We start from the raw sequence: 57,671 nt of genomic DNA, 5'->3' as shown, positions 1-57,671 counted from the left end.
GTCGGTCACGTCGGCGCCGAGGTTGGTGAACCCCCAGGAGATGTCCTGGTTGTGGCCGATGACCACACCGGGCATGCCGGAGAAGGTGTAGCCCGCCACGTCGAAACCGCAGGCCGCCGAGACCGTACGGCAGTGCAGGCCCATCTGGTACCAGAGCGAGGGCATCATCGGCGCCAGGTGCGGGTCGTTGGCGAGCAGCGGCATGCCGGTCGTCGTGTACGCGCCGGAGACGACCCAGGAGTTGGAGCCGATGCCGCTGCCGTTGGCGCCGAGGAAGGCCGGGATCTTGTCGAGGCTCTCGGAGAGGCGCGCGAGCTGCGTCTGCGCGCCCTGAGTGGCCTGCTGGACCGTCGACCCGGTCCCGCCGCCGGCGCCCGGCTCGCGGTTCGGGTCGTACTTGCCGGTGACCTTGCTGACCGAGCCGCCGTCGACGATCGGCCGGTGGGTGGCCGTCGGGTACGGCGGGTACAGGTCCTTGATCTGCTTGGGCGTGAGCCGGCTGGTCATCAGGGACCGGTCGATCTCGTCCTGCATGTTGCCGCGCAGGTCCCAGGCCATCGCCTTGAGCCAGGCCACCGAGTCGACCGGCGTCCACTTCTCGACCTTGTAGTCGTGGACGAAGTCCAGCGCCGCGTACTCGACGGAGATGTCCTTGGGGCCCTTGCCCTCCAGGTAGGCGTTGACACCGGCGGCGTACGCCTGGAGGTACTTCTTCGTCTGCGGTGACAGCTTGGTGTCGTACTCCCGCTGCGCGACCCGGCGCCAGCCGAGAGTGCGCAGGAAGGCGTCGGTCTCGACCTGGTCCTTGCCGAACATCTCCGACAGCCGGCCGGAGGTGACGTGGCGGCGGACGTCCATCTCCCAGAAGCGGTCCTGGGCCTGGACGAAGCCCTGGGCCATGAAGAGGTCGGTGTCGTTGTCCGCGTAGACCTGCGGCACCCCGTAGTCGTCGCGCTTGACCTCGACCGGGCCGCCGGTCAGACCCTTGAGCTGGAGCGACCCCGTGGTCTGCGGGAAGGAGGCGCGCACGGTGCTGATGCTCCAGTACGCGCCGAAACCGACACCCGCGACGAGCGCCAGCACCAGGACGATCAGGATCAGACGGGCACGGCGTCCCTTCTTCCTGACCTTCGTCTCGGCGGAAGGGGCGGTTGTGGTGGAGGGCATCGCTGTCCTTCGAGGGGCAGGGTGGTCCTAGTGCTGGAGCAACCATAGGCGCAGCGACTGACAGCCCCGGACGCGGTGTCTTGTATGAGCGTCAGCCCGTCCGGCAGACACGTTCTTGCGTAAAGAACTCGTCAAAGATTAGGTAAGGTAACGAAGTACCGTTGCCCGGAGGAACGTTTCCGCATCGGTGCGTGAGGGCGCCTGACGGCGCGTGAGGGGAAGGATCGGCCACTGACTGTCCACCATCTCAACGAGCTCCTGCTCATCTGCTCGCTCGTCCTGCTCATCGCCGTCGCGGCCGTGCGCGTCTCCTCCCGCAGCGGGCTCCCCAGCCTGCTCCTGTACCTCGGGATCGGGATCGCCATAGGGCAGGACGGAATCTTCGACGTCCAGTTCGACAACGCCGAGATGACCCAGGTCATCGGCTATGCCGCACTGGTGGTGATCCTGGCCGAGGGCGGTCTGGGCACCAAGTGGAAAGAGATCCGCCCGGCGCTCCCCGCGGCGGTCGTGCTCTCGATCGTCGGCGTCGCGGTGAGCGTGGGGGTGACCGCGGCCGGTGCGCACTACCTGGTCGGGCTCGAATGGCGGCAGTCACTGATCATCGGCGCGGTGGTGTCCTCGACGGACGCCGCGGCCGTCTTCTCCGTCCTGCGCAAGGTCCCGCTGCCGTCCCGGATCACCGGCGTCCTGGAGGCCGAGTCGGGCTTCAACGACGCCCCGGTCGTCATCCTGGTCGTCGCCTTCTCCACCCCGGGCCCGGTGGAGTCCTGGTACGCCCTGCTCGGCAAGATCGCCCTTGAGCTGGCGATCGGCGCCGGGATCGGCCTCGCGGTCGGCTGGCTCGGCTCCTGGGGCCTGCGGCACGTGGCACTGCCCGCGTCCGGCCTCTACCCGATCGCCGTGATGGCGATCGCCGTCACCGCGTACGCGGCGGGCGCCATGGCCCACGGCTCCGGCTTCCTCGCCGTCTACCTGGCCGCGATGATCCTCGGCAACGCCAAGCTGCCGCACTGGCCCGCCACCCGCGGCTTCGCCGACGGGCTCGGCTGGATCGCCCAGATCGGCATGTTCGTCCTGCTCGGCCTGCTCGTCACCCCGCACGAGCTGCCCGACGACTTCTGGCCCGCCGTACTCATCGGCCTGGCCCTGACGATGGTGGCCCGGCCGCTGGCGGTGCTGATCAGCGTGGCGCCGTTCCGGATGCCGTGGCAGGAGAAGGCCCTGATGTCCTGGGCGGGGCTGCGCGGCGCCGTGCCCATCATCCTGGCCACCATCCCCATGGTCTCCGGGATCGACGGCAGCGAGCGCGTCTTCAACATCGTCTTCGTCCTGGTCGTCGTCTACACCCTCGTCCAGGGCCCCACGCTGCCCTGGCTCGCCAGGAAGCTGCGGATCTCGGACGTGGAGACCGCCTCCGACCTCGGCATCGAGTCCGCGCCCCTGGAGCGGCTGCGCGGCCATCTGCTGTCGGTGGCGATCCCGCCGGAGTCGCGGATGCACGGCGTCGAGGTGCACGAGCTGCGCCTGCCCCCCGGCGCCGCGGTCACCCTGGTCGTCCGGGACGGCAAGAGCTTCGTCCCCGGGCCGACGACCGTCCTGCGGCGCGGCGACGAGCTCCTGGTGGTGGCGACCGACCCGGTGCGCGACGCGGCCGAGGCACGGCTGCGGGCGGTCGGGCAGGGCGGAAAGCTGGCCGGATGGCTGGGGACGGGCGGACCCGGCCCGCGCCCGGACCAGGGAACCAAAGGAACGACCGGACGAAGGTCGGGTTGAGACGAAGGTCCGGTTGAGACGAAGGTCCGGTTGAGACGAAGGTCCGGTTAATCAGAGGTGTGATCTCGATCATCCGCGCGCTTTCACAGGCACGGAGTCGAATCCCCCTGTACCATGAAGGCACACCACTGATCGACCAACTCTGCCTGACGCAGAGCTGGCGCGACCGTATGGCGGTCGGAGGCTCCCCCAGGTGAGCCCCGGCATCTACCGCAGTTCCGCGCAAGAGGACAGCTCTCGGCGGCGCCCGTACCCACCCGGTACGAGGGGCGCGCTACCAGGCGGCAGAAAGGCAAGGGCCGTGGCATCCACGGTCACTTCCGAGCGTCGCCCGGGCTACGGGCAGCTCCTGCGCACTCCCGGCGCGCTGACGTTCCTCCTGCCCGGCTTCGCCGCCCGGCAGCCCTTCGCGATGCTCACCATCAGCATCGTGCTCCTCGTCCAGCACACCACCGGCTCGTACGGCAGCGCCGGTGCCGTGGCCGCCGTCACCGGCGTCTCCATGGCCCTGTTCGCCCCCCAGAGCGGCAAGCTCGCCGACCGCCTCGGCCAGCGCGCGGTGCTGCTCCCCGGCGTCCTGGTGCACGCCGCCTCGGGCTCCGTGCTGATCTCGCTGGCACTGGCCGGCGCCCCTCTGTGGGCGCTGTTCCTGGCCGCCGTCCCCACCGGTGCCTCGGTGCCGCAGGTCGGACCGATGGTCCGGGCCCGCTGGGCCGCCAAGCTCGACGGCTCGCCCCTGATGTCCACGGCCGCGGCCTTCGAGTCGGTGACCGACGAGTTCACCTTCGTCATCGGCCCGGTACTCGCGACCGCGCTGTGCACCGGCGTCCACCCGGCCGCCGGACTGATCACCGAGGCCGCGCTCACCCTCGTCGGCGGCCTGCTCTTCGCCGCCCAGCACCGCACCCAGCCGGAGCCCAGCCGCTCCGGCGACGGTGACGCGCGCGTGGAGCACGTCTCCGCGCTCTCCATCCCCGGTGTGCGCGTCCTGGCCGTGTCCTTCCTCGGCATCGGCGCCGTCTTCGGCGGGATGCAGGTCTCGCTGACCGCGTTCTCCGAGGAGATCGGCAACCCCGGCGCCAACGGCCTGCTGTACGGGGTCTTCGCCGCGGGCAACATGCTGGCGGGCATCGCGTGCGGCGCCATCGCCTGGAAGTCCGCTCCCCGGACGCGGCTGATCGCCGGCTACACCGGTCTGACGCTGGCCGCCTCGGGTCTGTGGGCCCTGCACTCCGCGGTGCTGCTCGGCGGCCTCGGCCTGATCGTCGGCCTCTTCATCGCCCCGGCCCTGATCACCGGCTACACCCTGGTCGAGTCGCTGGTCCCGGCCTCCGCCCGCACCGAGGCCTTCACCTGGCTGACCGGCGCCGTGGCCCTGGGCCAGGCCGGCGCGGTCACCGTGGCGGGCCGGCTGGCCGACGCCCACGGCTCCAGCGCGGGCTTCCTGGTGCCCCTGGCGGGCACCGCGCTGGCCCTGGTCACGCTGGTCTCGCTGCGCTCGCGACTGGCTCCGCGCTCCTCGGGACGCACCGTCGCGCGTAGTGGCGTGGGTCACCGAGTTCCCGTCACGGTGGACTGATCCAGCGGAATACGTCACTATGGACCGTCGTTAGCACTCATCGAGTGAGAGTGCCAGGAGGAAGACAAGTGCCGACCTACCAGTACCAGTGCACCGAGTGCGGCGAAGGCCTCGAGGCGGTGCAGAAGTTCACCGACGACGCCCTGACCGTCTGCCCCAACTGCGAAGGCCGCCTCAAGAAGGTCTTCTCGGCCGTCGGCATCGTCTTCAAGGGCTCCGGCTTCTACCGCAACGACAGCCGCGGCGCCTCGTCGAGCAGCACGCCCGCGTCCTCGGCCGCCAAGCCGTCGACGTCGTCGGGCTCGGACACGAAGCCGGCCGCGTCGTCGTCCTCGGCGTCGTCCTCCTCGTCGAGCTCCACCAGCTCGTCGTCGGCCGCCTGACCGGCCGCACGAGCCCCGGACACCCCGAAGACCCCGCCGTCCCGACGGCGGGGTCTTCGGCATGCCCGAAGCGCGTCCTCCCCACGGTCCGGGCAGGGCCGGCCGGACACGCCCTAGGGTGCTGCGCATGGCTAACGCAGAGATCACGCAGAGCACGGGGAACGCCGAACGCGCGGAGATCGGCGTCATCGGCGGCTCGGGCTTCTACTCGTTCCTGGAGGACGTGACCGAGCACCAGGTCGACACTCCGTACGGAAGTCCCAGCGACTCCCTGTTCCTGGGGGAGATCGCCGGGCGCCGGGTCGCCTTCCTGCCCCGGCACGGCCGCGGCCACCACCTCCCGCCGCACCGCATCAACTACCGCGCCAACCTGTGGGCGCTGCGCTCGGTGGGCGTGCGCCAGGTGCTCGGGCCGTGCGCGGTGGGCGGCCTGCGGCCCCAGTACGGGCCGGGCACGCTGCTCGTGCCGGACCAGCTGGTGGACCGGACGAAGTCGCGCGTCCAGACGTACTACGACGGCCACCCGTTGCCCGACGGCTCGGTCCCGAACGTGGTGCACGTGGCGCTGGCCGACCCGTACTGCCCCGAAGGCCGCAAGGCCGCCATCGCGGCCGCGCGCGGACGGAACTGGGAGCCGGTGGACGGGGGCACGCTGGTCGTCATAGAGGGCCCGCGCTTCTCCACGCGCGCGGAGTCGCGGTGGCATGCGGCGATGGGCTGGTCGGTGGTGGGGATGACCGGGCACCCCGAGGCCGTGCTCGCCCGCGAACTGGGGCTCTGCTACACGACGATGACCCTGGTCACCGACCTGGACGCGGGCGCGGAGACCGGTGAGGGCGTCTCCCACGAGGAGGTGCTGCGGGTCTTCGCGGCCAATGTGGACCGACTCCGCTCGGTGCTCTTCGACGCGGTGGCGGCCCTGCCGTCGGGCGAGCGCGACTGCCTGTGCGCGCGGGCACTGGACGGGCTGGAGACGGGGATCCGGTTGCCGTAGGGGGCGCGGGCGGCGGGCCCGCCTCTGCCGGGTGCATCGGGGCGGCCGGGCGGCCCACTCACACGGGAGCGGACTTCTCCCCCGTCCGCTCCCGAAGCCTCCCCCGGCAACCCGTTTCCCCGTGAGGGTGACGGAGTTGTCCACAACCCGCGAGTAATCCACAGGGTTCGGCGGGAAGTTGGCGGGGCGGGGATCGTGAGGAGCGTTCGAGCAGCACCCGTTCCGGCTCCGGCTCCTCACGATCGGTGGTGACCCGCCATGTCCTGGCCCTCTCCCCTGCCCTCCTCCCCCGCACCCGCACCCCCTCCCGCGCCCGTTCCCCTGCCTTCCCCGGCCCCCGAGCCGGTCGGTGTGCCCGTCTTTCCCCCGCTCCGGGTGCGCGGGAGCCGGCACCGGCTGCGGCGTGCGGTGCGGCGCCGGCGGCGGGCGATGGCGGCCGGTCTCGCGGTGGCCGCTGCGGTGCTGGCGGCGGTGGGCGCGCGGGCCCCGGGTCACCCGGATACGGGGCCTCCGCCTCCCGGCGCCGTCGCGGCGGCGAGCACGGGCGTCCGGCAGGCGGGCGCGCCATCCCGCCCCGCGGCCAAGGCCGTTGACGTGGTGTCGGCGCCGGTACGGATCGCGGACGCGGAGACCGTACGGCTGCTGCGGCCCGGCGACCGGGTCGATGTGATCGCGGCGCCCGACTCCTCACCGGTCGGCGCGGGCGGTCCGGGCGGCGCGGGCGGTTCGGGTGCGGCGCGTCTGGTGGCCTCGGGTGCGCGGGTGACCGACGTACCCCGGTCGCGCGGTCCGTCCTCGCCCGACGAGGGGGCCCTGGTCGTCCTCTCCGTCCCCCGCGCCACCGCGACCGCGCTCGCCGGTGCCGGCGCGACCTCCCGGCTGGTGGTGACGTGGTGCTGAATCGCACGGACATCCTGTCAAGTCGCCTGTTTGCGTACGCGGATTGGACAGCGCGGTCATGCGCTGACGTAGGTTGCGGAACGGTTTGCTCCACCCCCCGCACCTGCGAAGAGAGGCTCATTCGTGACCGACGAGAAGAAGAGCGGCGGCGTCATGGCCGGCTTCAAAGCCTTCCTGATGCGCGGCAATGTGATCGACCTGGCCGTCGCGGTGGTCATCGGTGCCGCGTTCACCACCATCGTGAACTCGGTCGTGAAGGGCGTCATCAACCCGCTGGTCGGGGCGTTCGGAACGAAGGACCTGAACAGCTACAGCTCATGTCTGAAGGGCCCCTGCCAGTTCGACCAGAAGACGGGCGAGGCGGTCTCCGGCATCCCGATCATGTGGGGCCTGGTCCTCAGCGCGGTCCTGAGCTTCCTCATCACGGCGGCCGTCGTGTACTTCCTGATGGTCCTGCCGATGGCGAAGGTCCTGGCCAAGCGCGCTCAGCGCGACAAGGCGAAGGAGGGCGTCCAGGAGACCATGGAGATCAGCGAGCTGGAGGTGCTGAAGGAGATCCGCGACGCCCTGGTCTCCCAGCGCGGTACGGGGCACACCGCGCCGTAGCGCACGGCATCCGGGCCGGACGGGGGCGCGCTCAGATGTGGTGGGGCGGCTTCTCGTCGAGGAAGCGCGCGAGGTCGGCCGCGCTGCCGGTCGAGGGGGCCCGCTCACCCCACCCACGGTCCGTGTCGTCCGCGGACTGCTGGTCCAGCGGATCGTCGAAGACCAGCGCGGGCCTCGGCTTCGGGTCGGACGCCGGCTTCGCATCGCGCGGTCCGGGGGCGGGGGCGGTACTCATAACTCCAGGGTACGGCGGGACGGCGGGAGGGGCCGTGGGCGACCGGGTGGCAGACGTCACCGCCGCCACCGCCGCCACCGCCGCTGGGGCCGCTGGGGCCGCTGGGGCCGCTGGGGCCGGCTTCCGCCCCTCCGCGGGCGCCGTACGGGGGCGGCACATCGCGAGAGGGTGGCCTGTCGGCTCCCGCTGCCCCACGGGCACCCGCCCCGCCGACGCCCTCACCTCCAGCGGCGCCCTCCCCGTGGCCGCCCTCCCCCCGCCCCGTCACCGGTCCTTGGGGTCGAGCAGCCAGAGGCCGAGAACGACGAGGAAGGACAGGCCCAGGAAACCCGTGCCCCACCAGGCGGTCGCGGAGTCGCCCTTCATCCACTCGTTGACGATGACTGTCAGCCCCCAGAGCTGGCCGACGACCACGGTGATCGCCAGGACGAGCCGGGCCGTCAGCTTCGAGGACCGCTCCGGCTCCTGTTCGGTGCCCGCACCGGGGCCGGGGCCGGTGCGGCGGGTCCGGGGATCGCCGTATCCGCTGGTGGCGCGGATCTGGGGGTACCGGTCGCGTACGGGACGGTTGAGGCGCGGCTGCGCGCTGCCGGGGGTGTACGGCGGCGGCGCGGGCACGGGGGCGTCGCCGCCCCCGCCGGGGCCGGTGTCGGCGCTCATGTCCGCTCGGTCCTCTCGGGCTGGGACCGCGCCCCCGGGCAGCCGATCCGGGCCGCCATGTCCGGGCGCCGCTCACCGAACTGCCGGCACATGGCCGCCTTGAAGCTCTCGCCGGAGCGAGTGGTGGCCACCGCCCAGACGCTGCCGTCGATCTCCTCGACGAGGAGCACCTTCGGCAGGGGGCGGGGTGGTGGTCCGGCGGTCACCTCACCGGTGCGGACGTCGAAGACGCCCTCGTGGCAGGGGCAGTACAGCTCGCCCTCCTCGCCCCGGTCCTCGCGCCACAGCACCGCGCAGGCCAGGTGCGTACAGACGGCGGAGTAGCCGACGAGGGTGCCGTCCCTGAGCCGTACGCCGACCGCCCGGTCGTCCTCGCCGGGGAAGCGGAAGGCGATGGACTCGCCGGGGCGGAGCCGGTCGGCGACGCGCTTGGGCTCGGGGGCGTCCGCGCTGTCCCCGTGCCGGTGGAGCACGCCCCCGGCGACGGCGACCGCGCCGACGGCGAGGCCGCCGGAGACGGTGGTGACGATCCGCAGGTAGTCGCGGCGGGTGGTCAGCGAGTCGGCGGCGACGCGGTCGCGCAGCGCCTCCTGGGCGGTGTCGGGCCAGGGGGCGGCGGGCCCCGAGCCACCCTCGCGCGAACCACCCGCACCCAGGGCGCCCGCACCCGGGACGCCCCCGCTCGGGGCACCCCCGCCCGGGGAGCTTCCGCCCGAGCCGCCGCCCCCTCCCGGCGTGCCGGGCCCGTCGGCCGGGGCGCCGGGCGGCGGGGGTTGGCCGGTCGTGCTCATCGGACCGCCCTTCCGTTCACCTCGACGACCGGGAGGCCGCCGGGGACCGGCCACTGGACCCGGTCGGCGGGGACGACCATGGCCACGCCGGTGGACACGACGACATCGCCGAACGTGAAGGAGTCGGCGACCTGGACACCGGGGCGTTCGGCGCGGAGCTCCTCGACCGTTCCGTAGAAGAGGGCGCCGGTGGGGCAGACCGTGGCGCACATGGGGGCGAGGCCGTAGGAGGTGCGGTCGTAGCAGAGGTTGCACTTCATCTGGAGCTTCGCCTGAAGGTCGATCTTCGGTACGCCGAAGGGGCAGGCGTTGACGCAGTTGGCGCAGCCGATGCAGCGGGTGGTGTCGGCCTGCTGCACCACCCCGTCGGCGGTCACCAGGATCGCGTCGGCGGGACACACCTCGGCGCAGGGGGCGACCGGGTCCTCGCAGTGCATGCAGACCGTGGGAAGGGAGGCGACCGAGTGCCCCTCGTCGGGATAGTCGAGATGGATCATGGATGTGCCCCGGTGCGAGTCGCACTCGCGGCAGGCCGAGACGCAGGCCTGGCAGCCGATGCAGCGCCCGGGGTCGATGAAGATCGTTCTGCCCATCATGGCGGGCGTCAGCTCCTCTCGGCGGTGCCGCGTCCCTGCGGGGACGTGGGCGGCCGGGGGTCGGTGCGGGAGGCCTGGGCCGTCGGCCAGGCCACGTGGCCGGGGGCGGTCGGGGGCGCGGGGACCTCGGCGATCCGGTCGCCGGGCTCGATGCGGCAGGCGCAGACCTTGTACTCGGGAATCTTGGAACGGGGGTCGAGAGCGTCGATGGTGAGCACGTTGGCGGCCGTGGGAGCCGGCCAGTGGTACGGGATGAAGACGGTGTCCGGGCGGATCGCCTCGGTGACCAGGGCGGGGAAGACCTCGCTGCCGCGCCGGGTGACGACGCGGACCGGGTCACCGTTGCGGAAGCCGTGCGAGGGGTGCACCTCCACCCAGGGGCGCGGGGTCTGCTCGACGAGCGCGCCGAGCCGGCGGGTCTGGTTGCCGGAGAGGAAGTGCGCCACGGTCCGGCCGGTGGTGAGGGAGAGGGGGTGCTCGTCGTCGTACGGGTCCATCGGCGGGTGCCACTCGACGACCTGCATATGGACCTTGCCGTCGGGGTGCGCGGTCCGGCCGTCCTCGAACAGGCGCGGGGTGCCGGGGTGGTCGGTGGAGGGGCAGGGCCAGACGATCCCGCCGGTCTCCTCCAGGCGCTCGTAGGTGATGCCGTAGTAGTCGTTGACCGTCCCGGCGGAGGCGACGCGCAGCTCGTCGAAGACCTCGCGCGAGCCGGCGAAGGCGAACTTGTCGCCCGCGCCGAGGCGTTGGGCCAGCTGGCAGATCACCCAGGTGTCGGTGCGGACCCCGGCGGGTGGCTCCTGGGCCTTGTTGTGCTTGACCACCCGGGCCTCGGCGTTGGCCATCACGCCCTCGTCCTCGGCCCAGGTGGTGACGGGGAAGATCACATGCGCGTCGGCCGCTGTCTCGGAGAGGAAGAAGTCGAATTGGGCGTGGAACTCGAGGGCGTCGTAGCCCTCCTTGACGGTCCTGTGGTTCGGGAGGGAGACGAAGGGGTTGTTGCAGATGCCGATCAGACCGCGGATCTCCCGGCGGCGCATCTGATGGACCATCTCCATCATCGAGGTTCCGGCGGGCGGGAGTTCGGACTCCTCGATGCCCCAGATCTCGCAGATCTGCCGCCGGTGCTCGGCGTTCATGATGGAGCGCCCGCCGGGCAGCAGGTCGGCCTTCTGGCCGTGCTCGCGGCCGCCCTGGCCGTTGCCCTGGCCGGTGATGGTGCCGTAGCCCGCGCCGGGCCTGCCGAGGTTGCCGGTGGCCACGCAGAGGTTGATCACGGAGAGGCAGTTCTCGACGCCCTGGGAGTGGTGCTCGATGCCCCGGGCGTGCCAGGCCATGGCCCTGGGGGCGCGGGCGAAGACGCGGGCCACCTCGACGATCTGCGCGGCCGGGACCCCGCAGATCTCCGCGGCCCGCTCGGGGGGATACTCGGCGGCCTTGGCTCGGACCTCCTCCCAGCCCGTCGCGTGGGCGGCGACGTACGCCTCGTCGACGAGCCCCTCCTCGACCACGACGTGGAGCAGCGAGGTGAAGAAGGCCGAGTCGGTGCCGGGCTTGAGGGCCACGTGGATGTCGGCGGTGCGGGCGACCGCCGTCTCGCGCGGGTCGATCACGATCAGCGTGGCGCCCCGGTCGCGTGCCCCCCACACGTACTGGGTCATGACGGGGAAGCACTCGCCGACATTGGACCCGGCGATGAGCAGGCAGTCGGTGAGGAGGATGTCGGAGAAGGGGTTGGCGGCCCGGTCGATGCCGAAGGCGAGCTTGTTGGCACCGGCGGCGGAGACCATGCACAGCCGCCCGTTGTAGTCCACGTGCCGGGTCTTCAGCGCGACGCGGGCGAACTTGCCGACCAGATACGTCTTCTCGGAGAAGAGGCTGGCCCCGCCGAGCAGGCCGAAGGCGTCATGGCCGTGGGCGGCCTGGATACGGCGGATCTCCGCGACCGTGAAGTCCAGGGCCTCCTCCCACGACGCCTCGCGGAAGGGCTCGTCGCGGGAGCGGCGCAGCAGCGGCGCGGTGAGCCGGTCGGGGTGGTTGATCTGCTGGTAGGCGTTGATGCCCTTGGGGCACAGGCGCATCCGGTTGATGTCGTGGTTGCGGGGTTCGACGCCGAAGACCTTGCCCCTGCGGTCGACGCGGAGATACATCCCGCACTGCACCCCGCAGAAGCAGCAGTGGGTGGGCACGAGGGTCTCGCCGTCCTGGTCGGCGCGCCGGCGGTCGGCCGGGATGTCGCCCGCGTCGCGGAGGACGCGGGTGCCGGGCGGGGCGAGGGAGGGGTCCAGCGGGAGCCGGTTCACTTGTAGCCCTTCTTGACGTGCGCGAGGTAGGCGGAGCCGCGCAGCACCCGCTTGCAGCGCGGGCAGTACTCGGCCCAGGCGTCGAAGCCGAGGCGGAGGTCGCGCATGGTCCCGCGCAGGTTCTCCACATAGGGGGCGGTGTCGACGGGCTCGCCGCAGCGGCGGCACGGGAAGACCTGTTCGTCCTGGCGGGCGGTGTACTTGAAGAGCTGCATCCCGACGGCGGCGGGCCGCTGGACGATGTGGAAGAACTTCCCGAACGGGATGTAGATGAGGGTGAACACCACCGACACCATGTGCAGCACGGCCAGGAACTCGTAGCCGCCGCCGTGCAGGAAGACCGACGAGAAGGTGAGGAGGAGGCCGGTCACGGAGACGACGATCAGCAGGAGCAGCGGGACCAGGTCGTAGGCGAAGCGCTGGCCGGTGATCGCGCCGCGGTCCTTCATCCGGCGCCACAGGAAGTACGAGGCACCGGGGATGACCAGGAGGGCGGCGATGTCCAGCCCGTGGAACATCAGCCGGCCCAGCAGGTTCAGCGAGTCGAAGCCGAGGATCTTCAGGCCCCAGATCCGCATCTCGTAGCCGGGTCCGGAACCGGTCGACGAGGTGAAGGTGAACCAGCCCCAGGTGAGGGGGAAGGTGATCGCGGCGGCCAGCAGACAGCCCCAGAAGACCAGCTGGTGGGCGGCCCAGCGGGCGTGCGAGCGGGCGCCGAGGAACTTCTGGAGACCGAGGTAGGTGGCGGCCATCCTGGGCAGCGCGGTGGGCGCCCGGCGGAAGTTGGCGACGGAGAAGAGGCTGCGCCACCCCTGGGTGAGGAGGCGGCGGGCGCCCGGGGAGGAGACCCACACGGTGTAGCGGTAGGCGACGCCGAAGGCGAGGAAGACGGTCGCGCAGGCGTAGGGCAGGAGGGCGGAGTCGAAGTCCTTCAGCCGGCGGCTGCCGAAGACGATGGCGAGGATCAGCAGGAGGGAGAGGGCGGTACCGGCGGCGGTCGCGCGCAGCGCGACGGTCGGCTTCCCCGTGGGTGGCTTCGCCGCGGGAGGCTTCGCTGCGGGGCGCTTCGCTGCGGGAGGCTCGGTCACCCGGCCACCGTAGGTGCATCTGACCGTTTATCACCTGATTTGACGGGTGGCGGGGTGAACCCTTCAGTCAGATGGCAGTGGGGGCGGGCGGCCGGGGAGGGCGGGGCCGGGCCGGGCCGCTCGCCGGCCGGGGAGCCGCGCACCGGGCCCGGTCAACCCGCCCGGCACCCCCCGGTGCCGCTGTCCCGGCGTCCGCGTCTGATCTCCTTGGCCCATGCCCCGCATGACCGCACGCAGCCGCCACGAGGAACACCGCGCGGCGACCCCGCTGGAACTCTTCTTCGACCTCTGTTTCGTCGTCGCCGTCGCGCAGGCCGGCGCCCGGCTCGTCCACTCGCTCGCCGAGGGCCACCTCGGCGCCGGGCTGGCCGGCTACACCGCCGTCTTCTTCGCCATCTGGTGGGCCTGGATGAACTTCACCTGGTTCGCCTCGGCGTACGACAGCGACGACGTGCTCTACCGCGTCGTCACGCTGGTGCAGATCACCGGCGTCCTCATCCTCGCCGCCGGGGTGCCGCGCGCCTTCGACGACAGCGACTTCACCGTCTGCGTCATCGGCTACATCGTGATGCGGCTCGCCCTGACCAGCCAGTGGCTGCGCGCGGCGCGCAACGCGGCGGACCCGGGCGAGCGCCTGATGGCGCTGCGGTACGCCGCCGGGCTCGTCGTGTGCCAGCTCGGCTGGGTCGGGCTGCTCTTCGTGCCGCACGGCGCCACCCGCTCCTGGGTGTTCGCGGTGCTGGCCCTGGCCGAGATCGCCGTACCCGTGATCGCCGAGCGGGACGCGCAGAGCACCTGGCATCCGCACCACATCGCCGAGCGGTACGGCCTGTTCACCCTGATCGTGCTGGGCGAGACGGTCGCCGCCGCCACCGTCGCCGTACAGGAGGCGCTCGACGAGCACGAGGCCCTGGGCGAGCTGCTGCCGCTCGCGGGCGGCGGGCTGCTGATCGTCTTCGCGGCCTGGTGGATCTACTTCGCCGTGCCGATCGCCGGTCATCTCACCTCCAACCGGCAGGCGTTCGCCTGGGGGTACGGGCACTTCGTCATCCTCGGCTCGGCCGCCGCCATCGGGGCCGGGATGGAGGTGGCGGTCGAACAGGCCGTCGGCAAGGCGCACATCTCCACGGCGGCGGCGTCGGCCGCCGTCACCGTGCCCGCCGCCCTGTTCATGCTCACGGTGTGGGCGCTGCACTCGCGCCACTTCAAGCGCACCCTCGCCCAGCAGCTGGTCCTGCCCGTCTCGGCGGTGGCGACGCTGGCCTGCACGTTCGCCGGGCACGGGGCCGTGCTCGCCGCCGGTCTGGTGGCCGCGGCCACCGTGGCGGTGGGCGTGGCGCTGACCGGTCGCGACGGGGAGGGAGAGGGCCATAGGGTCGACGGTCATGGCTGACACCGCGAAGACCCCCGGGGCCGACTCCCTCACGGACGTGCCCGGCTTCCTCGTCGGGCACGCCCGCGTCCCCGGCGAGCGGGCCCTGAGCGGGACCACCGTCGTCCTGGCCCCGGCCCCCGGCGCCGTCGCGGGCGTCGATGTGCGCGGCGGCGGGCCCGGCACCCGGGAGACCGACGCGCTCGACCCGCGCAACGTCGTCGAGCGGATCGAGGCCGTGGTGCTGACGGGCGGCAGCGCGTACGGACTGGACGCGGCGGGCGGTGTGACGGCCTGGCTGGAGGAGCGGGGGCGCGGGGTGCGGGTGGGGCCCGAGCCGCACCAGGTGGTGCCGGTCGTCCCGGCCGCCTGCGTCTTCGACCTCGGGCGCGGCGGCGACTGGCACGCCCGCCCGGGCGCGGCCACCGGCCGGGCCGCCGCCGAGGCGGCGGGCCCCGACGTCGCCCAGGGCTGCGTCGGCGCCGGGACCGGGGCGGTGGCGGGCGGACTCAAGGGCGGGGTCGGCACCGCCAGCGCCACCCTGCCCTGCGGCGCCACCGTCGGGGCGCTGGTCGTCGTCAACTGCGTGGGCTCGGTGTTCGACCCCGCGACGGGGGCGCTGTACGGGGCGCCGGGGCGCGTCGCGTACCCCGAACCGGCGGTCCACGAGGCGGCCATGGAGCGGCTCGGCCGGGCCCGCGCCACCTCCGGGCTGCCGCCCCTGAACACCACGCTCGCGGTGGTCGCCACCGACGCGCCGCTCACCGGCCCGCAGGCGCAGAAGCTCGCGGGCACCTCGCACGACGGGCTGGCCCGGGCGACCCGGCCGGTGCATCTGATGCACGACGGCGACACGGTCTTCGCCCTCGCCACCGGCACCTCCACCTCCACCGGCACGGGCACCGGCACCGGCACCGGCGCGCCACTGTCGCCGGTCGACCTCAACGCGGTGCTCGCGGCGGGCGCGGACGTGGTGGCGCGGGCGGTCACCAAGGCCGTGCTGGCGGCCGAGGGGGTGGAGGGACCCGGCGGGACGTTCCCGTCGTACCGGGATCTGTACGGGAGTTGAGGCGCCTGGCGGCGCTCTCCCGCCTCGCCGCCGGCGCCGACCGACCGTTCGCGGCCATCACCCTGGAGTGCCGGGGCCTCCGCCGGCCGCTCCCGGCACCTCCCCCTGTGGCGTGAGTCACAGAGCGCGCTCGCAACCGTAAGGGCCGTGTGAGTGCTCTGTGCACGTACTGAGTGACGTACGCACAGATGGAGCAACCACGTGATCTCGCCCGACACCGCCGCGCAGCCGCAGTCCCGCACCCCGCAGCAACTGCGCGCCCGGCGGCGGGCGTTCACCGCCGCGTCGGCCCTGCTGCTCGGCGCCCTGACCCTGACCGCGTGCGGAGGCAGCGCCTCCGGCTCCGACAAGGGTGACGGCAAGGGCAAGGGCGGCGACTCGGCCCCCGCCCAGGACGTCTCCACGCTGAAGATCACGATCTCGGCGAAGAACGGCTCCACCAACGCGAGCGTCAACAGCACCGCCGTCACCGCCCAGGGCGGCAAGCTCACCCAGGTCACCATGGTCGAGGCGCAGACCGGCAAGGCCGTGGCCGGCGCGCTCGCCGCCGACGGACTGTCCTGGAAGCCCACCGCGAAGGTGGAGCGCGGCACCCCGTACAAGATCATGGCGACCGGCAAGGACGACAAGGGGCGGCCCGCGACCGAGAACTCCGCCTTCACCACGGTCTCCTCGAAGAACAGCTTCATCGGCACCTACACGCCGGACAACGGCGCGACGGTCGGCGTCGGCATGCCGGTCTCGTTCACCTTCGACAAGACGATCACCGACAAGAAGGCCGTCCAGTCGCACATCACGGTCAGCTCCAGCAGCGGCCAGCAGGTGGTCGGCCACTGGTTCGGCGGGCAGCGCCTGGACTTCCGGCCGCAGGAGTACTGGAAGGCCGGGTCCAAGGTGACGATGAAGATCGACCTGGACGGCGTCCAGGGCGGCCAGGGCATATCCGGCGTGCAGTCCAAGACCGTCACCTTCACCATCGGCCGCAACCAGGTCTCCACGGTCGACGCCCGGACGCAGAAGATGACCGTGCAGCAGGACGGCAAAACGGTCAAGACGCTGCCCGTCTCGACCGGAAGCGCCGAACACAGCACGTACAACGGGCAGATGGTGATCTCCGAGAAGTTCACCGAGACCCGGATGAACGGCGCCACGGTCAACTTCGGCGGCGAGTACGACATCAAGGACGTACCGCACGCGATGCGCCTGTCCACCTCGGGCACCTTCCTGCACGGCAACTACTGGTACAAGGGCGACCCGTTCGGCAACACGGGAACCAGCCACGGGTGCGTGGGGCTCAAGGACGTCCGGGGCGCCCAGGGCGACACTCCCGCCAAGTGGTTCTTCGACCACTCGCTGATCGGTGACGTGGTCTCCGTGAAGGGCTCGCCGGACAAGACGATCGCCCCCGACAACGGCCTGAACGGCTGGAACATGGCGTGGGCCGAGTGGCAGGCGGGCAGCGCCGTCTGACGTCCCGTCGGGCCTCGGCCCGGGGCCCCGCCCCGGGCCGACTCTCCCGCCGCACGGGGCCGTTCCAAGCCGATGAGAATGTTTCGGCCATGCCCGCTGCGCGAAGCGCGCGCAAGGGCTACGTTGAGCACCCTCTACGTGACGAACAGCTACGGCGGGGAGACGCCTTGGTGCCCAACGAGTGCGAGTACGAGACGGCCGAGGACCACCTCGCCGGCCTGCTCGGCCGCGCGCTGAACTCGTTCGACCTTCCGGACGAGCTGGTGGAGAGCCTCGACTCGGCCCTCGCGCACACCACTTCGCTGCACTCGTCGCTGCACGCCTCGGGCGGCCCCGGCCGCCCCCGGCTCAGCCGCGAGACCTACCGCCACACCTATCTCCTCCTCGACGGCACCACGGTCACCCTCTGGGAGGTCGTGCACGCCCGGGGCAACGAGGTGTACGCGGACGAGGAGAGCGCCGTGCTCGCCGCGGCCCGGCTGTGCCGGCGGGTCCGGCCGGACCTGGCGGCCGGGCCGGCGGACGACGGCCTCGACCCGGGGCTCACCGGGGTCGAAGTCCTCGGCGGGCTGGCGCCGGTGGAGCGCGCCGGGGCGCGCGGGACGTACGAGGCGGACGGCTCGGCCGACCACGCGCGGCGGCTGCTGCGCCGCGCCGAGAACCCGGACCGGCCCGGCGAGAGCGTGGCCCGCTTACTGCGGGGCGCCGTCGCCCACCGCATCACCCGGGCCCTGGGCGGGCACGGCGGGTCGGCCGGGCGCGGCGGCGCCATCCTGTACGAGCACGCGTTCCTGCTCCGCGACGGCGCCGAGCTGAGCCTGTGGGAGGTCGAGCACACGGCGACCCCGGACGGCCGCCACATGTGCGAGGTGTACGCGGCGCAGGACGCGGCGCGGACGGCGATGGAGCGGCGCACGCGGGTCTCCTGATCCGGCCGGGGAAAACGACGACGCCGGGCCGGGTGGAGGTCTCTCCACCCGGCCCGGCGTCGTCGTGGCCTCACCGGCCCGGCGTCGTCGTGGCGTTACCCACCCGCGGCGCCGGGGCGATACCCGTTCGCCCGCGCTGTCACGGCGTCAGCGCCGGCTCCTTGGCGACGTCGTCGGACGGCTCCGCGTCCGCGCCGCCCTCCAGGTGCTGCTTGGGCCGGGCCGGCAGCAGGAACATCCCGATGAAGATCAGCGCGCAGACGCCCGCCACGACCCACAGCGAGCGCTGGAAGGCGTCCGAGAAGGCCGGGCCGATCTCGGCGAACGGCAGGTCGTCGTCGATCGCGCCGAAGAAGACCACCGAGACCAGGCCGAGGCCCAGCGCGTTGCCCATCTGCTGCACGGTGTTGATCAGGCCGGACGCGGAGCCCGCGTGCTCCTGCGGGACCTCGGAGAGGACCGCGTCGGTGAGCGGGGCGACGATCAGGCCCATGCCGACGCCGAGGACCACCAGCGGCAGCGCCATCTGCCAGGACTCGATGTCCATCCCGTAGTGGCGCGCCTCCCAGATGTAGATGAGCAGGCCGAGGGCGGTCACCAGCGCGCCCGCCTGGAGCACCTTGCGGCCGAACCTGGGCACCAGCGACTGGACGGACATGCCCGCCGCGGCCGACATGGCGATGGAGAACGGGATACCGGTCAGACCGGCCCGCAGCGCGCTCCAGCCGAGGCCTATCTGCATGTACAGCGTCCAGACCAGGAAGAAGATGCCCATGGCGAGGCCGAACGTCATCTGCACCGCGATGCCCGCCGCGAAGCTCTTCACCCGGAACAGCGAGAGCTCCACCAGCGGCGAGCCGTCCTTGCGCGCCTTGACCCGCTCGTACGCCACCAGCGCGCCGAAGACGACGAGGCTGCCTGCCATCGAGAGGTGGCCCCACAGCGGCCAGCCCAGCTCGCGGCCGCGGGTCAGCGGGTAGAGCAGCATCAGCAGACCGAGGGTGACCAGCGCGACGCCCACCAGGTCGAGCTTGAGGGCCTTGGGTGCCTTGGACTCGGTGATGAACTTGGCGCCCAGGACCAGACCGGCGACACCGACGGGCAGGTTGATCAGGAAGATCGGCCGCCACTCCAGCCCGAACAGGTTCCACTCGGTCAGCAGCGCGCCCAGGATCGGGCCGGAGACCGCGCCCAGGCCGATGACCGCGCCGAACATGCCGAACACCTTGCCGCGCTCCTCGGCCGGGAAGGTGGCGTGGATGATCGACAGGACCTGCGGCACCATCAGGGAGGCCATCGCCCCCTGGAGGATGCGGGAGGCGACCAGCATCTCGGGGTTGGCGGCGAGGCCGCAGAGCGCCGAGGCGATGGTGAAGCCCGTCATGCCGATGAGGAAGAGCTTCTTGCGGCCGTGGATGTCACCGAGGCGGCCACCGGTGATCAGACCGGCGGCGAAGGCCAGGGCGTATCCCGCGGTGATCCACTGGATCGAGGCGAAGGTCGCCCCGGTGTCCTTCTGGATCGAAGGGATCGCTACGTTGACGATCGTGACATCGACCAGGTCCATGAAGGCCGCGGTCATCACGATGGCCAGGGCGAACCACCGTCGGCGGTCGTTCACGGCGGCCGCTGTGCCGGGGGCCGCGGCTTCTGGAGGTGTGGGCGTGGTGGAGGTCATGGAAAAGAAGCTAGACCCTATGTAGGTCAGTCCGCGTCCTAATTTTCCCGCATCCTGGGTCTCATGACGGACACCCCGGCTCGGCTGCTCCAGCTCCTCTCCCTGCTCCAGACGCCCCGCGAATGGCCCGGCGGCGAACTCGCCGAGCGCCTCGGCGTCTCGCGACGCACGGTCCGCCGTGACGTGGACCGGCTGCGCGAGCTGGGCTATCCCGTCCAGGCGACCCTGGGCGCCGACGGCGGGTACCGGCTGGTGGCCGGGAAGGCGATGCCGCCGCTGGTCCTCGACGACGAGGAGGCGGTGGCCATCGCGGTCGGGCTGCGGGCGGGCGCGGGGCACGCGGTCGACGGGGTGGAGGAGGCGTCGGTACGGGCGCTGGCCAAGCTGGAGCAGGTGCTGCCGTCCCGGCTGCGGCACCGGGTCGCCACCCTCCAGGCCGCCACGATGCCGCTGACCGGGCCGTGGCGCGGCGACGGGGCGAGCGTCGACCCGCACACGCTGACCGTGATGGCCTCGGCCGTCACCGGGACGGAGCGGCTCCGCTTCGACTACCGCAAGGGCGACGGCAGCGAGTCGCGCCGCATGGTCGAGCCGTACCGGCTGGTGTCGACGGGACGGCGCTGGTACCTCGTCGCGTACGACATCGAGCGCGAGGACTGGCGTACGTTCCGGGTCGACCGGGTGGCCTCCCCCTTCGCGACGGGGTCGCGGTTCGCGCCCCGGGAGCTGCCCGCGCAGGACGCGGCGGAGTTCGTGAGCCGGTCGCTGTCGCGGATGCAGCCAGAGCTGGACCTGGACGTGACGTTCGAGGCGCCCGCCGACTTCGTGACGGCGCGGCTCACCGCGTCGATGGGGGCGCCGGTGCCGCTCGGCCCGGCGCGGTGCCGGCTGCGGGCGCGGGTGACGGAGTCGCTGGAGTGGGTGGCGATCCGGCTGGCGCTGGTGGACTGCGAGTTCGCGGTGGAGTCACCGGGGGCGCTGACGGACTATCTGGCGGATCTGGGAGCCCGGCTCACCCGGGCGGCGGGGCCCCAGCCCGAGTAGCCCCGAGGTCACGGGGGCCCGACCCTGGGCAGCCTGACCCCAGCCCGAGTAGCCCCGAGGTCACGGGGGCCCGACCCTGGGCAGGGAGGCGCCCGGCCGCAGCCGAGCAGTCCCTCGCTGCCCCGGGCCCCACCCCGGCACGGAGGAACCCCGGCCGCAGCCCGAACAGGCCCCGAGCCTCGCCCCGGGCAGGGGGGAGCCCCCGGCACCCGGGGGGGGTGCCGGGGGCTCGTCTTGGGGGGGGTGGGCCTGGGCGGATCGTTACGCCGCCGCGTCGAAGCCCGTGTCCCGTGCCATCTTCTTCAGTTCCAGCAGGGCGTGCTTCTCGATCTGGCGGATGCGCTCGCGGGTCAGGCCGTGCTCCTTGCCGACCTCCGTCAGCGTGCGCTCGCGGCCGTCGTCGATTCCGTACCGCATCTTGATGATCGAGGCGGTGCGCTGGTCGAGCTTGCCGATCAGGTCGTCGAGCTCCTCGCTGCGCAGCAGCGTGAGCACCGACTGCTCGGGGGAGATCGCCGAGGTGTCCTCCAGGAGGTCCCCGAACTGGGTCTCGCCCTGGTCGTCCACCGCCATGTTGAGCGAGACCGGGTCGCGCGCCCAGTCCAGGACGTCGGCCACGCGCTCCGGGGTGGAGCCCAGCTCCGCGGCCACCTCGGCGGCCTCCGGGTCCCTGCCGTTCTCCCGGTTGAACTCGCGCTGGACGCGGCGGATACGGCCCAGCTCCTCCACCAGGTGGACGGGGAGGCGGATGGTGCGGGACTGGTCGGCTATCGAGCGCGTGATGGCCTGGCGGATCCACCAGGTCGCGTACGTCGAGAACTTGAAGCCCTTGGCGTAGTCGAACTTCTCCACCGCGCGGACCAGGCCCGCGTTGCCCTCCTGGATCAGGTCGAGCAGCGGCAGACCGGCCCTCGGATAGCGCCGGGCCACGGCGACGACGAGGCGGAGGTTGGAGCGGATGAAGAGGTCCTTGGCCCGGTCACCTGCGGCGACCAGGGCTTCGAGCTCCTCGCGGGAGGCGCCGCCGGCCTTGCTCTCCACCTCTCCGTCGAGGATCTGGCGTGCGTAGACCCCTGCCTCGATGGTCTGGGAGAGCTCGACCTCCTTGGCGGCGTCGAGCAGCGGCGTCCGCGCGATCTCGTCGAGGTACATCCCGACCAGGTCGCGGTCGGCGATCTCGCCGCTGACGGCGCGAACACTGCTCCCCGACTCGGATCCGCTGCTTGCGGTCCGGCGGGCGACGGCGCGGGTTGCCATGCGTGCTCCCTTGCTGTGTAGGTCGCGACACCCTCCCGGGTGCCCTGCATCCGATGGAAACAACGGCTGGAATCCGGACAGAATTCCCGTCCGGACCATCGATTTCCGGATCATGCAGTACCCTGTGCCGCCACCAGTGCCGCACGGATGCTGCGGGAACGTACAGAGGCGCAGGTCAGGCCCGGTGCCGGAGTCTTCGACCCCGGACCGTGAGCGCCGCCCCGGTGAGACCGGCGTCACATCCGAAACAGTTGCCTTCACCTCGGAAGAGCCCTCCCCGTTTCCGTTCTCTCCCACCGTGAAGACGACCCGCGCCGCCTCCTGGTTGCTCAGGATGTCCAGACTGCCCTGGTTCCCTGGTACCCCTCTCGGCCCAACAGCAACGGGGTGGGGGAAAGGAGCGGACAGGTGGTATCTTGTTCAACTTTCAAGAAGCGCCGGTACAGTGGAATCCATGACCACCACCCCCGCCGAGGAGCCGCGCTGGCTCAGCGACGACGAGCAGCGCACCTGGCGTGCCTACCTCCACGCCACCACGCTTCTGGAAGACCATCTCGACCGCCAGCTCCAGCGGGACGCCGGGATGCCGCACATCTACTACGGGCTGCTCATCCAGCTCTCCGAGGCTCCCCGGCGGCGGCTGCGGATGACCGAGCTGGCCATCGGCGCCAAGATCACCCGCTCCCGGCTCTCGCACGCGATCGCGCGGCTGGAGAAGAACGGCTGGGTGCGGCGCGAGGACTGCCCCTCCGACAAGCGCGGCCAGTTCGCGGCGCTCACCGACGAGGGCTTCGAGGTCCTGGAGCGCACCGCGCCGGGCCACGTGGCCGCCGTGCGCCAGGCGATGTTCGACCGGCTCACGCCCGAACAGGCCGAGCAGCTCGGGCAGATCATGCGAGTGATCGCCGAGGGCCTCCAGCCCAAGGACGCGGGAGCGGACCTGCCCTGGCTCCGCTGAGCCGGACAGGTCCGCGTCTGGTGTGTGCTCTGCTTCCCGCTTACGCGTCCCCCACGTAGGCGGTCGGCGTCAGTGGGCGATCACCGGCACCCGGATCTCGTCCTCGGCGCCCTCGCCGTCACCGGAGCCGGTGAGCGAACCGGTGTCGGGGCGGCCGGTGTTGATGAAGGTGACCGCGATCGCCGAGGCGACCACCAGGATGCCGACCGCCCACCAGATGGCACTGGTGAAGCCGTGCACCATCGCCTGGAGCTTCAGCAGCTCCACGCTCTTGGCACCGGCGGCGTGCGAGGTGGCGTACGCCGTGGTGGCGGAGGCGGCGATGGTGTTCAGCAGGGCCGTACCGATGGCGCCGCCCACCTGCTGCGAGGTGTTGACCATGGCGGAGGCGACACCCGCGTCACGCGGCTCGACCCCGATGGTGGCCAGCGACATGGCCGGCATGAACGCGGTGCCCATGCCCAGGCCGAGCAGCAGCTGCGCCGGCAGGATCAGCCCGGCGTAGGAGGTGTCGATCTGGAGCTGGGTGAGGATCAGCATGCCGATGCCGGCGGTCAGGAAGCCGGGGCCCATCAGCAGGCGCGGCGGCACCCGGGTCATCAGCCGGGCACCGATCTGGGTGGATCCGGTGATCATGCCCGCGATCATCGGCAGGAACGCGAAGCCGGTCTTGACCGGCGAGTAGCCCTTCACGACCTGGAGGTAGTACGTCAGGAAGAGGAAGAGGCCGAACATCGCGATGATCGCGAGGCCGAGGGAGAGGTAGACCCCGCCCCGGTTGCGGTTGGTGATGACGCGCAGCGGCAGCAGCGGGTGCTTGACCCGGGCCTCGGTGGCGACGAACCCGGCCAGCAGCACGACGGCCGCGACGAACATCGTCACCGTCAGCGTGTCCGACCAGCCGGCCGACTCGGCGCGGGTGAAGCCGTAGACCAGCGCGACCAGGCCGAGGGTGGACAGGACCACGCCCGGGACGTCCAGCGGCGAGCGGTTGCGGGTGCCGGAGGGCTCGCGGATCACGAAGTAGGCACCGGCAGCAGCGACGATCGCGAACGGGATGTTGACGAAGAAGGTCCAGCGCCAGTTCAGGTACTCGGTGAGGAAGCCGCCGAGGATGAGACCGACGGCGCCGCCGCCACCGGCGATCGCGCCGTAGATGCCGAACGCCTTGGCGCGCTCCTTGGCGTCGGTGAACATCACCGCGAGCAGGGAGAGCGCGGCGGGCGCGAGCAGCGCGCCGAACGCGCCCTGGAGCGCGCGGGAGCCGAGCAGCATGGCCTGGCCGGTGGCCGCGCCGCCGAGCGCGGAGGCCGCGGCGAAGCCGAGCAGACCGACGACGAAGGTGCGCTTGCGTCCCCAGAGGTCGGCTATACGGCCGCCGAAGAGCAGCAGACCGCCGAAGGCGAGGGCGTAGGCCGTGATGACCCACTGCTTGTTGCCGTCGGAGATGCCCAGGTCGGTCTGGGCGGAGGGCAGGGCGATGTTCACGATCGTCGCGTCGAGCACGACCATCAGCTGGGCGAGCGCGATGAAGGCGAGGGCCTTCCAGCGACTGGGGTCAGGAGCGAGGTCCTGGGGCTCGTGCTGGCGAGCCTCGACGGTTTTCGACATGGGTGTAGCCACCTTGGGACGTGATGGTGCGATGAGCAGAGTGCGTTGTGCGAAGTACGTGCTGGGGTCTGGGTACTCAGGGCTGGTGCGCGGAGCGGACTCGCCGCCCGGACGCGGGTCGGTCAGGGCTGGCTGAGGTCCTGCATGGTCGCCGCCGTCCCCGGCAGCTCGGACCGCGCCGGGGCCATGAGCCCGTCGAGGAAGAGCTGGAGATGGCGGTGGACGAACCGGTCCATGTTCGGGCACGCGGTGCCCGGCAGCGGCCGGGTGAGCTGGGTGAGGGCGACCATCAGATCGCCCACGTCGACGTCGTCGCGCAACTGGCCGCTGCGCCGGGCCCGCGCCATCAGGACCCTCACGGCCCCGTCGAGGCGTTCCCGGGCGGCGTTCAGCTCCGGCACGTCCTTGTCGAAGCTCTCGGAGAGCATCGGGCACAGGGCACCGATGCGCTCGTCGGCCGCGTTGAAGACGAACCGGCGCAGCGCGGCGAAGGCGTCGGGCTCCTCGGCGGTCGCGGTCTCCGCGGCCACCGCCCCCCGCTCCATGACCGCGAGCACCACGCTGGTGATCAGCTCGGTGCGGTCGCGGAAGTGCCGGTAGAGCGTGGCGTTGCCGATGCCCGCGCGTTTGGCGATCTCGTCGAGCGGCACCATGGCGCCCTCCTCGACGAACATCTCGCGCGCGGCCGTGATGATCCGCTCCCGGTTGCGCAGGGCGTCGGCCCGCGGCCGCGGGGCGCGACGGGGCTCCGCTGCGGTGCTCGGGGTGGCGGTGGACACGGCGTGCTCCTTCTGCTGCGTACGAAGTCGTCGTCCGGACCGGAACCGGGGAGGCTCTCCCCGTTTCGGCGGGACACAGGTGCAAACGGGGAAACGCTCCCCGGTTATTTCCGGCTCCGGGCCCTGTTTCCTGTGACCTGAGTCACACCTTCCGGGCCGGAAAACCACACGCCCGGCCCACCCAGCGCGCGCCCCCGACACGCCCGACACAGGGTGATCGCACGAGCGCAGCCCGGAGCGGCCGGCTGCCGTGGGCGAAGGCGAGTGCGCATGGAGGAGTCCGGCAGACAGCGCCGTCGGATACCCGGCGGGCCGCGCGACCCGCGCCGCCGCCGCACCGTCGCGGGCGCGGCCCTCGCCGCCGCCGTGCTCGCCTCGATGACCGCGGGCAGCACCACCCTGATGCCCCCCTTGCGGGCGTCGGCCGGCCCGGTGGCCACCGGCGGCGAGACCGCGCTCGCCCCGTGCCGGATCAACGCCACTCTCGGGGTGCAGATGTCGGAGGGCCTGCCCACCCCGCCCGGCTACACCCACTCCACGGGCACGATCCGCGCCCTGACCCTGATGGTCGACTTCCCGGACGCGCAGGGCACCGAGTCCGCGCTGAGCCGGTACGCGGAGTTCTTCCCCCAGACCACCCAGTGGTTCCGCACCGCCTCCTACGGACGGCTCGACTACCGCCCCGACGCCCCCCTCCCGCAGTGGCTGCGGATGCCGCAGTCCTTCGCCGCGTACGGCATAGAACGCGGCTCGCCGTACGAGCCGGGCTACCGGCGGCTGGTCAAGGACATCGTGGCGGCGGCCGACTCCCGGGTGAACTTCGCGGCGTACGACCTGGTGAACATCCTGATGTCGCCGAACGCGGGGCCGTCCGCGCTGGACACCGTGCTGTCGGTGACGTTCTCCGGGAACGAGGACGCGCCGCTCGCGGACGGCGTCCCGCTCTCCAACACGTCCTTCGTCTACAGCCGCCAGGACGACGGGTCCGGCTCGTACCGCGAGACGGGCTACCGGGTGCTGCCGCACGAGAACGGCCATGTCTTCGGGCTGCCCGACCTCTACACGCCCGAGGGCGGGGGCGCGGTCGGCCACTGGGACATCATGTCCGAGGACTGGGGCGCCAACAACGACCTGCTCGGCTGGCACAAGTGGAAGCTGGGGTGGCTGGACAACGCGCAGGTGGGGTGCGCGGCGGGGGCCGGGGCCACCGAGTACCTGCTGACCCCGCTGGCCGCTCCCGGGACGGGCCGCAAGCTGGTGTTCGTACCCCTGTCGGACGAGAGCGGATACGCGGTGGAGGTGCGGACGCGGACCGGGAACGACGAGGCGGTGTGCAAGCCGGGGGTGCTGGTGTACCGCGTCAGTACGGACGTCGACACCGGGCGCGGGCCGATCACCGTCGCCGACAGCGCGAAGGACAGCGGGGGGTGTACGCGGCGGCCCAATGTCCACGCGGAGCTGTCCGACGCGCCCTTCGCCTCCGGGGAGACGTTCACGGACCGGGAGCGGGGGGTGCGGGTGTCGGTCCTGGGGGCGGACGAGCTGGGGAACTACCGCGTGCGGGTCACCCGGGGGTGAGGATCCCTGACCCCCGGGAGGACCCCCACCCCGCCCCTCCCCGAAAGCCCTCGGGCGGGCGGCCGGAACTTTCGTGCCTGTGGCCCGTGCCCAGCCGATGGCGCACTTCCCCGCGCCCCTTATCGGCCCGGACTTCGTCTGCGGGTCGGCGTCGGTTGCTCGCGCAGTTCCCCGCGCCCCTAGGGGGTTGCCCGCAGCCGGAACAGTTGGCTGAGCCACAGGCTTCCACCGGAACGGTTTGGCTCAGCCACAAGCCTTTAGGGGCGCGGGGAACTGCGCGACCATCCACCCACCGGCCCGCAGACGAAGGCCGACGTTTCAGGGGCGCGGGGAACTGCGCGACCAGCCACCCACCGGCCCGCAGACGAAGGCCGACGTTTCAGGGGCGCGGGGAACTGCGCGGCCGGGCGCCCACGGGCCGCAGCCGGGGCGGCCGCCCTCGGGGGTTCTCAGCCCCGCAGCCAGCCCTCCACCTCCGCCCGCAGCTCCCGCTTCAGCACCTTCCCCGTCGCGTTGCGCGGCAGCGGTCCCGTCCGGGCCAGCACGTGCGCGGGCACCTTGTACGCGGCCAGGACCCGCGCCGCGTACGCCCGCAGCTCCTCCGGCGCGACCGGCGAGGCCACCCGCACCACCGCCGCCACCTCCTCGCCCAGCTCCGCGTGCGCCACCCCCACCACCGCCGCGTCCAGCACCGCCGGATGGCCGTGGAGGACGGACTCGACCTCCACGCAGTAGACGTTCTCGCCGCCCCGGATCACCATGTCCTTGATCCGGTCGACCACCGCGATCCGGCCGTCCCGCGCCACCGCGAGGTCACCGGTCCTGAACCAGCCGCCGACGAAGGCGCGTGCGGTGGCGTCGGGGTCGTTCCAGTAGCCCCGTACGTTCGCCTGGGCGCGCAGCCACAGCTCGCCGACCTCGCCCTCGGGCACGTCGGCGCCGTCCTCGCCGACGACCCGCACCTCGGTGGTGGGCGTCGGGCGGCCCACGCTGTCCGGCCACCGCCGGTACTCCGCGCCGAAGTTGGCCAGCACGCCCCCGCTGGTCTCGGTCAGCCCGTATCCGTTGCGCGGCTCCATCCGCTCCCCGTACCGCGCGGTGAGCCGTTCCACCAGGGTGGGCGGCGCGGTGGAGCCGCCGGTGTTGAACATCCGCAGCGACTCCATCGGGTCGCCCGCCCGCTCGGCCTCGTCGAGGAGCTGGAGGGCGGTGGTGGGGACGCCCGCGTAGTGCGTCACGCCGTGCTCGCGGATCAGGGCGAGGGCCCGGCCCGCGTCCCACGCGCGCATCATGACCAGGGTGCCGCCCGCGCCCATCACCGAGTAGAAGCCGCTGAACCCCGCGACGTGGAAGAACGGATAGGTGACCAGGGACACCGGCGCGGGCCCCTGCCCCGGCACCAGGCCCCGGCCGAGCGCGGAGGCCGCCGCGTGGAAGCGGGGGTTCATTGCCGCCCCCGCCTGAGCGAGGTGCGTGGCCACGGCCCCCTTGGGGCGGCCGGTGGTGCCGGAGGTGTAGATGATCGTGGCGTCGTCGTCCGGCGACACCGTGACGTCCGGCGGCCCGGCCGCCGGGTCGGGCGCGCCCAGGTCCTCGTACGCCTCGAAGCCCGGCGGAGGCGCGCCCGCGCCCCGGAAGACGATGCCCCGCACCCCCGCCGCGCGTGCCCAGTCCGCGACCCGCTCCGCCCGCTCCCCGTCCACGAGCAGCACGCCGGGCGCGCAGTCGTCGAGCGCGTACCCCAGCTCGGACGCGGTCCACCAGGCGTTCAGCGGCACCGCCACCAGCCCGGCGAGCTGGGTGGCCCAGAACGCGATCTGCCACTCGGGGAGGTTGCGCATCGCCACCGCCGCGCGGTCGCCCCGGCGCAGCCCGTACTCCTCCACCAGCCGCCGGGCCAGCGCAGAGGCCGCCGCGAAGAACTCCCCGTAGGTGTACGTGCCGCTCTCCGCCACGAGGAAGGGCCGGTCCCCGTACGCCCAGGTGACCTCCACGAACTCGCGCAGGGTCCGCGGGCCCCCGGTGTAGAGGAGCACCCCGTCCGGCCCCCGCTCGACGGCGAAGGGCGCCCCGGGCGCGGTCAGGAGCGCTTCGGCGGCGGCGGGGGTGTACGGCGGCACGAGGGCCCTCCTTGGCGGCGGGTGCGGGGCGCGGGGCTCCTCGTAACATAGACGCCGCCTCAGCCCGGCAGGAGGCCGCCCGGGCTGGAGCGGACCACCGCCGTCAGCGCCTCGGCGAGGACGCGTACGCCGTCCTCGGTGAGCACCGACTCGGCGTGGAACTGCATCGAGGCGAACCCGGGGCCGCGCAGCGCGTGCACCTCACCGGTGTCCGCGTCGCGGCTGACCGCGATGACGCCGTACTCGGGGTGGGTGAGCTTGTCGTCGGCGCTGCGGGCGGCGAACGTGTTGTAGAAACCGACCCGCTCGTACGCGCCGAAGAGGTCGATCTCCTTCTGGACGCCCTGGTTCGGGGTCTCGCGCCGGGCCAGGCCGAGGCCGAGGAGGGTGGCGAGGACCTGGTGGCTGAGGCAGACCGCGACGAACGGGCGCCGCTCGTCGAGGAGCCGGGTCACGGCCGCCCGCAGATGGGCGATCTTGGGGTGGCCGGTCTCCCGGGGGTCACCGGGGCCGGGACCCATGACGACCAGGTCGTGGCCCTCGAAACCGTACGGCTCGTCGAAGCGGCGGACCGTCACCTCAAGCCCCAGGGAGGCCAGTTGGTGGCCGATCATCGCGGTGAAGGTGTCCTCCGCGTCGACGATCAGCACCCGGCGCCCGGCCAGCTCCTCGACGGGCGCGGCCCGCCGGGCGGGGTCGCGCAGCCAGAAGCGGGCGATACGGTCGTTGCGCCGCTCCAGCGCCTCGCGCACCCGCGGGTGCGCGGCGAACCGTCCGGCACCGGCCGCGCCGGGAGCGGCGGGTTCGTCCGCGTCCAGGGCGGCGAGGAGCCCCGCGGCCTTCGCCCGGGTCTCGGCGACCTCGCTCAGCGGGTCGGAGTGGCGCACCAGGGTCGCGCCGACGCCGATGCCGATCCGCCCCTCGGCGCTGATGTCGGTGGTACGGATGAGGATGGCGGAGTCCAGGGTGCGCCCGCCGTGCGCGTCGCGGCCGATGAGGGCCATGACCCCGCTGTAGTAGCCGCGCCCCTCCGGCTCGTACCGGGTGATCACCTTGCAGGCGCTCTCCAGCGGGCTGCCCGTGACGGTGGGGGCGAACATCGTCTCGCGCAGGATGTCGCGCACGTCGTGGGAGGTGCGGCCCTCGATGACGTACTCGGTGTGGGCGAGGCGCCCCATCTCCTTGAGGTACGGGCCGACGACCCGGCCCCCGCCCTCGCAGATCCGCGCCATCATCTTGAGCTCCTCGTCGACGACCATGTAGAGCTCGTCCGCCTCCTTGCGGTCGGCCAGGAAGGCCATCACGCCGGGCAGGTCGGGGCCGGCCGCCGGGTAGCGGTAGGTGCCGCTGACCGGGTTCATCACGGCGGTGCCCCCGTGCAGGCTGACATGGCGTTCGGGGCTCGCGCCGACGAAGGTGCGCCCGCCGGTGTGCACCAGGAACGTCCAGTACGCGCCGGACTCCCGCTCCACCAGCCGCCGGAAGAACGACAGCGCGCTGTGCGGGGTGTACGGCGTGATGTCCGCGACGAACGCGCGCTTGACGACGAAGTTGGCGCCCTCCCCGGTGCCGATCTCGCGCTCGACGACCTCGCGCACGATCGCGGCGTAGTTGTCGTCGTCCACGTCGAAGCGGCCGCCGGTGAGGACGACCGGCTCGTCGGGCAGCCGCCGCAGGGCCTCGGCCAGCGGCAGGGTGCCCTGCTCGGCCACGGACATCACGAGCAGCGGCTCGCCGTCGTCGGTGCCGGCGAAGCCGCGCTCGACGATCTGCCGGTACGGCACGACCGCCAGCACCTCGTGACGGGCGCCCGGCCCGGCGGGCGCCCCGGGCACCGGGATCGCGGCCAGCGTGTCGACGGCGCCGACCTCCCCGAGCAGCACCTCCAGGACGTCCCGGCCCACCGTCTCGGGCCGGTGCAGCAGGGCGTACGCGGCGGGGGCGCGGTCCAGCACACGGCCGAGCAGGTCGCGGTCCAGCGGGTCATGGCCCAGCGGGTCGCGGTCCAGCGGGTCATGGCCCAGCGGGTCGCGGTCCAGCGGCTCCCGTCTCAGCCGGTCCGGGCCCGGCCGGTCCCCGTCCGCCGGGAGGCGGCCGTCGCTCATCGGTGCGCCCCGTCCACGGGGGCGAGTTCGGCGAGGACCGCCTTGGTGGTGGTGACCACCGCGCAGCGCCCGGCCGCGTACTCCAGGGCGAGGCGGTGGTGACGCTCGGCGAAGTCCGCGACCGCGTCCGCGACGAGGAAGGGCTGGATGTCGTGGGTGAACGCCTCCACCGCCGTCATCAGCACGCCCACGTGCGCGTACACCCCGCAGAGCACCAGCTGGTCGCGGCCGGCCGTGCGCATCCGCTCCAGCAGGTCCGACCGGAAGAACGCGCTGTAGCGCCACTTGGTGAACAGCCAGTCGTCCGGGCCGGGTTCCAGCTCGTCGACGATCTGGCGGTCCTCCGGGGTGACCCGCATGCCCGGGCCCCAGAAGTCCTTCAGCAGCCCGCGCTCCCGCTCGCTCATCCCGCCCGGCTGGGCGGTGTAGGCGACCGGGATGCCCGCGGCGGCGCAGCTCTCGCGCAGCAGCACGGTGTTGCGCAGCAGGGGGCCGCCGGGCGACTGGTCCGCCGGCAGCGGCCGCAGGAAGTAGCGCTGCATGTCGTGGACGAGGAGCACCGCCCGGGCGGGATCGACCGTCCAGGGCGCGGTGTTCGCGGGGAGGTCGCCCTCGGCGGGCATCGGATACGGGTCGATGGTGGGCAGGCCCGCCATGAAGGATCCTTTCGCTGTGCCGGTACGGGTGCGCGGTCGGACTCGGCGTGCGTACGTTCACGGCGTACGTTCACGGCGTACGTCCAGGGGCGGGGCGGCCGGGCCGGGGTCAGCCGAGCCAGGCCGAGGCCACCGCGACCGCCTGGCGCGGGTTGAGCCGCGGGTCGCAGAAGCTCGTGTACTTGTCGCCGACCTCGTGCAGCCGGTCCTGGTCGGTGACGCACTCGGTGACGTCGTCGGGGGTGGTCTCCAGATGGATGCCGCCGGCGGTGCCGCCCGCCGTGGTGACCGCCCGGTGGAACTCCACGACCTCGCGGACGACCGTCTTCACCAGCCGCGTCTTGAGCCCGTCGGGGCCGGCGACGGTGTTGCCGTGCATCGGGTCGGTCAGCCAGATCACCGGGTGACCCGCCGCGCGCACCGCCGCCACCAGCGCCGGAAGCCGCTCCCCCACGGTGTCCGCGCCCATCCGGGCGATGAGCGTGAGGCGGCCGGGCTCCCGGCCGGGGTCGAGCCGCTCGCACAGCGCCAGCAGGTCCGCCGAGGTCGTCGACGGGCCGACCTTGCAGGCCACCGGGTTGGCGACGGCCGCGAGCAGCGCCACATGGGCGCCGTCGAGCCGCCGGGTGCGCTCGCCGACCCACGGCCAGTGGGTGGAGGTGAGCAGCGGCCGGCCGTCGTCCCGGGCGCGCAGCAGCGGCAGTTCGTAGTCGAGCAGCAGCGCCTCGTGGCTCGTCCACACCGGCGCCTCGTGCCGCGCCCCGCGCCCCGGGCCGCTCCAGCCGAGCAGCTCCAGGATGCCGCGCGCCGCCCGGTAGCCGGTCAGCATCCGGGTGGGGTCGGGCCGGCGCAGCTCGGGGTCCGGCTCGGGATCGTTGACCATGTGGCCCCGGTAGACGGGGAGTTCGACCCCGGCGACCGTCTCGGTCGGGCGGGAGCGCGGCTTGGCGTACTGGCCGGCCAGCCGTCCCACCCGCAGCACCGGCTTGTGCGAGGTCATCCGCATGACCCCGGCGAGCACGTCGAGCAGCCCCGCCTTGCGGGCCACGTCCCCGTGGCCGCTCTCCGCCCAGTCCTCCGCGCAGTCGCCGCACTGCACGACCTGGACCCGCCCGGCGGCGACCTCGGCCAGCCGCCCGCGGAGCCGGTCCACGTCATCCGCCTCGACGAGCGGCGGCAGCCCGGCGAGCTCCCGCCGTACGCGGACGAGCTCGGGGTGGCCCTGCCAGTCCGGTTGCTGCACCGCGGGCAACGAGCGGAGGAACGTGTGGACGCTGTTCACCTGAAGCCTCCCTGCGTGGCGTGGCACCGCTCACCCGAGGGGCGGATCAGGAAGCGGCCGGACGCCGACTCTCGCGGACCGCGGGAGGAAAACCGAAGGGCGTGGCGTGGACTCCGTGACGTCCGCGCCGGACCTGGGCCGGACTTGACGGAGTGTCCGTCCCGTACGGGCGGGGGGAGAGACAGCCGTGCCCCGCCGCCGGACCCCGGTGGCGCAGTCACCACCGGGGCGCACGGTAGCGCGTGGCGTCCCGCGCGGAACCGGTGCGCGGACGGGCCGGCAGTGGCGAGCCACCCACGCGGCGGCGCGACGGGGTGCCCCGTGCACCTCGCCCCTCCCTCCGGCCCCGGCCATGGTCGAAGGGGTGGCTCCGACCGGCCGCCCAGAGCTTCCAGGGGGTTTCCGTGAGCATGCCCGCCGGCCGTACGAGGCCCGTCCGGTACCGTCCCGCCGCCGCGTCGCACCGCACCTCGCCCGCGGTGATGTACGAGCGGGAGTTCATGCTCAGGGACCTGAGCAGCACGCTCTTCGCGTCCCTGCCCCGGCGGGACCAGCGCCACAAGGGCGAGCAGTACCTGCGCGGGCTGCTCACGGCCAGGGGACGCCGCTCCATCCGCAACGTGGCGGCCTGCCTGGGCGATCCCACCCTGGAGCAGACCCTCCACCACTTCATCTGCAACTCCACCTGGGAGTGGCGCCCGGTGCGCGAGGCGCTGGCCTGCTGGGTCGGCCACCTCATCGCCCCGCGCGCCTGGGTGGTGCGGCAGACCCCGATCCCCAAGTCCGGCAGCCACTCGGTGGGCGTGGGCCGCGGCTTCGACCTGCACCGCAACCAGATGTTCCACGGCCAGCAGGCCTTCGGGGTGTGGTGCGCCTCCCCCGAGGCGGCGGCGCCGGTGAACTGGCGGCTGGTCCTGCCGGAGCGGCGGGGCGGGGGCGGCGAGGGTAGCGCCCCGGGCGCGCCCGGCGGAAGGTCCCGCGGCCACACCGGTGAGACGCCCGAGGAGTGCGCCACCACCGCCGCCCTGGACTTCGCGGACCTGCGCGGCGCCCCGCTGCTGCCCGTGGTGCTCGACCTGCCCGCACGCGACCCGGACGCCGTCGTACGGCGGTTCGCCGCGGCCGGGGTGCCGGTGCTCGTACGCGTCGGGCCGGGCGCCCTGTTCACCGTGGAGGAGCCCGCCCCGGCCGGGTTCGCGGCGGGCGCGCTGCCCGCGCACCGCATCCTCGACTCGGTCCGGGGCCGCCGCCAGCGCGTCGGCGCGTTCGCCCCGGACGCCCCCGCGGGCGTACGGCACGCCACCGCGGTCAAGGTACGGGTGGGGCTGCCGGGCGGGACGCCGGTGCCCCGGGACGCCCGCGAGGGGGCTCTGGCGCTGCTCGGGGAGTGGCGGGAGCCGCACGGGACGCCGAGCGGGCTGTGGCTGACCAACATGGGCGGGGTGCCCGCCGCCACGCTGCTGGGCCTGACCCGGCTGACCGACCGGGTCGGCCGGGACTTCGCTGAGCACGGGGACCGGGCGGGGCTGCGGGACTTCGAGGGGCGCTCCCTGCGGGGCTGGCACTGCCACATGACGCTCGCCTCGGCCGCCCACGCCCTCCAGGTCCTGGCCGCGGCGCGGCGCGGACGGGAGGAGGGCTACGTCCCCAAGGTGTCCTGAGATCCGTCGGCGCCCTCCCGCCGGCCGGGCAGCGCCTCGCGCCTGCGGCGCAGTACGTCCCGGGCGCGCAGCAGCCGTAACGCCAGCTGGGCCTCGGTGGCGCGCTCGGGCCGCTGCCAGCCGGGGCCGAGCAGCTCGGTGATGCGTTCCAGGCGTCGGGTGACCGTGTTGGGGTGGACGTGCAGACCGCCCGCCGCGCGGGTGGGGCTGCTGCCCGCCGCGAAGTACGCCTCCAGCGTCTCCGCCAGCCGCGTCATGCGCTCGGCGTCGTGGTCGAGCACCGGCCCGAGGACCGAGGCGACGAACCCGTCGACGTCCTGGTCGTCGGAGAGCAGCAGCCCGAGGAAGCCCAGGTCGTCGAGGGAGGCGGCGCTGCCCGCACCGTCCAGCGCCAGCAGCGCGTCGAAGCAGCGCCGGGCCTCCTGGTACACCCGGGCCACGGAGGGAAGCGAGTCGGCGGGGCCCGCCGAGGCCACCGTGACGGGCCCGGTGAGCAGCGGCGACAGCTCGCCGGAGACCGCGCGGGCGGCGGCCGAGGCGTCGGCGCCGGGCAGCAGCAGCACCACGCCGCCCTCGTCCGCCTTCATCAGCCCCGAGCCGCGGTAGGCGTACGAGGAGGCCCACACCACCGCCTTGCCGTGCTCCTCGCCCTCCGGCCGGACCACCACCACGACGTGCGGCGCGTCCGGGTCGAGGCCCACTTGCCTTGCCTGGCGGGCGAGTTGGTCCGGCGCCTGGGCGGCGGCGGTGAGCAGGGCGTCGAAGAACTCCTCGCGCGGCGGCCCCTCCGCCGCGGCCGTGCTGCGCCGCACCGCGAACAGCAGCGCCACCGCCTGCCCCACGAAGCCGAGGAAGGCCCGCTCGTCCTCGGTGGGCTCCCACGCGGCCCGCAGCAGCACCAGGCCGGGCTCCTCGCCCGCGCCGACGGGGGCCGCCCACACGCCCGGGGCGACCTGGACCGGGCCGCCCGCCGCGTGCGTCTCCAGGGCCGCCTCCCGTATCCGCGCCTCGTCGAGGTCCGGCGCCTGACCCGCGCCGGCGAGGACGCGCCCGCACCCATCGCTCACCAGGAGCCCGGCGCCGAGCGCCGCGGCGGCGGCCTTGGCCAGCTCGTGCGGATCCGCGCCGCCCAGTACCAGCGCGGCCAGCTCCGCCCGGGCGTCGGCGAGCCGCCGCAGCCGCGCGATGGCGGCGTCCGCGCGCACACCCGCCGACTCCAGCGCGACGATTTCCTTGCGGGAGCGGTCGAGCAGCCGGGCCTTCTCCAGGGCGACCGCGGCGAAGTCCGCCAGGTACCGCATGACGCTGATCTCGTCCGGGGTGAAGTGCCGCACCACCCGGTCCGCCCCGTACAACGCCCCTATGGATACGCCCCCCTGACGGATCGGCACCACCATGACGGCGTGCAGCCCCTCGGCCCGGACCATCGCGTCGAGCTGCTCGCCGTGCGGGATGCGGTCGTCGTTGAGGTAGTCGGAGGTCCAGGAGGGCGCGCCGGTCTCGTGCGCCAGCTCCCCGAGGCCACGGCTCTTCTCGACGACCAGCCCCACGTTGAGCGAGGTGGTGTCGCCGTCCGAACTGTGCACGTACGAACCGCCGCCCGGCGTCCGCAGACTGATGTACGCCATGTCGAACCCGAGCAGCCGTCGGGCGCGGCTGGTGATGACCTCCAGCAGGCTGTCGGGGTCGTAGGGGATCGTCATGTCGTGGACGGTGTTGACCAGATCGGCCATCACCGACTCCCGCTGGCGGCGCTGCTGGCCGGAGGCCTGGATCTTCAGGGCGAGCATGGTCGCCCTTTCCAGTTCCTCCAGCGGCGCGGAGGGCAGCTTCTCGCGGCGGGCGCGGTCGAGCAGCTCCTGGAAGTGCGCGGGCGGCGCATCGACGGCGAGCAGTTCCAGAACGGCCAGTGCCGGGGAATCCGATAACGCCTTGCCGTCCGCCATTGCCGCCGCCCCCCATAGGCTCGGAACAGGGCGCGAGCCCCCATCGAACCTACGTTCCCGGGTAGGGCGGGTCAAGGCCGGGTCAAAGGGGCTGACCAGGGCGGGGAGGCGGGGCTTGAGCGGGGCGCGAGGGGGGCGCCCGGGGGGCGCGGGGCGGGGTTGCCGGGCGGGGGCGGGCGGCGCGGCCGGGCGGTGATCGGCGCGGCCGGGCGGTGGTCGGTGCAGCGGGAGCCTCCCACGTAGCGGAAGCCTCCCCACACGTAGCGGGAGCCTCCCTACACGTAGATCGTGCCGTGGGCGAGAACCGCCCCGTGACCGCCGACGTGCACCGCGACGACCTCCTCCCCCTCCCCCTCGACGTTCGCGTACATCGGGGACGGGCGGCCCATCTCGACGCCCTGGAGGATCTCCAGGTCCTGCCCGTAGGAGGCGAGGCCGTGGCGTGCCAGGTGGATGGCGACGGGCCCGGCGGCGGAGCCGGTCGCCGCGTCCTCGACGACGCCGTACGCCGGCGAGAACATCCGCGAGCGCCAGTGCGTGCCGGAGCCCGCGAAGCAGTACGCCGACATGTCGGGGAAGGCGCGCAGCGCGTTGTGGTCCGGGGTCAGCGCGGAGAGCGCGGCGACGCTCTCCAGGCCGACGAGCACGTGCCGGGGCCCGTTGCGGTACGCCTCGACGGGCGTGACGGACGCGTCGAGCCCGAGGGCGGCGAGCAGCGCCCCGGCGTGCTCGTACGGCTCCCAGACGGGCACGGGCTGCGCCATCCGTACGGAAGTGGCGTCGTCGCCGTGGACCAGCTCGAAGGGGATCGCGCCCATGGCGGTCTCCAGGACGAGCCGGTCGGCCTTGCGCGGGCGGCCGATGGCGACCGCCGTACCGAGGATCGGATGCCCGGCGAACGGCAGCTCGTTGACCGGCGTGAAGATCCGTACGCGCGCGTGGCCGCCGTGCCGGGCGGGAAGCACGAAGGTGCACTCGGAGAGGTTCATCTCCTTGGCGATCCGCTGCATCACCTCGGCGGGCAGGTCCCCGGCGTCGAAGAAGACGGCGACGGGGTTGCCTTCGAGCGGGGTGCGGGCGAAGGCGTCCACGACGGTGTACTCATGCATGGAACGGGGTCTCCTGGGGGGCGCGGGTACCGGGGGCCGGGCTCAGGTGGGGATGCCCTCGCGCTTGACCACGGGGACGGGGATGCCCAGGGCGCGGAGCTGCTGGTTCGGGTTCATGAACTCCCGTTGCAGCTTGATCTTCCCGTTCTCGAACTCGAAGGAGTGGAGGAAGTGATTCCGGTAGTACCCCTCGGGGTAGCCGGGGAAGAGGATCTTCCCTTCGCCGTCGCACTCCACCCAGAACCGGTTCGGGTCCTGCGTCTCGAAGATCTCGACGTTGATCCACGCCCAGTCGGGGAAGCACTTCAGCGACCACACCGCGTGCTCACCGAGGGTGTCGCGCCCGCGGATGGCGATGGGCTCACCGGTGTCGGTGGTCCACAGCCCGCCGACCCCGTCCTCCGTGAACAGCAGGTGCCGCCGGAGCCGGTCCTCGCCACGGCAGTTCATGTACTGCTCGACCACGGCCCGATTGCTCCGCCGCACCTCCGCGTGGTCGTCCTGGAACGTATGCGGCCGGGTGGTCTCGGACATCGCGCGATCCTCCAAGTGCTGCGTCGACGGGTGCGCTGCGAGCGGCTTCGGCCTCGCGTACGTACCGGGGGACCCGGGGCCGTACCGCACCGCGACCCTGTGCCGGGGCGGGCCGCGTCGGCAACCGCGCGCGGGGGACTTTGGCAGGTGCGGCGGAGACCGGGGGCGGACCTGACGGAGTACGGGCCCGGGGCGGACCTGACGGAGTACGGGCCCGGGCCGGAGCTGCGAGGGCGGCCGACTACGGCGAGTGGGTCCAGACCATGGTCAGGTACCCGCTGTAGAAGGCGGAGGCGAGGGCGGCTCCGGTGAGCGTGCACCACACGGTCGTCCGGCGGGCGCGGGCCATCGCGGTGGCGAGGGGGAAGAGGAGGGGGAAGGCCGGGAGCAGGAAGCGGGCCTTGGCGTGGAAGAAGCCCGCCCCGCCGACGGCTATGAGGACGAGGGCGCCGGCGTAGACCCAGATCACCAGGGGCGGGCGGCGCAGGGCCAGGACGGCGAGCAGGATGACGGCGGTGACCACGGTCGCGGCGGCCACGACGTAGTCGAGGGTGAGGGTGGGGAGGGTGAACAGGTCGCGCAGGCGCTGGGCGGTGAAGACGCCGCCGTCGAAGGTCGAGCCCCATTGGCGCTGTTCGACGAAGTACCCGTCCCAGCTGCCCATGCGGCGCCCGACCCAGACGACGAAGGCGCCCCAGCCGAGGGGTGCCAGGGCTATCGCACCGTACAGCCGTGCGGTGGGGCGGCGCGGCGCGCGTCTGCCCCGGGCGGGCAGGAGCTGCGGGGTACGCCTGCCTCCTGCGGGCAGCAGCTGCCACGCGGCGCTGAGCGCGACGGCGGCGATGACGGCGAGACCCGAGGGGCGGGTGGCGCCGGCGAGGAGCGCCAGTGCCCCGGCGGTGAGCCAGGCCCGGCACAGCACCGCGTACAGGGCCCAGGCGGCGAGCGCGGTGAACACGGGCTCGGTGTAGGCCATGGACTGGACGAGGGCGTGGGGCACGACGGCGTACAGGGCGACCGCGAACAGGGCGACCCGCGCGTCGTACAGCTTCTCGGCGACGGCGAAGATCCCCCAGGCCGCGAGGAGCGAGGCGGCCAGGGCGACGAGCCAGGCCGACCAGCCGGCCGGGAGCCCGGTGACGGCGGAAGTGACCCGTATCAGGGCGGGGTAGAAGGGGAAGAAGGCGAGCTTGCAGGTGGGGCCGCCGAGACCGCAGCCGGGCACCATCGGGCTGGTGTAGCCGTGCTGGGCGATGTTCAGATAGAAGACCGAGTCCCACCGGGTCGCCAGCACCTCGTGCAGCCCCAGCCCCTTGCGGTGCCCCCAGACACCCACCACGCCTATGCCCGCCAGGCGCAACGCGATGTGGAGCAGCAACGCGGTCCGCGCCCGCCGCCAGGAGTCGCGTACGGCTTGGGGGGCGGTGCGGGGGCGGTGACCAGGTCCCTGACGATCGGGTCCCTGCTGGTCAGGCCCCTGGTGATCAGGGCCCTGCTGGCCAGGTCCCTGCTGGCCAGGCCGCCGCGCTGCCGCGTCGAGCGTGTCGGCCCATATGTGGGTGCCTGCCACGTTCCACTCCCCGTCCGCCTGAAGTACTCCGCCCAGGCGGAACCGCGTTCACGTTCACTGTTACGGGGAGACACCGTACAGACCGCGTGCCGGGGCCCCGCCGCACGGTCGCCGTCACACCCTCCCCCCGGCAGACGGGTCCGTTGCACCGGCCCCCTGACCGGGCTCCCCCAGCGCACGGCATCTCCCCGTACGCCGAGCACGCCACCCGCTACACTGGCGGCGGCGATCAGTCGCTCGTCCGGTTGATCACCCATCTGTCCGAACGTGTCAAGGAACGGGATCGCGTCCGCGATCGGGTCTTCGACACGAGGGCCGACAGATCCCCGCCTCCGTAGCTCAGGGGATAGAGCACCGCTCTCCTAAAGCGGGTGTCGCAGGTTCGAATCCTGCCGGGGGCACCAGTGCTACCAGCCACTACGTGGCAAAGGGCCGGATCGGGACACCTTTCCCGATCTGGCCCTTCACGTAGCTCCCGTTCTGCCTACGGTCTCACCCGTGCTGAAAACGGTCTCCCCCCAGATTTGATCTACCAAATATCGACCCGCCGATCTTGATGCCGCCGCGGGTCGGGGCCGCATCCAATGGACCAGCACCCGCCCCCGGGTGTCGTGACCAACAGCGGCCGGGGGCGGGTGGTTATCGGGCGACGGCCGACGCATCCAGCTCGCGCAGCAGATCCACCTGCTCCAGGCAGCACCGCGCCAGGCGCTGCACATGGGCGTACTGGCGGGCCAGGTTCACCGAGGAGCAGTCCTGGGCCAGATGCTCGTGAGCACGCGCGATCATGACCGGGGCCCGGGACCGTGTCCGGTCGGACAGAGGCAGCCGGGCCACCGCGTCCTCAAGGACCGGCAGCACGACCATCAGACACCCGCGTGCCCGCATCACCGAGTCGGACGCGTCCTCGTACGTAGGCTCGCTGGTGCACTGCTCGGCCAGGAGCTTGCGGCAGGTCTGCTCGATGCTGCCCAGCTCCGGGCCTGCGGATCCGAGCTCGCCGCGCTGGTCAAGGAATGTCCGAGCCAGGCGGATCAGCTCAGCGACCCCCGCCGGATCGCACCAGTCCTCGCGGTGCTGGGGCGGGCGGACCCAGTACGCGCCCGGGCGGCCTGTGCGGTCGATCGCGGGAACACCGAGCCAGGTCCCGGGGTCGAGGCGGAAGGCGTCCAGCGCCTTGAGCTGGGTGCAGGCTCCGACCTCGACCAGGGCGTAGTACCAGCGGCCGGGCTGGTAGGCGTCGTGAATGACGGGTCCGTCGAGGAGTTCCCCGAGGATGGCGGCGACCGTCTCGGGTGCGCTGCCGGCCGCTGAGTGGACGATGTCCGAGGACAGGCGTACGGCGTCGAAGGCGCGTCCCGTGGGGATCAGGGCGATCCCGCCCGTGCTCCACTCGCGGCGGGCCGCCTCGGGGGCGGGGTGTGCGGAGGCGAGCCAATCGGCGGGCGTCACGATGTCGCCTCGGCCACAGCCGCACAGCTGTGGTGTACGTACTGGATCTCGACATTTCCGTACGCGCTGACCGTCATGGTTGCGGGGATGCCGGCGCCTGGCTCGTCGCACACCGCGCACCGGCGGTATTGGGTCGGGTCCGGGGGGACTGCCCGTGGTGCGCCCGAGACAGTACGGTCCATGATGTCGACTCCTTCACAGTCGGCCACGCCCCGGGACCGTTCACGCGGTCGCCGGGGTTTTGTCGGTACAGCGATCGTCATAGCGGGCGCCAGGACGGGGGAACCTCCCTCAACGAACACTCCAGGACGTCCTGAGTGGGGTACAACGTCCCTACGGGTGGTGGCGGTTGGTGCGGGAGGAAGTCATGCCGAATGAGCGTCTCCGCGCTGCGCTGGCGGCAGGGGGGCACACCTACGAGAGCCTCGCGAAGCAGGTGCGAATCGACCCCAAGAGCGTCGAGCGTTGGGTGCGCTTGGACCGGGTGCCCCGCCGGACTACCGCAGTGCAGGCGGCCGAACTGCTCGGGGAGGATGTTCACGCCCTGTGGCCCGCGCTGCGACAGCCGCGAAAGGCACGCACCATCGGACCAGAGTTGGCGGGCCTATTCCAGCGGCGCGCCGACCTGCCGATATCTGCCTATGTCGATCTGTTCGCCCAAGCGAGGCGGCACCTGGACGTCCTGGTTTACGCGGCGGTGTTCTTGCACGAGGGTTACCCGCGGCTGAGCGACCTGCTGGAGGAACGCGCCCGCGACGGCTGCCGGGTACGCATCGCGCTCGGTGATGCGGGCAGTGAAACCGTGCGGCGCCGCGGCCAGGAAGAGAGATTCGGGCACGGCATCGAGTCCCGGTGCAGACTGGCCCTCATGCACTACCGGCCGCTGCTGGCCGTGCCTGGCATCGAGGTGCGCACTCATACGACGACGCTCTACAACTCCATCTACCGGGCAGACGATCAGATGTTCGTCAACGGGCACGTATGGGGAGTCAACGCCTACGACGCCCCCGTGTGGCACCTCCGACGGGCGGAGGACGGCGGCCTGTTCGACACCTACGCAACCAGCTTCGCAGCCGTGTGGAACACGTCCAAGCCAGTGGAGGAGTAACGGGATGTCCCGCCGTACCGAGTACTACGACGACCCCGCCGCGCCCAAGCCGAACAGCCTGGTGGTGGCAGCCTCGGCGGTCGTCACCGACGGGCAGGGGCGCATCCTGCTCCAGCGGCGCCGGGACAACGACCTCTGGGCGCTGCCCGGGGGCGGCATGGACATGAACGACTCACTGCCGGGCGCCGCCGTCCGGGAGGTAAAGGAGGAAACGGGGCTCGACATTGAGATCACCGGGCTCGTGGGCACCTATACCGACCCGCGGCACATCATCGCCTACTCGGACGGTGAGGTACGGCGCCAGTTCAATGTGTGCTTCCGGGGACGTGTCATCGGCGGCACATTGGAGATCTCGGACGAGTCGACGGAACTGCGGTGGGTGAAGGTCGCCGAGCTGGACGCGCTGCCGATGCACCACACGCAGCGTCTCCGCCTTCAGCACGCGTGCGAGCGTCAGGGCGGTCCGTACCTCGGATGAGCAGGCGTGCTCGACGCACGGGGAAGGGCCCTCCTCCCGCCTGAAGGCGCGAGGGGGCGTTGACGCCTACTGCTTGCGGGTCGGGTCCAGCCCGATCCCGCGACGAGCGCCTACCGGGACGGAGAGGTGTTCACCGGCGTCCTCAAGGCCGCGGCTCCCTTCCCGGTGGAAATCGACCTCGGCCACATCTGACCCACCAGCCGGACCAAGCGGCTCGCCTCGCTTTACTGGCCAGCGGGAACACAGCATCGCCCGGCAGCGCCATCTCGCCGCGACCGCGCTCCCAGCGCTCCCCACGCATGAGGCGAGCCCGAGCCTCACCACCCCGCCAGATTCCGTACCGCAGTCCTCGGCAGGACCCGTCGGCAGGACCCCGGCCCGGCCGCGTACACCCGCACCCCGCGCGAGCCCGCCCGCCTACGCATCCTCCACATGCCCGCACGACGCGCAGACCCAATAGTCCCGCTGCGCCCACATCGTGCGTCGGCACCGGCCGCAGCCACGGGTCTGGATCCCGTGGGGGCCGAGCGGTGGTGGGTCCGGGGTCGTCGCGGCGTACTCGACGATCTGGTCCCGGACCCGATCGTCCGTGGTGGCGGCCATCCGGAGCAGGCGGGCGGTGCGGCTGCGGGCCTCGTCGGCGAAGTCGGTCGTCATCTCGGGAGCAGGTTACGGGCGGCCGGGCCGGGGGCGGGCCGCGTACGGGACGTTCACCTGATTGTGTCGCGCTCGCGATCGCGGACGTACCGCTGCCGGGCCGGTCAGGTCCGAGGGTCGGCTCCGAGGCGACGGCTCCGGGGGACGGTCGTGGATGGCCGGCCGACGTCGTTGAGGGCGCTCAGAAACCCGCCCCCCGAAAAGTCCCCCCAAGAAACCCCTCCCCACGGCAACCTCCCCCCACCCCAGCGACCACTGACCACTGACCCCCAACCGGATCCGATCGACAAGTCCCGCTCGTCGGCGATCCGTCTTGTCCCTGGTGTACGGCCGCAAGGAGATCGACCCGCCGTGAATGAACCCCTACGCAGATCCGTGGACACCCGCACCCCCGGCCCCCGCGCCCGTCGCGGGCGCCACCGGCGTCGTTGGACCGCTACCGGGCTGATGCTCGGCGTGCCGGCCATCGTGCTGCCGTACTTCCTGTTCGTCCAGGACGACTCGCAGGCCGCGACCGTCGACGCTGACGCCTACTACCAGCTGGTCTCCGTGCGCAGCGGCAAGGTGCTGGACGTCAACGCGTTCTCCACCGCCGACGGCACCCGGATCCAGCAGTGGACCGACCAGCACACCGCCAACCAGCAGTGGAAGCTGAAGTCCGCCGGGGGCGGTTACTACGAGCTCGTCAACCGCAACAGCGGCAAGGTGCTCGGCATAGCGCGCGACTCCACCGCGAGCGCCGCCGCCGCCGAGCAGCAGACCGACCGGGCCGCCGCCTCCCAGCAGTGGCGGATCGACGACGCGGGCTCGGGGGCCGTCACCCTCACCTCCCGCCGCAGCGGGCAGGTCCTGGACGTGCTGGGGGGTTCCTCCGCGGAGGGCGCCGCCGTCGTCCAGTATCCGGGCAAGGGCAGCACCAACCAGCAGTGGAAGCTGGTCAGGGTCGGCGAGGCACCGGCCACCGGGAGCGGGAGTGGGAGCGGGAGCGGGGCAGCAACCGCCGCCGCCGGGCCGTACACCTGGAAGAACGCCCAGGTCGTCGGCGGCGGTTACGTCACCGGCCTGGTGTTCAACCCGCGCGAGAAGGACCTGCTGTACGCCCGTACCGACATGGGCGGCGCCTACCGCTGGGACGCCGCCGCCGCGCAGTGGATCCCGCTCACCGACTGGATCGGCGAGAAGGACTGGAACCTGCTGGGCATCGACTCGCTGGCCACCGACCCCGTCGACCCCGCGCGGCTCTACCTCTCCGCCGGCACCTACACCAACGAGTGGGCGGGCAACGGCGCGATCCTGCGCTCCACCGACCGGGGCCGCACCTTCCAGCGCACCGATCTGCCCTTCAAGATCGGCGGAAACGAGGACGGGCGCGGCGCCGGGGAGCGGCTCGCGATCGACCCCGCGCATCCCGGGACCCTGCTGCTGGGCACCCGGAAGAACGGGCTGTGGCGCAGCACCGACCACGGGGTGACGTGGGGGCAGGTCTCCTCGTTCCCGGTGAAGGGCGGGGCGGGCAGCGGCGCGGGCGTCTCCTTCGTGACGTACGGGCCCGCCGGGAGCGGGACGGTCTACGTCGGTGTCGCCGACAAGTCCGCCTCCCTGTACCGCTCCACCGACGGCGGCGGCACCTGGCAGGCCGTCCCGGGGCAGCCCACCGGGCAGTTGCCGCAGCACGGTGTGGTCTCCGGTGACGGCTCGCTGTACCTGACGTACACCGACGCCCTCGGGCCCAACGGCGTGACGGGCGGCTCTGTGTGGAAGTACGCGCCGAAGGGCGGCGCCTGGAAGAACGTCTCCCCGTCGCGGGGCAGTTACGGGTTCTCCGGTCTCGCCGTCGACCCGCGCAAGCCGTCGACGGTGATGGTCACCACCCTCGACCGCTGGTGGCCCGAGGACGAGATCTACCGGACCACCGACGGCGGGGCGAGCTGGAAGGCCCTGGGCTCGACGTCGGTACGGGACGCCTCCGCCGCTCCCTACGTCGGTACCGGCATCGGGCACTGGATGACCGCCCTGGCCATCGACCCCTTCGACTCCGGGCACGTGCTGTACGGCACCGGCAACGGCATCTGGGGCAGCAAGGACGCCGACGCCGTCGACAGCGGCCGCACCAGCCACTGGACCGTGGGCGCCCGGGGGCTGGAGGAGACCGCGCTGGCGGACGCGGTCGCCCCGCCCGGCGGCGCCGCCGTCATCACCTCCATGGGCGACCAGGGCGGCTTCCGCCACGACTCGCTCCAGGTGCCCGGCGCGCAGGTGAAGAACCCGGTGATGACGAACAGCACCGACATCGACTTCGCGCAGTCCAACCCCTCGGTGATGGTCCGCGTGGGCCGGGGCGGCGCGCAGGACGGGGCGTACTCCGCCGACGGCGGCCGCACCTGGACGGGCTTCGGGTCGGAGCCGGTCGGCAGCGCCCACAGCGGGCAGGTCGCGCTCTCGGCGGACGGTTCCGTCATCGTCTGGACCGAGGCCGGTCAGGCCCCGTACCGGTCGCTGGACAAGGGCAGGACCTGGTCGCGGGTCGGCGGGCTCGGCACCGGTGCCGTCGTCGTCGCCGACCGCTCCTCGGCCAAGACCTTCTACTCGCTGTCCGGCGGCACGCTCCACGCCAGCACGGACGGGGGCGCGACCTTCTCGGCCCGCGCCACCGGACTGCCCGAGGGCCGGCTCGCGGCCGTTCCCGGTGTCGCCGGGGACCTGTGGGTCTCCGGCGGGGGCAAGGGGCTGCTGCACTCCACCGACGGCGGCCGTACGTTCGCCCCGGTCGCCGGGGTGCGGTCCGCCTCCGCGCTGGGCTTCGGCAAGGCCGCGCCCGGCGCCTCCTACCAGGCGCTCTATCTGATCGGTACGGTCAAGGACGTCGCCGGAGTGTTCCGCTCCACCGACCGGGGCGCGAGCTGGCTGCGCGTCAACGACGACGCCCACCAGTGGGGCAACTTCGCCGGCACCGGCGTCGTCACCGGTGACCCCGACGTCTACGGCCGTGTGTACGTCGGCACCAACGGGCGGGGACTGCTGTACGGCGACCCGTCCTGACGCCGCGGCCCCGGCGGGGCCGCCCGGCGCCTCACGCGCAATGACTGTCGAACCCCCCGACCCCCGCCGCTCCTCTCCCCGTCCCGACCCCGACCGCGAGCGCCACCGCCTGGGCCGCGTAGGCGAGCATCCGCTCGCCCTCGGGGGTGAGGGCCGTGCGGGGGCGGGCCAGGACGTGGCCCAGCCAGGTCGGGCCCGCCCAGATCGCCGCCTGCCAGGTGTCGTGGTCGAGGAGCTGGGGGGTGCGGGGGGCCGGGGCGGGGGCGGGGAGGTCCGGCCAGGGGTCCTCGCGGCCCGCCAGGACGCGGCCGCGGTGGTCGCGGACCAGGATCTCGGCGTCGAGGAGCACCCCCACCTCCGCCGCCAGGCCCGCCACGCCCCGGCCGGCCAGGGCGAAGCCGATGATGTGGTCGCGTACCGCCTCCAGCGAGCGCTCCTTCAGGATCGTCTCCATCGCCAGCGCGCTGTGCTCCTCCAGCTTGGCCACCTCGGCGTTGTAGAGCTCCAGCCACTGGGCCTTGTCGACGGCGGCCGCCGCCAGGTCCGCGAGGGAGCCGAGGAGGGCGGCCTCGTCGGGCTCGAAGTGGCGTACGTCCCGGTGCGCGGCGTACAGCACGCCCACCGTGCCGCTGGCGTGGTGCAGGGGCAGCGCCAGCACCGAGCGGATGCCCTCGCGGGCGATCGCCGCGTCCAGGGCCGCGTCGTGCTCGATCCGGGTCTCCGCGTGGTAGTCGGGCGTCCAGAAGGGCGCGCCCGTGGCCCTGACCACCGCCCCGATGCCGTTCTCGCCCGAGAGGTGCAGGCCGATGTGGAGGGAGGTGGTGGCGCCCGCCGACGCCCGTACCACCGAGTCGCCCGAGCCCGTGGTGAGCAGGGCCACGAACGCCATGTCCACGTGGAGCAGCGCCCGGGTGCGGTGGGCGACCGTCTTCACCAGGCCGTCCACGTCGCAGGACGAGGCCAGTTCGCGGGCCGTGTCCAGCAGGGCCGCCAGGTCCGCCTCGCGCCGGCGGCGGCGGTCGAGCAGGCCGTGGACCGTACGTCCCAGGCGGCCCGCCCGGTGGACGAGGGCCAGCTCCTCCGCCGTCGCGCCCCGGTCGTGGGCGTGCAGCAGGACTTCCTCCATGGCGTCCAACGGCGCCTGGGCCGCCAGGAGTTCGAGGATCCGTAACGCTCCCCCGCTGCCGTCCCCGCCGTGCTCGCCGCCGGGCTCCCCGTGTGCCGCCGCAGCCGCCGTGCCCTTCGCCACCACAAGCCTCCCCCCGGACGCGTCGGCCTCAGCGATACGCATCGGCGACCCCCCTCAGCGTTCCGCGCCCAAGATATGTGCGCGTTGTGTGGAGGCGGAAGGGGGGAGTCATGGTGATCCGGCGATCGGGCCCCCGGTCCGCGCCCCCGGGGCGCGGCGTCCGGCCCGCCCGGCGCGCCCCCTCACCCCCACACCCGCTGCTCCGACTCCTCCCCCAGCGGCGCGTAGTGCTCGGTGAACAGCTTCGCCACCAGTTCGCCGCGGCTGGACACCCGGACCTTCTCGAAGATCGCCTTCACATGGTCGCGGACGGTGTGCGGCGAGAGGAACAGTTTCCCGGCCATCTCCGCGGTGCCCAGACCGCGCGCGATGTGCTGGGTGATCTCCAGTTCGCGGTCGGTCAGTTCGTACGCCTTCACCATCAGCGGGGCCACCTCCGAGATGGAGGCGCGCTCGATCACCACGGCCGACGCGCCCAGTTCGCCGTCCGCGCCGCGCAGGCAGGACGCGTGGCAGGCCAGCCAGCGGCCTCCCCGGCTGCGCACCCGGACCCGCGCCACGCCCTTGTCCCAGCCCGCCGCGATCGCCCGGGCCTTGCTCGCCGTGCTGTGCATCCAGGCCGGGACCGCCACCCCCAGCGGGGTCGGGGTCGAGGGGCCGGGCAGCAGGTCGTCCAGGAGTTCGCGGGCCTCGTCGTTGACCGACAGGAGACCGCCCGAGGCGTCGAAGAGCAGCAGGCCGGGGCCCGGACCGTGGCTCGGGGTCGGCTCCGCGGACGGTTCGGTGAAGGACCGCAGCCGCCGGGCCATCGCGGCGGAGAGCTCCTTGACCACCAGCGCGTCGTCCGCGCCGAACGCCGGCGCGCCCTGCGCCCGGAAGAGGCTGACCTGACCCCACGGGTGGCCGCCGACCCGCAGCACGGCGCGCAGCTCGTCGTCGAGGCCGCGCGGCGCCAGGAAGTCGCGGTAGAGGGTGCTGCGGCCGGGCAGTCCTCCGGTGGCCTCGCGCAGTCCCGCCACCGGCAGCGGCGCGCGGGCGAGGTCGCGGAAGAGGTTGATGTTCTCGGTGAGCAGCTCGGACTCCCAGTAGACCGAGCAGCCCTCCTCGGTGAGGTTCTCCACCCGGATCGGCGAGGTCATCATCCCCGTCACCGGGTCGGTGGCCCGCCACACCGAGGCGTCGTACGGGATGAGGCGGCGCAACTGCTCGGAGGCGGTCGCGAACAGGGCGAGGGCGTCGGGGGCCGCGCCGATGGCCGTCAGGAGCGTGTCGATGGCGTGGGTGGTGCTCGCGTTCCTGGGCACGGTCACGGGCCGGTACTCCTCGCTCGCCACCCCTCGCGTGCGGGTGGGCCTCGTCGGGTGCGCGTCTGCCCCTCCATGCTCCCGCACCCGAACGCCCCGCACACCCCCCTCAGTTGAGGGGGGCGGTGCCCCGGCAACACCTTGTTCTCGGGATGTCGCCCCGGGGTCCGCGCCGCCGACGATGGGACACGCCGGCCCCGCCCCCCACCCCGCGCCCGATTGAGGAGGCACCCCTCGTGCGACCTGCCGTGCAGCACCCCCCGCACCTCCCCGCCGACCAGGTGGCCGCGCTCGCCGCGGCCGTACGGGGGCCGGTCCTCCTTCCCGGGCAGGACGGGTACGCGCGGGAGGGCGCGGGCTTCAACACCCTGCTGGAGCACCGCCCCGCGCTGGTGGTGGGCGCGACCGGGGCGGCGGACGTGGTGGCGGCGGTCCGGTTCGCCGCCGGGCACGGGCTGCCGGTCGCGGTCCAGGCCACCGGCCACGGCGTGGCCCGGGCCGCCGACGGCGCGGTGCTCGTCTCCACCCGCCGGATGACCGGGCTGCGCATCGCCCCGGACCGGGGCACCGCGCGGCTGGCCGCCGGGGTGCGGTGGGAGCAGGTCGTCCACGAGGCCGCCGTCCACGGCCTGGCCCCGCTCAACGGCTCGTCCCCGCTGGTCGGCGCCGTCTCGTACACCCTCGGCGGCGGCCTCGCGGTGATGGCCCGCACCTTCGGGTACGCGGCCGACCACGTCCGCGGCCTCGACGTGGTCACCGCCGACGGTGAGCTGCGCCAGGTGGGCCAGGAGCGGGAGCCCGAGCTGTTCTGGGGGCTGTGCGGCGGCAAGGGCAACTTCGGGATCGTCACCTCGATGGAGATCGGCCTGATGCCGGTGCCCCGGCTGTACGGCGGGGCGCTCACCTTCGACGGGGCGGCGGCCCCGGCCGTGCTGCCCGCCTGGCTGGACTGGACGGCGTCGGCGCCCCTGGAGATGAGCTCCTCGCTGGCGCTGGTCCGCTTCCCCGACGACCCGGCGCTGCCCGGCGAGGTCCGCGGCCGGTTCGTCGTCCAGGTGCGGATCGCGTTCACGGGCACGGCCGCCGAGGGCGCCCGGCTGGTGGCGCCGCTGCGGGAGTCGGGGCCGCGCGTGCTCGACACCGTACGGGAGATGCCGTACACGGACGTCGCCTCGATCCACGGCGACCCGACCGAGCCCTACCCGTACCACGAACGCACCCTGATGCTCGGCGGACTGGACCGGACGGCGGCCGGACGCCTGCTCGCGGCGGCCGGGCCGGACTCCGGGTGCTCGCTCGGCCTGGTGGAGCTGCGCCACCTCGGCGGGGCGCTGAGCCGGCCGGTGCGGCACGAGAACGCGGTGGGCAACCGGGACGCGCGCTTCTGCCTGCTCACCGTCGCCCCCGGCGGGCCGCGCCCGGCCGGACCGGGGCAGGACGACCTGCTCCTGGAGCGGCTGGCGCCCTGGGCGACCGGCGGGAAGTACCTCAACTTCCTGGACGCCTCGGCCGGTGACGACCAGGTCCGGGCGGCCTTCACCCCCGAGGCGTACGCACGGCTGGGCGCGCTCAAGGCGCGGTACGACCCCGCCAACCTCTTCCGCGTCAACCACAACATCGCCCCGGCGGCCCTGGCGAGCGAGGTGCCGGCGTGAGGATCGGGGTGGTCGGCGCAGGGCCCATGGGCCGGGCCGCGGCACGGCAGTTCGCGCTCGCGGGCGAGACCGTACGGCTCGCGGACCGCTCCCCGGAGCGCGCGGTGCGGGCGGCCGCGGCGGCGGGCGCGGGCACCCGGGGCCGGGTCGAGGCCCATGACGTCGAGGGCGTCCTGGAGGCCGACCTCATCACGCTCGCCATGGGCAGCGAGGACACCCTCGCCTTCGTCACCCGGCACCGCGCCGCGCTCGCCGGGAAGATCCTCATCGACACCACCAACCCGGTGGAGGAGGCCGGGGCGGCGGCGCTCGGCCGGGCGGGCCCCAGCATGACCGAGCTGATCGCCCGGGCCGCTCCGCAGTCCTCCGTGGTGAAGGCGTTCAACACCACGTGCGCGGCCACCCTGTTCGCCGGGCGGGTCGACGGCGCCCATCTCGACGTGTTCGTGGCGGGCGACGACTACAGCGCCAAGATCCCGGTCATCGAGCTGATCGACCGGGCGGGGCTGCGCGGCCTGGACGCCGGCGATCTGCGCAACGCGCACGTCCTGGAGCAGATGGCGCTGCTGTGCCGGGAGCTCATCGAGCGGCTCGGCCTGGGCCGCGACGCCGGGATCAAGCTCCTGCCCGACGGATGAGGAGGCCCCCGCCCGCCCCTGTGCGCATCCGCGTCCGCGCCCGTACGTCCGTATCCGTAACCGCATCCGCGCCCGTGTCCCGCCCGGCCCCCTCCCCGACGGGCGGCCCCCGTCCCCTGACCGCACCCTCCGAAGGAGTCACCGTGCGTCTGCGCCTACTCGTCCTCGCGTTGGGAAACTTCGCGATGGGCGTCGACACGTTCATCATCGCGCCGATCCTCGACCCCATGGCCGACGACTTCGGCGTCTCCCGCACCACCGCGGGCTGGCTGATCACCGCCTTCGCGCTGGCGTACGCGATCGGCGGGCCGCTGCTCGCCGCCGCCACCGGCCACCGGCCGCCCCGCCGGCTCCTGCTCGGCGCGCTCGGCGTCTTCGCGGTCGGCAACGCGCTCACCGCGGTGGCCGGGGACTACTCCTGGGCCATGGCGGGGCGGGTGGTGGCCGGCGCCGGGGCGTCCATGTACACCGCCAACTCCCTGGCCGTGGCACGGGCGATGGTGCCGCCCGAGCGGGCCGGGCGGGCGGCGGCGCTGGTGGTGGGCGGGCTGACCGCGGCCATCGTGCTCGGTCTGCCGCTGGGCGCCTGGCTGGGCGACCAGGCGGGCTGGCGCGCGGCGCTGTGGCTGGTGGTGGGGCTCACCGCGGCGGCGACGGCCGGGATCGCGGCGACCGTGCCACGGCTGAAGGGGCAGGCGGCGACGACCCTGCGGGCCCGGCTCGCCCCGCTCGGGCAGCCGCGCGTCCTGGTCACCCTGATCGCCACCTGGCTCTGCCTGAGCACCAGTTGGACGGTCTACAACTACATCGACGAGGTGATGGACGAGGCGACCGGCGGCGACGCGGGCCGCACCTCGCTGATCCTGCTCTGCTTCGGCATCGGGGCGGTGTCGGGCAACCTGCTCACCGGGCGCCTCACCGACCGGATCGGACCGGTGCGGACCATCACCGTCGCCGCCCCGCTCCTGGTCGCCGCCGCCACCCTGACCCCGCTGCTGTCGACGTCGCTGGGCGCGGGCCTCGCGATGGCCGTCGCCTGGGGCGTCTGCCACTGGATGATCAACGTGCCGCAGCAGATGCGGCTGGTGGCGACCGCGCCGCAGTCCGCGCCGCTCCTGCTCGGCCTGCACCAGAGCACGATCTACATCGGGATCAGCACCGGGGGCGTGGCCGGGGCCGCCGGCTACTCCGCCGACGGCGCCACGGGCGTCGGCTACGCGGCGCTCGCCGTGGGGATCGTGGCGCTGGGCGTCCTCGCGCTCTCCCTGCGGATCAACCGGCCGGCCGCCGCCCCCGCCGCGCCCGCTCCCACCGCCGCCCCGGCCCGGTAGAGGGGGCGCGCCACGACCGGCTCCACGGGTACTCCACGGGCCATCTGAAATCCTTGCCGAAGACGTTCCGCCCGGCCGCCGCATCGGCCGGGCCGGAATGGTTGCCCCTGGCGGCCGAAACGACCTCCAGAGGCCGAAAAGAGATGCTAGAACGCCGACTTGGGGAGGGCTCAGCCAATGCAGTCAGCGGGAAACCCGGCATTCACTTTCCGAATACTCGGTCCACTGGAAGTCGAATGCGCGGGCCGAAAGGTCCGCCTCGGTGGATTCAGACAACAGGCACTGCTCGCCACGCTCTTACTGGAAGCCGAACACGTCGTACCGATCGAACGGCTCCTGGAGGCCATCTGGGAGGACACCCCGCCCGCCTCCGCCAAGGGGCAGGTGCGCATCTGCGTCTCCGCCATCCGCCGCCAGTTCGTCGGGGCGGGCGTGGGGGACCTCATCGAGACGCATCCGGCCGGGTACCGCATCCGGGTGCCGAACACCGCGCTCGACCTGGCCCGGTTCGCGCACCTGGCGGCGCTGGGCCGCTCGGCCGCCCGCGACGGGCAGCCCGAGCAGGCCGTCGACCTGTTCCGCTCGGCGCTGGCGCAGTGGAAGGGACCGGTGGCGGCGGGCCTGGAGAGCAGGGTGCTGCGCCAGGCCGCGACCATGCTGCGCGAGGAGCAGCTCTCCGTCCTGGAGGAGTGCGTCGACCTGGAGCTCCAGATGGGGCGGCACCGCAAGGTCGTCGGGGAGCTGTACCGGCAGGTCGCCGAGAACCCCTACCGCGAGCAGATGTGCGCCCAGCTCATGCTCGCCCTGTACCGCTCGGGGCGGCAGGCCGACGCGCTGCGGCAGTTCCGCGAGACCCGGACGCTGCTCTCGGCGGAGCTGGGCATCGACCCCGGGGAGTCGCTGCGCACCCTGGAGCGGGCCATCCTGGCCGAGGATCCGTCCCTGGAGGCGCCCGGCCGTCCGGCCCCGGTGGAGGCGGGCCGTACGGCTCCGGTCGCGTCCCTGATCCGGCAGGCCTCGCACCGCGCGGTGAAGATGTCCTGGAGCGACCACACCCTGGCGATGCGCACCCGGCTGACCAGTTTGCAGCAGGCCAATCTCCGTCTCCAGGCAACGTTGAAACTCTGACGAAATCGGGTGGGCACCGTTCCCACCAGCGTTTTCCCTCCTGCCCCGTGCCCCCGGCACGGGGCATTTCGCGTCCGGTATCACCGTGCGCCCGGCCGCGATATCCGCGTGAAACCTGGCCGATACGCGTCTTTGGCAGCGTCACCGCCGGTGGGGCCGGACCGGAAGGGAACGGGGAACCGGGAGAAAGCCCCGCCGAAGCCGCGTGAAAGGACTGCTTCATGGCTCTCTCGAACGGCGGAGGTGACCCCTCGCATGGCCCCCTCGCCGCACGACCCGGCCGGACCCGGCCCTGACCGCACCGGCACCCCGGGCCCCGAACACCCCGGGGGCCCGGCACGCCCCGACGGCTCCCCGCGCTCCGACCGGCGCGGGCCCGTGGTGCACAAGTACGGCGGGAGCTCGCTCGCCACGATCGAACAGGTACGTGCCGTGGCGCAGCGGGTCGCGGCCACGCACCGGACCGGCCGTCCGGTGGTCGTCGTGGTCTCGGCCCGGGGGAAGACCACCGACCGGCTGCTCCGGCTGGCCGAGGCCGTCGGGGCGCCCCCGGCCGGCCGCGAGACCGACCAGCTGCTCGCGACCGGCGAGAACGCCTCCGCCGCGCTGCTGGCCATGGCACTGCACCGGACCGGGGTGCGGGCGGTGTCCCTGGTGGGCGCCCAGACCGGCATCCTGGCGACCGGTACGCACGGCCGCGGCGTGATCGTCACCGTGGACACCGACGGCATCGACGAGGTGCTCGCCCGGGGCGCGGTCGCGGTCGTGGCCGGGTTCCAGGGGCTGACCGCCCGGCGCGAGGTGATCACCCTGGGGCGCGGCGGGTCGGACACCACCGCCGTGGCCCTGGCCGCCGAACTCGGCGCCGCCCACTGCGAGATCTACACCGACGTCGACGGGGTGTTCACCGCCGACCCGCGACTGCTGCCCGGCGCCCGCGTCCTGCCGGCCGTCGACGTCGACGTGATGGCCGAGATGGCGTTCGCCGGCGCCCGCGTCATGCACGCCCGGGCCGTGGAGCTGGCGGCGCTGCGCAAGGTCGACATCCACGTCAAGCACTCCGCACGGCCCGGCCCCGGGACCGTGATCGCCGCCAGGGAGGAGACGAAAGCCGACATGCTCGAATCACCGACGACCGTCACCGGAGTGGTCCTCGACGCGGACGTGGCCCGGGTCACCCTGCGCTTCGACGCGGGCGACGCGGACGCGGCGACCGATGTGTTCGCGTTCCTGGCCCGCGAGTCCCTCACCGTCGACATGGCCGCGCTCTCCGACGAGAGCACCGGCGTGAACATCGGCATCACCCTGCACACCGACGACGTGGAGCCGCTGCGGGACTACCTGGAGCGGCGCCCCGGACCGCCGGGCCGGCCGATGGAGTCCGACGAGGGGATCACCAAGCTCTCCCTCGTCGGTACGGGGCTGCTCAGCCGCCCCGACAGCACCGCCCGCATGCTGCGGTGCCTCAAGTCGGCAGCCATCGCGCCCAGTTCCGTGTCCACCTCGCAGATGCGGATCTCGGTGACCGTCCCGGACGGCGACGCGGTACGGGCCGCCCGGGTCCTGCACGACGAGTTCGGCCTGACCGCGCTCACCGCCGGTACGGGCGTCACCGCGTCCGTACCCGCCTGATCCGACCGAGGAGGTTGTGCTGATGTTGCACCATTCGTTCGCACGGCAGTTGCGGCTGCGCAGGATCCACCGCCACGGCGGCGACCGGCTGCTGATCGTCCCGCTGGACCACTCGGTCACCGACGGCCCGCTGACCGGCGGGAAGCGCCTGGACCACCTGGTCGGCCGGCTGGCGGACAACGGCGTGGACGCGGTGGTCCTGCACAAGGGCAGCCTGCGGTACGTCGACTCCGCCCGCTTCGCCCGCACCTCGCTGATCGTGCACCTGAGCGCCAGTACCGTGCACGCCCCCGACCCCAACGACAAGTACCTGGTCGCCAGCGTCGAGGAGAGCCTGCGCCTGGGCGCGGACGCGGTCAGCGTGCACGTCAACCTCGGCTCCGTCCAGGAGCGCCGGCAGATCGCGGACATGGCCGCGGTCGCGGACGCCTGCGACCGGTGGAACGTGCCGCTGCTCGCCATGATGTACCCGCGCGGCCCGAAGATCACCAACCCGCGCGACCCCGCGCTGATCGCCCACGCGGCCTCGCTCGCCGCCGATCTGGGCGCCGACGTCGTCAAGACCGTCTGCGCCGAGACCGTCGCGGAGATGCGCGACATCACCTCCGCCTCCCCGGTCCCGCTCGTCGTCGTGGGCGGCCCCCGGGAGCCCGACGAGGCCCGGGTGCTCGCCTATGTGGACGAGGCGCTGCGCGGCGGCGCCAGCGGGGTGGCGATGGGCCGCAACGTCTTCCTCGCGCCGGACCCCGGGGCCATGGCCGCCAAGGTCGCCCGGCTCATCCACCCCGTACCCGTACCGCATCCGCACGACCGGCCCGCGCCCGGCGCGGTCGCCGACGCCTCCGCCGTACCGCTGACCCCCGTCTCTTAAGAGGAGTTCGCCCCATGAAGCTCAGCTGGCTCGACGCCCGTTCGCTCGGCGAGGCCAAGGAGGCCATCCTCCAGGAGGCCCTGCACTACCGGCTGGAGGGCATCGTCGCCGACGACCCCGCCGACCTCGCCGACCTGCCGCCGACCGTCACCAAGGTGCTGTTCCCCCAGGGCAAGCCGCTGCCCGACGGGTTCGGGGACGCGTCCGTGGTCATCGTGGACCCGGCCCGGCACGGCATCACCCCCGCCGAACTCGCCCTGAAACACCCGGAGGTGGAGTTCGGGCGCTTCGTGGAGATCGTCGACGCGCCGACCCTGGAGGACGCCTGCGAGTCGGCGCGCACCGAGAAGTGGAGCGTGCTGCTCTTCCGCGACCCCACCAAGATCCCGCTGGAGATCGTGATCGCGGCGGCGGCCCGCGCCACCGGCAGCATGATCACGGTGGCCAAGGACGTCGAGGAGGCCGAGATCATCTTCGGTGTCCTGGAGCACGGCTCGGACGGCGTGATGATGGCGCCCGCGGCCGTCGGCGACGCGGCCCACCTCAAGGCCGCCGCCACCGCCGACGTGCCCGACCTCAACCTGGTCGAGCTGGAGGTGCGCCACACCGAGCACATCGGCATGGGCGAGCGCGCCTGTGTGGACACCTGCACGTACTTCCGCGAGGACGAGGGCATCCTGGTCGGCTCGCACTCCAAGGGCATGATCCTGTGCGTCAGCGAGACGCACCCGCTGCCGTACATGCCGACGCGGCCGTTCCGGGTCAACGCGGGCGCGATCCACTCGTACACGCTCTCCAAGGACGAGCGGACCAACTACCTCAGCGAGCTGAAGGCCGGCAGCAAGGTCCTCGCCGTCGACATCAAGGGCCAGACGCGGCTCGTCACGGTCGGCCGGGTCAAGATCGAGTCGCGGCCGCTGATCTCGATCGACGCGGTGGCGCCCAACGGGCAGCAGGTGAACCTGATCCTCCAGGACGACTGGCACGTACGGGTCCTGGGACCCGGGGGCGTGGTGCTCAACAGCACCGAGCTGAAGCCCGGGGACAAGGTGCTCGGGTTCCTGCCGAGCGAGGACCGGCACGTGGGTTACCCCATCGACGAGTTCTGCCTGGAGAAGTAGCGATTCGCTGCGCTGTGCGGGGCGCGGGATGCGTCGTCGTTCGTCTGCGGGCCGGCGCGGGCTGGTCGCGCAGTTCCCCGCGCCCCTCAGGTAACACGGGCGCGGGGGGGGCCTGGCGCACCGCCGCCCCCCCCCCCCCCCCCCCAAAAAAAACCCCACCCACCCCCCCCACACCGCTCGTCTCCCAACGGCCCCCCTCCCC

47 protein-coding genes and 1 tRNA gene (1 of these 48 cut by a window edge) are annotated in these 57,671 nt (G+C 73.0%); 25 read left to right on the top strand and 23 right to left on the bottom strand.

Features of this window, described 5'->3' with window-relative positions:
- A protein-coding gene (locus AC069K_RS21020) for a penicillin acylase family protein (protein ID WP_478618418.1) crosses the window boundary here: on the bottom strand, positions 1-1,167 show its beginning. Its footprint begins 1,581 nt before the window's first position; only the first 1,167 of its 2,748 coding nucleotides appear in the window; its start codon is at positions 1,165-1,167; its stop codon lies off the left edge, out of view.
- A gap of 201 nt (positions 1,168-1,368) precedes the next feature.
- Here AC069K_RS21020 and AC069K_RS21015 point away from each other — a divergent pair, with 201 nt between their 5' ends.
- The 6 genes from AC069K_RS21015 to mscL all read left to right on the top strand — a co-directional run bounded on the left by AC069K_RS21015 (position 1,369) and on the right by mscL (position 7,405).
- On the top strand, positions 1,369-2,943 hold the full coding sequence (locus AC069K_RS21015; RefSeq protein ID WP_365111986.1) for a potassium/proton antiporter: 1,575 nt from the start codon (positions 1,369-1,371) through the stop codon (positions 2,941-2,943).
- A 301-nt stretch (positions 2,944-3,244) separates the two neighbouring features.
- The gene (locus AC069K_RS21010; protein WP_358835833.1) at positions 3,245-4,522 is read left to right on the top strand and encodes an MFS transporter; all 1,278 of its coding nucleotides are present in this window, start codon (positions 3,245-3,247) and stop codon (positions 4,520-4,522) included.
- Positions 4,523-4,590: 68 nt separating this feature from the next.
- Entirely contained in the window at positions 4,591-4,905 is a 315-nt protein-coding gene (locus tag AC069K_RS21005) for an FmdB family zinc ribbon protein (RefSeq protein ID WP_358835832.1), read from the top strand.
- Positions 4,906-5,032: 127 nt separating this feature from the next.
- Positions 5,033-5,899 carry an S-methyl-5'-thioadenosine phosphorylase gene (locus tag AC069K_RS21000; protein ID WP_478618414.1) on the top strand — a complete coding sequence of 289 codons (867 nt, stop codon included), beginning with the start codon at positions 5,033-5,035 and terminating at the stop codon, positions 5,897-5,899.
- Between the two features lie 258 nt (positions 5,900-6,157).
- Positions 6,158-6,799: a hypothetical protein gene (locus AC069K_RS20995; protein ID WP_478618411.1), complete on the top strand. Its 642-nt coding sequence runs from the start codon at positions 6,158-6,160 to the stop codon at positions 6,797-6,799.
- Positions 6,800-6,952: 153 nt separating this feature from the next.
- Positions 6,953-7,405, top strand: coding sequence for a large conductance mechanosensitive channel protein MscL (gene mscL / locus AC069K_RS20990; RefSeq protein WP_478618753.1), 453 nt, complete (start codon positions 6,953-6,955; stop codon positions 7,403-7,405).
- A 31-nt stretch (positions 7,406-7,436) separates the two neighbouring features.
- Here the strand turns inward: mscL and AC069K_RS20985 are convergent, their stop codons facing one another.
- The 6 genes from AC069K_RS20985 to AC069K_RS20960 all read right to left on the bottom strand — a co-directional run bounded on the left by AC069K_RS20985 (position 7,437) and on the right by AC069K_RS20960 (position 13,078).
- Positions 7,437-7,640: a hypothetical protein gene (locus tag AC069K_RS20985; RefSeq protein WP_358837792.1), complete on the bottom strand. Its 204-nt coding sequence runs from the start codon at positions 7,638-7,640 to the stop codon at positions 7,437-7,439.
- Positions 7,641-7,904: 264 nt separating this feature from the next.
- On the bottom strand, positions 7,905-8,300 hold the full coding sequence (locus tag AC069K_RS20980; protein ID WP_478618407.1) for a hypothetical protein: 396 nt from the start codon (positions 8,298-8,300) through the stop codon (positions 7,905-7,907).
- Complete coding sequence (locus AC069K_RS20975; RefSeq protein ID WP_478618750.1) at positions 8,297-8,956, bottom strand: QcrA and Rieske domain-containing protein; 660 nt, start codon at positions 8,954-8,956, stop codon at positions 8,297-8,299. Before AC069K_RS20975 ends, AC069K_RS20980 begins: the two co-directional genes overlap by 4 nt.
- Before the next feature lie 131 nt (positions 8,957-9,087).
- Entirely contained in the window at positions 9,088-9,687 is a 600-nt protein-coding gene (locus AC069K_RS20970) for a 4Fe-4S dicluster domain-containing protein (RefSeq protein ID WP_478618404.1), read from the bottom strand.
- Between the two features lie 8 nt (positions 9,688-9,695).
- Positions 9,696-11,990 carry a molybdopterin oxidoreductase family protein gene (locus AC069K_RS20965; RefSeq protein WP_478618402.1) on the bottom strand — a complete coding sequence of 765 codons (2,295 nt, stop codon included), beginning with the start codon at positions 11,988-11,990 and terminating at the stop codon, positions 9,696-9,698.
- Positions 11,987-13,078 (bottom strand): MFS transporter, encoded by a 1,092-nt coding sequence (locus AC069K_RS20960; RefSeq protein WP_365111962.1) that lies wholly within the window; start codon positions 13,076-13,078, stop codon positions 11,987-11,989. The genes AC069K_RS20965 and AC069K_RS20960 overlap by 4 nt, the downstream gene beginning before the upstream one ends.
- Before the next feature lie 223 nt (positions 13,079-13,301).
- On the opposite strand from AC069K_RS20960, the gene AC069K_RS20955 reads away from it, so the two are divergent.
- From AC069K_RS20955 to AC069K_RS20940, 4 genes are all read left to right on the top strand, one after another.
- Complete coding sequence (locus AC069K_RS20955) at positions 13,302-14,471, top strand: low temperature requirement protein A (RefSeq protein WP_478618398.1); 1,170 nt, start codon at positions 13,302-13,304, stop codon at positions 14,469-14,471.
- Positions 14,464-15,519: a P1 family peptidase gene (locus tag AC069K_RS20950; protein WP_478618395.1), complete on the top strand. Its 1,056-nt coding sequence runs from the start codon at positions 14,464-14,466 to the stop codon at positions 15,517-15,519. Before AC069K_RS20955 ends, AC069K_RS20950 begins: the two co-directional genes overlap by 8 nt.
- A gap of 204 nt (positions 15,520-15,723) precedes the next feature.
- Positions 15,724-16,989: a L,D-transpeptidase gene (locus tag AC069K_RS20945; RefSeq protein WP_478618747.1), complete on the top strand. Its 1,266-nt coding sequence runs from the start codon at positions 15,724-15,726 to the stop codon at positions 16,987-16,989.
- Between the two features lie 167 nt (positions 16,990-17,156).
- A complete protein-coding gene (locus AC069K_RS20940) occupies positions 17,157-17,918 on the top strand; it encodes a DUF6227 family protein (RefSeq protein ID WP_478618392.1) in 762 nt (253 codons plus the stop codon).
- Between the two features lie 139 nt (positions 17,919-18,057).
- Here the strand turns inward: AC069K_RS20940 and AC069K_RS20935 are convergent, their stop codons facing one another.
- The gene (locus AC069K_RS20935) at positions 18,058-19,596 is read right to left on the bottom strand and encodes an MFS transporter (protein WP_478618389.1); all 1,539 of its coding nucleotides are present in this window, start codon (positions 19,594-19,596) and stop codon (positions 18,058-18,060) included.
- Positions 19,597-19,659: 63 nt separating this feature from the next.
- On the opposite strand from AC069K_RS20935, the gene AC069K_RS20930 reads away from it, so the two are divergent.
- The gene (locus AC069K_RS20930; RefSeq protein ID WP_478618386.1) at positions 19,660-20,640 is read left to right on the top strand and encodes a helix-turn-helix transcriptional regulator; all 981 of its coding nucleotides are present in this window, start codon (positions 19,660-19,662) and stop codon (positions 20,638-20,640) included.
- A 261-nt stretch (positions 20,641-20,901) separates the two neighbouring features.
- Here AC069K_RS20930 and AC069K_RS20925 read toward each other — a convergent pair whose 3' ends face one another.
- Complete coding sequence (locus tag AC069K_RS20925) at positions 20,902-21,897, bottom strand: sigma-70 family RNA polymerase sigma factor (RefSeq protein WP_358836066.1); 996 nt, start codon at positions 21,895-21,897, stop codon at positions 20,902-20,904.
- A 445-nt stretch (positions 21,898-22,342) separates the two neighbouring features.
- Here AC069K_RS20925 and AC069K_RS20920 point away from each other — a divergent pair, with 445 nt between their 5' ends.
- Complete coding sequence (locus AC069K_RS20920; RefSeq protein ID WP_358836067.1) at positions 22,343-22,855, top strand: MarR family winged helix-turn-helix transcriptional regulator; 513 nt, start codon at positions 22,343-22,345, stop codon at positions 22,853-22,855.
- 69 nt (positions 22,856-22,924) lie between these two features.
- On the opposite strand, the gene AC069K_RS20915 is transcribed toward AC069K_RS20920, so the two are convergent.
- The gene (locus tag AC069K_RS20915) at positions 22,925-24,466 is read right to left on the bottom strand and encodes an MFS transporter (RefSeq protein ID WP_358836068.1); all 1,542 of its coding nucleotides are present in this window, start codon (positions 24,464-24,466) and stop codon (positions 22,925-22,927) included.
- 122 nt (positions 24,467-24,588) lie between these two features.
- Positions 24,589-25,245: a TetR/AcrR family transcriptional regulator gene (locus AC069K_RS20910; protein WP_358836069.1), complete on the bottom strand. Its 657-nt coding sequence runs from the start codon at positions 25,243-25,245 to the stop codon at positions 24,589-24,591.
- 270 nt (positions 25,246-25,515) lie between these two features.
- Between AC069K_RS20910 and AC069K_RS20905 the strand changes: the two genes are divergently transcribed.
- Complete coding sequence (locus AC069K_RS20905) at positions 25,516-26,823, top strand: M6 family metalloprotease domain-containing protein (protein ID WP_478618379.1); 1,308 nt, start codon at positions 25,516-25,518, stop codon at positions 26,821-26,823.
- A gap of 449 nt (positions 26,824-27,272) precedes the next feature.
- On the opposite strand, the gene AC069K_RS20900 is transcribed toward AC069K_RS20905, so the two are convergent.
- From AC069K_RS20900 to AC069K_RS20885, 4 genes are all read right to left on the bottom strand, one after another.
- Positions 27,273-28,943: a class I adenylate-forming enzyme family protein gene (locus AC069K_RS20900; protein ID WP_478618376.1), complete on the bottom strand. Its 1,671-nt coding sequence runs from the start codon at positions 28,941-28,943 to the stop codon at positions 27,273-27,275.
- 59 nt (positions 28,944-29,002) lie between these two features.
- On the bottom strand, positions 29,003-31,048 hold the full coding sequence (locus AC069K_RS20895) for an anthranilate synthase family protein (RefSeq protein WP_478618373.1): 2,046 nt from the start codon (positions 31,046-31,048) through the stop codon (positions 29,003-29,005).
- Positions 31,045-31,704: an isochorismatase family protein gene (locus AC069K_RS20890; protein WP_358837026.1), complete on the bottom strand. Its 660-nt coding sequence runs from the start codon at positions 31,702-31,704 to the stop codon at positions 31,045-31,047. The genes AC069K_RS20895 and AC069K_RS20890 overlap by 4 nt, the downstream gene beginning before the upstream one ends.
- A gap of 109 nt (positions 31,705-31,813) precedes the next feature.
- Entirely contained in the window at positions 31,814-32,986 is a 1,173-nt protein-coding gene (locus AC069K_RS20885) for a 3-deoxy-7-phosphoheptulonate synthase (protein WP_478618369.1), read from the bottom strand.
- 410 nt (positions 32,987-33,396) lie between these two features.
- On the opposite strand from AC069K_RS20885, the gene AC069K_RS20880 reads away from it, so the two are divergent.
- Positions 33,397-34,647: an IS701 family transposase gene (locus tag AC069K_RS20880; RefSeq protein ID WP_478618744.1), complete on the top strand. Its 1,251-nt coding sequence runs from the start codon at positions 33,397-33,399 to the stop codon at positions 34,645-34,647.
- Here AC069K_RS20880 and AC069K_RS20875 read toward each other — a convergent pair.
- From AC069K_RS20875 to AC069K_RS20860, 4 genes are all read right to left on the bottom strand, one after another.
- On the bottom strand, positions 34,626-36,593 hold the full coding sequence (locus tag AC069K_RS20875) for a helix-turn-helix domain-containing protein (RefSeq protein ID WP_478618366.1): 1,968 nt from the start codon (positions 36,591-36,593) through the stop codon (positions 34,626-34,628). The two genes, AC069K_RS20880 and AC069K_RS20875, sit on opposite strands and share 22 nt — an antisense overlap.
- Before the next feature lie 275 nt (positions 36,594-36,868).
- The gene (locus AC069K_RS20870; RefSeq protein WP_478618363.1) at positions 36,869-37,702 is read right to left on the bottom strand and encodes a PhzF family phenazine biosynthesis protein; all 834 of its coding nucleotides are present in this window, start codon (positions 37,700-37,702) and stop codon (positions 36,869-36,871) included.
- 42 nt (positions 37,703-37,744) lie between these two features.
- Complete coding sequence (locus AC069K_RS20865) at positions 37,745-38,236, bottom strand: PhzA/PhzB family protein (RefSeq protein WP_478618360.1); 492 nt, start codon at positions 38,234-38,236, stop codon at positions 37,745-37,747.
- 241 nt (positions 38,237-38,477) lie between these two features.
- A complete protein-coding gene (locus AC069K_RS20860) occupies positions 38,478-39,614 on the bottom strand; it encodes a glycosyltransferase family 39 protein (RefSeq protein ID WP_478618358.1) in 1,137 nt (378 codons plus the stop codon).
- Between the two features lie 520 nt (positions 39,615-40,134).
- On the opposite strand from AC069K_RS20860, the gene AC069K_RS20855 reads away from it, so the two are divergent.
- A tRNA-Arg gene (locus tag AC069K_RS20855) sits at positions 40,135-40,210 on the top strand.
- Positions 40,211-40,445: 235 nt separating this feature from the next.
- Here the strand turns inward: AC069K_RS20855 and AC069K_RS20850 are convergent.
- A complete protein-coding gene (locus AC069K_RS20850; protein WP_478618355.1) occupies positions 40,446-41,258 on the bottom strand; it encodes a DUF6415 family natural product biosynthesis protein in 813 nt (270 codons plus the stop codon).
- Positions 41,259-41,625: 367 nt separating this feature from the next.
- Here AC069K_RS20850 and AC069K_RS20845 point away from each other — a divergent pair, with 367 nt between their 5' ends.
- Positions 41,626-42,366 (top strand): XRE family transcriptional regulator, encoded by a 741-nt coding sequence (locus AC069K_RS20845; RefSeq protein ID WP_365112856.1) that lies wholly within the window; start codon positions 41,626-41,628, stop codon positions 42,364-42,366.
- A gap of 4 nt (positions 42,367-42,370) precedes the next feature.
- Positions 42,371-42,844 (top strand): NUDIX hydrolase, encoded by a 474-nt coding sequence (locus tag AC069K_RS20840; RefSeq protein ID WP_365112859.1) that lies wholly within the window; start codon positions 42,371-42,373, stop codon positions 42,842-42,844.
- 417 nt (positions 42,845-43,261) lie between these two features.
- Here AC069K_RS20840 and AC069K_RS20835 read toward each other — a convergent pair whose 3' ends face one another.
- Complete coding sequence (locus tag AC069K_RS20835) at positions 43,262-43,501, bottom strand: hypothetical protein (protein WP_358833966.1); 240 nt, start codon at positions 43,499-43,501, stop codon at positions 43,262-43,264.
- Between the two features lie 351 nt (positions 43,502-43,852).
- On the opposite strand from AC069K_RS20835, the gene AC069K_RS20830 reads away from it, so the two are divergent.
- A complete protein-coding gene (locus AC069K_RS20830) occupies positions 43,853-46,540 on the top strand; it encodes an RICIN domain-containing protein (RefSeq protein ID WP_478618348.1) in 2,688 nt (895 codons plus the stop codon).
- Between the two features lie 31 nt (positions 46,541-46,571).
- Here AC069K_RS20830 and AC069K_RS20825 read toward each other — a convergent pair whose 3' ends face one another.
- Positions 46,572-47,831, bottom strand: a complete 1,260-nt coding sequence (locus AC069K_RS20825; RefSeq protein ID WP_365112865.1) for a GAF domain-containing protein — start codon at positions 47,829-47,831, stop codon at positions 46,572-46,574.
- Positions 47,832-47,971: 140 nt separating this feature from the next.
- Positions 47,972-49,099, bottom strand: coding sequence for a helix-turn-helix transcriptional regulator (locus tag AC069K_RS20820; RefSeq protein ID WP_365112868.1), 1,128 nt, complete (start codon positions 49,097-49,099; stop codon positions 47,972-47,974).
- Between the two features lie 230 nt (positions 49,100-49,329).
- On the opposite strand from AC069K_RS20820, the gene AC069K_RS20815 reads away from it, so the two are divergent.
- From AC069K_RS20815 to griH, 7 genes are all read left to right on the top strand, one after another.
- Positions 49,330-50,748 carry an FAD-binding oxidoreductase gene (locus AC069K_RS20815; protein WP_478618343.1) on the top strand — a complete coding sequence of 473 codons (1,419 nt, stop codon included), beginning with the start codon at positions 49,330-49,332 and terminating at the stop codon, positions 50,746-50,748.
- Complete coding sequence (locus AC069K_RS20810; RefSeq protein ID WP_358833961.1) at positions 50,745-51,386, top strand: NADPH-dependent F420 reductase; 642 nt, start codon at positions 50,745-50,747, stop codon at positions 51,384-51,386. The genes AC069K_RS20815 and AC069K_RS20810 overlap by 4 nt, the downstream gene beginning before the upstream one ends.
- Before the next feature lie 143 nt (positions 51,387-51,529).
- Entirely contained in the window at positions 51,530-52,717 is a 1,188-nt protein-coding gene (locus AC069K_RS20805) for an MFS transporter (RefSeq protein ID WP_365112875.1), read from the top strand.
- A 177-nt stretch (positions 52,718-52,894) separates the two neighbouring features.
- Positions 52,895-53,845, top strand: a complete 951-nt coding sequence (locus AC069K_RS20800) for an AfsR/SARP family transcriptional regulator (protein WP_365112877.1) — start codon at positions 52,895-52,897, stop codon at positions 53,843-53,845.
- Between the two features lie 255 nt (positions 53,846-54,100).
- Complete coding sequence (locus AC069K_RS20795; protein WP_478618337.1) at positions 54,101-55,477, top strand: aspartate kinase; 1,377 nt, start codon at positions 54,101-54,103, stop codon at positions 55,475-55,477.
- A gap of 22 nt (positions 55,478-55,499) precedes the next feature.
- Positions 55,500-56,348, top strand: a complete 849-nt coding sequence (locus tag AC069K_RS20790; RefSeq protein ID WP_365112882.1) for a 2-amino-3,7-dideoxy-D-threo-hept-6-ulosonate synthase — start codon at positions 55,500-55,502, stop codon at positions 56,346-56,348.
- Between the two features lie 14 nt (positions 56,349-56,362).
- A complete protein-coding gene (gene griH / locus AC069K_RS20785) occupies positions 56,363-57,469 on the top strand; it encodes a 3-amino-4-hydroxybenzoic acid synthase (RefSeq protein ID WP_365112885.1) in 1,107 nt (368 codons plus the stop codon).
- The last annotated feature ends 202 nt before the right edge of the window (positions 57,470-57,671 follow it).

The organism is Streptomyces sp. NPDC043908 (assembly GCF_056435525.1).
The sequence above is the reverse complement of the archived record's forward strand: the minus strand, read 5'-3'. Positions and strand labels throughout refer to the sequence as shown.

Excerpts from the sequence above, each read along its gene's own strand:
- AC069K_RS21000 (WP_478618414.1), top strand. The coding sequence starts at position 5,033 with ATGGCTAACGCAGAGATCACGCAGAGCACGGGGAACGCCGAACGCGCG.
- AC069K_RS20995 (WP_478618411.1), top strand. The coding sequence starts at position 6,158 with ATGTCCTGGCCCTCTCCCCTGCCCTCCTCCCCCGCACCCGCACCCCCT.
- mscL (WP_478618753.1), top strand. The coding sequence starts at position 6,953 with ATGGCCGGCTTCAAAGCCTTCCTGATGCGCGGCAATGTGATCGACCTG.
- AC069K_RS20985 (WP_358837792.1), bottom strand. The coding sequence starts at position 7,640 with ATGAGTACCGCCCCCGCCCCCGGACCGCGCGATGCGAAGCCGGCGTCC.
- AC069K_RS20980 (WP_478618407.1), bottom strand. The coding sequence starts at position 8,300 with ATGAGCGCCGACACCGGCCCCGGCGGGGGCGGCGACGCCCCCGTGCCC.
- AC069K_RS20970 (WP_478618404.1), bottom strand. The coding sequence starts at position 9,687 with ATGATGGGCAGAACGATCTTCATCGACCCCGGGCGCTGCATCGGCTGC.
- AC069K_RS20955 (WP_478618398.1), top strand. The coding sequence starts at position 13,302 with ATGACCGCACGCAGCCGCCACGAGGAACACCGCGCGGCGACCCCGCTG.
- AC069K_RS20950 (WP_478618395.1), top strand. The coding sequence starts at position 14,464 with ATGGCTGACACCGCGAAGACCCCCGGGGCCGACTCCCTCACGGACGTG.
- AC069K_RS20935 (WP_478618389.1), bottom strand. The coding sequence starts at position 19,596 with ATGACCTCCACCACGCCCACACCTCCAGAAGCCGCGGCCCCCGGCACA.
- AC069K_RS20930 (WP_478618386.1), top strand. The coding sequence starts at position 19,660 with ATGACGGACACCCCGGCTCGGCTGCTCCAGCTCCTCTCCCTGCTCCAG.
- AC069K_RS20925 (WP_358836066.1), bottom strand. The coding sequence starts at position 21,897 with ATGGCAACCCGCGCCGTCGCCCGCCGGACCGCAAGCAGCGGATCCGAG.
- AC069K_RS20915 (WP_358836068.1), bottom strand. The coding sequence starts at position 24,466 with ATGTCGAAAACCGTCGAGGCTCGCCAGCACGAGCCCCAGGACCTCGCT.
- AC069K_RS20905 (WP_478618379.1), top strand. The coding sequence starts at position 25,516 with ATGGAGGAGTCCGGCAGACAGCGCCGTCGGATACCCGGCGGGCCGCGC.
- AC069K_RS20895 (WP_478618373.1), bottom strand. The coding sequence starts at position 31,048 with ATGAGCGACGGCCGCCTCCCGGCGGACGGGGACCGGCCGGGCCCGGAC.
- AC069K_RS20890 (WP_358837026.1), bottom strand. The coding sequence starts at position 31,704 with ATGGCGGGCCTGCCCACCATCGACCCGTATCCGATGCCCGCCGAGGGC.
- AC069K_RS20880 (WP_478618744.1), top strand. The coding sequence starts at position 33,397 with ATGCCCGCCGGCCGTACGAGGCCCGTCCGGTACCGTCCCGCCGCCGCG.
- AC069K_RS20875 (WP_478618366.1), bottom strand. The coding sequence starts at position 36,593 with ATGGCGGACGGCAAGGCGTTATCGGATTCCCCGGCACTGGCCGTTCTG.
- AC069K_RS20870 (WP_478618363.1), bottom strand. The coding sequence starts at position 37,702 with ATGCATGAGTACACCGTCGTGGACGCCTTCGCCCGCACCCCGCTCGAA.
- AC069K_RS20865 (WP_478618360.1), bottom strand. The coding sequence starts at position 38,236 with ATGTCCGAGACCACCCGGCCGCATACGTTCCAGGACGACCACGCGGAG.
- AC069K_RS20845 (WP_365112856.1), top strand. The coding sequence starts at position 41,626 with ATGCCGAATGAGCGTCTCCGCGCTGCGCTGGCGGCAGGGGGGCACACC.
- AC069K_RS20840 (WP_365112859.1), top strand. The coding sequence starts at position 42,371 with ATGTCCCGCCGTACCGAGTACTACGACGACCCCGCCGCGCCCAAGCCG.
- AC069K_RS20835 (WP_358833966.1), bottom strand. The coding sequence starts at position 43,501 with ATGACGACCGACTTCGCCGACGAGGCCCGCAGCCGCACCGCCCGCCTG.
- AC069K_RS20825 (WP_365112865.1), bottom strand. The coding sequence starts at position 47,831 with ATGCGTATCGCTGAGGCCGACGCGTCCGGGGGGAGGCTTGTGGTGGCG.
- AC069K_RS20800 (WP_365112877.1), top strand. The coding sequence starts at position 52,895 with ATGCAGTCAGCGGGAAACCCGGCATTCACTTTCCGAATACTCGGTCCA.
- AC069K_RS20795 (WP_478618337.1), top strand. The coding sequence starts at position 54,101 with ATGGCCCCCTCGCCGCACGACCCGGCCGGACCCGGCCCTGACCGCACC.
- AC069K_RS20790 (WP_365112882.1), top strand. The coding sequence starts at position 55,500 with ATGTTGCACCATTCGTTCGCACGGCAGTTGCGGCTGCGCAGGATCCAC.
- griH (WP_365112885.1), top strand. The coding sequence starts at position 56,363 with ATGAAGCTCAGCTGGCTCGACGCCCGTTCGCTCGGCGAGGCCAAGGAG.